Genomic DNA, 57,671 nt, shown 5'->3' with positions numbered 1-57,671 from the left:
GCTGTTTTGCCTCACTTAGAGTAAGTGCAAGAGGCTTTTGCGAGAGCACGTGCTTACCAGCATCAAGGGCTTTATTTATCAGCTCGAACCTCTCAGCAGGATGAGTGGCGATATCTACTACCTCTATAGCTGGATCTGCAAGCAGGTCTTCCAAGCTGTTGTATACCCTCTCTACACCAAAAGTCTCGATCACACCTTCCGTAGCCTGCGGCAATACGTCGTATACTCCAACTACTCGCAACCCATACTTCTTGTAAGCTGGTAGATGAGCATTCTTGACTATGCCGCCACAGCCAATAATGCCGATTCCAGGGCTGTAATCCGCAGGGAAGCTCGGTTTGTAATCCACCTGGAATTCTTCAGGAACACCACCCATATCTCTCCTCCTATGTTTTGACAGCTAGCTTCTGACAAAGTTCTGGGCCGTCAGTACCTCCTCGAACACCTCAATAAGGGCATCTATGGCTTGTTGATCAATTACGATGGGAGGCAGAAAACGTATAGTCGTAGCGCCCGCAGGCAGAGCTATAAAGCCCCTTTCTTGTAGCAGTCTAAGGTACTTTGTGGGCCTATCCTTGAGCTCCACCCCTATCATCAGCCCTAGGCCCCTAACCTCGCGTACTACAGGAGAGTTCATAGATCTGAGCCTATCTATCAAATAGGCGCCCATATTAGCAGCATTGGACAAAAGATCTCCTCTATCAATCTCTTCTAGCACTACCAAAGCAACCGCACAGGCCAATGGATTGCCTCCGAAGGTGTTACCATGAGTGCCTGCAGGTAACCTGGAAGCTACATCTCTGGAGGTTATGGTAAGCCCCATTGGAAACCCATTGGCCACTGCCTTAGAAAGGCACAGTATGTCAGGGACTATGTCATAATGTTCAAAAGCAAAGTACTTGCCTGTCCTGAAGCCAGTCTGTACCTCATCTAAGATCAATAGTGCACCGAATTTGCGTGTGGCAGCCCTCACGCCTGCAAGGTATTCTTTGGGGGCAGGATAAATACCGGATTCCCCCTGCACAGGCTCTAATATAACCGCAGCCACGTCTTCGGAGAGGCTTCTCTCCAAGGCTTCCAAATCTGCATACGGTACATGCTCGAAGTCGGGTACCAAAGGCATGTAAGGTTCTCGATACTTCTTGTCAGCTGTAGCGCTAAGAGCACCATATGTTCTGCCATGATAACCGCGTTTTGTAGCTATAATCCTGCTCCTACCTGTAGCGGCCCGAGCAAATTTTATGGCTGCCTCCACGGATTCGGTGCCTGAGTTACAGAAGAAAACTTTGTCAAGGCCTTCCGGGAGCTTCTCTGAAAGCTTCTGCAGATACTTTGCTCTCACATCGTTGTAAAAGCTCTGATGACATGAGATCAGAGTGGAAGCCTGCTGAGATATAGCGTTTGTGATAGCAGGATGAGAATGTCCGAGAATGTTGACCCCGTAGTTTGATGCAAAATCATAATACCTATTACCTTCTGAATCCCATAGGTAATAGCCTTCACCCCTTACCAAGGCTATATCTCTCTTGGCATACATGGGAACCAGGGTTTCATTCTCTATCTGCTGGATATCCATATCGGTACTCCCCTTAGCCTATTACTGTTCCAATACCTGACAGCGCCTTCTGGATAGGAGCATCTACACGACCATCTGCGAATATAACTTGTCCTATACCTCTCTTCAAAGCCTCGCCTGCTGCAAGCACCTTCTTCTTTGCTCTACCTTCTGCAACCTGCATGGCCTCTTCTATCTCATCAGGCCCCACTCTTGTTATGAGGGAGTTTTCATCCTCCAAATTCCTGAGCAAACCGGGTGTGTCGGAGAAAATTAGAAACTTGTCAGCATGCAATGCGGCTGCTATCTCCATGGCCAGCTTATCGCCGTCAACGTTTATTGCTTCACCTTCGTGAGATATGGCTGGCGGAGTAAGCACGGGAAGATATCCATTGTCGAGCAGCAGGTTTATGAGCCTAGTATCTATCTGCTGAATACTACCAGCATAATCCCCTCTTAGCACCTTCGGCTTACCATCTTCAATAACCCTTATCTGGTCTTTGCGCCTACCTTTGGCTATCCCTCCGTCCAGGGCACTAAGCCCGACCGCGTTTACACCAAGTCTTTGGAGCTTTTCAACTATGGTCTTGTTCACCTTTCCGCAATAGACCATCATGAAAATCTCCATGGTACGCCGGTCGGTAAATCTGCTAACTTGCCCAGTACTTGAGGTCACTATACGAGGGGGATGCCCCAGCTGCTCGGAGACCTGATTGAGCTCGTAATTAGCTCCATGGACTATGACCATTTTGTCTTGGATATTGGGGACATCCTCCAGGATCTTGTCTACGTTTATCCCCTTGCTACCACCGATCTTGATAACCAGCATTGCTATAATTCTCCGTTCACTTAGATGGGGTGCAGTCCTGGAAATTCTAGAGCTGTGGTTTCTGGAAACCCAAACCTAACGTTGAAGGCTTGTACAGCCTGACCAGCAGCTCCCTTCATCAGATTATCGATAGCCGACATCACTACAACTCGCCCATTATCGGGATCAAGCTCAAAGCCCACATCACAGTAGTTGCTACCAGTCAGGATCTTAGGCTCGGGATAGCGGTACACACCACTACTCTCCTTGACTATCCTCATGAAAGGTTCGCCTGCATAGGCTTTTCTATAGATCCTCCACAGCTCACGCTCATCCATCTCTTTATTCAGGAAAACATGGGCCGTGGATAAGATTCCCCTGACAGCCTCGATAGCTGTAGCGGAGAAGCTAATCTTTGGCTTGCCGTGGAAAGATAGCTCCTGCACTATCTCAGCCGTATGCCTATGGCCCGTGGGTTTAAAGGACCTCATAGCACCACTACGCTCTGGGTGATGCGAGGACAGTGATACCCCACCGCCAGCTCCGGAGGATCCGGTCTTCCCCTCTATCACTACAGGCTTATCCAAGTCCACTACTCCTGCTTGAAAGAGGGGATAGAGCCCAAGTATAGCCGCCGTAGAGAGGCACCCACCACTGGATATATAATTGGAATTCTTAATCTCTTCCCTATGCAGCTCAGGCATGCCATACACAAACTTCCCAAGTAGCTCTGGATGGGTATGGTCATGCCCATACCATTTTGGATAATCCTCCGGGTTACGCAACCTGAAGTCGGCGCTAAGATCTATTATCACTGGTGCTAGTTCCATCCAGTGGTCTATCTTCTCCATAGCAGTCCCGTGTGGTAATGCCAGGAAAAGGACATCACATTTCTCAAGCTCACTGGAGCTAACGAACTTCAGGTCAGTGCGCTTTCTCAGATTTGGATGTACTTTGTATACGAACTTTCCGGCGTTGGATTCTGACGTTACCTGAGCCACTTCCACCTCGGGGTGATCTAAGAGTAACCTAAGCAGCTCACCTCCCCCGTATCCGGAAGCTCCTACTATAGAGACTTTAAGCATTTCTACCCCCTATGTGTTCTCATAGTCGTTAGGAAGCAACAGGCTCTACGGTAGACTTATGGGCTTTAGATACTAGGTAGGAAATTATTTCTCCCGGGATATCACGGTCGGTGGTTTCTATCAGACCGTGAAACTCGGCCCCCACGTTGATCTCTATAACCTTATAGCCCTCGGGGGTCTCGATTATATCTACGCCCGCTATCTCAGCTCCCACTGCATTGGCAGCCCGCAGAGCTAAATCCTCGATCTCGGGTGTTATTGGGCAGGGAGCGGATATACCTCCTCTGGCAGTATTGGTGATCCAATGATCAGACTGCCTGTAAGAAGCAGCTATCACAGAGTCTCCTATCACAAATGCTCTAATATCTCTGCCGGGCTTTTGGACATACTCCTGGATATAGAAGATGGAGTGATGATAGGATCCCAGGATCTCCTTATGCTCCAACACGGCTTCAGCGGCGTCCCTATCATTTATCTTCGCCAACAGTCTGCCCCATGAACCAGTATTGGGTTTGAGAACCACTGGATATCCCAGCCTCTCAATAGCCTCTATAGCTGACTCTGGGGTGTAAGCCAACATAGTACGCAGCGTGGGAACACCGTGCTCGATAAGAGCCATGTTGGTCAAAAACTTGTTGTCGCATGTGATCGTGGCCTTGTAGCTGTTGACAGTTGGAATACCCCAACTCTCAAGGATCCTTAGAGTATACTCAGCCCTGCTGTGAACCAGGCCGCGATCCAGGACTATATCTACCTCAGGGAAATCCTTCTTCCCCAGGTCAAAAATCAAGTCCCGGTCATCTATTCTAACTATGTCAACACCTAGTCTTTCAGCAGCTTTAAAAATAAGCTTTTCTTCAATTCTTATCCTCGACAGCAATACCCCGATCTTCACTTTGCTCACGCCTCTTCAAGATATTTCAATGCTTTTACAAGTATATCTATAGATTTTTCATACTCGGATATATAAATATGCTCCTCCGGTGTATGATCTAACGAGGAGTCCCCTGGGCCATAAGCTATAGCCGGGCATCGCCACTCCGGCGCCACGACATTCATATCAGAGGTCCCAGTTTTAACCTTGAACCTTGGGGTCACTCCAACACTCCTCAAGGATTGCATGAAAGCTCTTACCAGAGGAGTATTTTTATCTGCCTTAAACGCAGGATCACCGTATAGAATGGATATCTTACCTTTCCCTGCAAAGTCCCTCAATCTCTGCCCCAGATCATCTGGAGAATATGCCAAGGGCAATCTAAAGTTGATATCCATTTCTACGGTTGAAATAAACCCGTCACTATAAGTATTGATCGAGCGCAACGATGGTGACAGCTGATCGAATACCCTCTTCTCCTGATTAAGCTCTCTACAAAACTCAACTACATGATTCCAAAAGTCCAGTGCCTCCTCCGCTGCTGACCTTTCAGGACCTGCGCTGTGGCTCATGGACTTGTTGAGCACATAATGTACATGCATGGATCCCTTGTATCCTAAAACGATACTATCCCATCCACTAGGTTCACCAATAATCAGGTACTCAGGCAGGTGGTTCTTTACAAGGTAACGCGCTCCTCGAGAGTCTCCTTCTTCGCCCACAGCACCCACGACCTTCAGAGTAGCATTAACACCATCCTGGCGCTTGGCCTGAATAGCAGCACAAACAAATGCTGCCATCGGGCCCTTAGCATCCACTGCACCTCTTCCATACAGCTTGCCATCTTCTTCTCTGACGGGTATCTTGCCTGGTACCGTATCTATATGTCCTAACAACATAATTTCTGGTTGGCCTCTACCGACAATGCCTATAAAGTTACCTGCTTCATCTTTATAAGCTTCAAGCCCTTCGGATCTGAACAGATCAACCAAAAAACTGGAGACCTGATCTTCAGAACCCGTAGGGCTGTAAAGCTCGAGCATTTCTCTTAGAATATCTAGCTGCCAGCTCATGGAGGAGCCCCCTCCCCACGAGCTATTACATAGTCGACTATATAAGCTGGTATGTTCACACCAGTCGGTTGTATGCTGTTACGAAACTCCATAGTGTAGTTCACTTCCAGCACCTTGAGTCCCTCAGGACTTTCTACGAGATCTATAGCCACGACCCCTCCACCGACCGCCTTGGCAGCAGCTACTGAGATCTCGTTTATCTCGTCAGTAACTGGACAATTAGATGCCTGACCACCACGAGCTGTATTAGTTATCCAATGATCTGAATACCTATATATCGCAGCTATAGTCTTGTCCCCTACCACAAACGCTCTGATATCCCTACCAGGTTTCTCAACATATTCCTGTATGTAGAAGATTGAGTGGTGGTACGACCCGAGTATCTCCTTATGTTCAAGCAAGGCCTCTGCTGCATATCGATCATTTACCAATGAGATAAGTCTTCCCCAGGATCCTATTAGGGGCTTAAGTACGACCGGGTAACCTATACTCTCTATCGCCTTTAGTGCAGATTCGGGCGTGAAGGCAATAAGAGTCCTTGGAGTGGGCACACCACAACGAGCAAGAGCAGCAGAGGTCTCAAGCTTGTTACCACATATAGTAGCCACTTCGTAGGTGTTAACTGTGGGAATACCCCAATCGTTGAATAATCTGAGAGCGCTGACTGCTCTAGAGTGGTTGATAGCCCTTTCGAGAATCACATCATATCCATTGATCGGGCTCTCGATGTCAAGCACGAGCTCGGGATCATAGATCCTTTCCACATCGATCCCTCGAGCATCAAACTCCTCAAATATTAGTTTCTCCTCAGCCCGTACTCGAGACAGTAAAACTCCTACCTTCAAACCTAACCCTTCCCAAAACTTTCTTGATGTTGGGGAAGCAGAAAAATACCTGCTCCCCCACACGGATTCCGACTTTTAGCGAAACTTACTCTCCCCAGTCTTCCTCTTCTTCAGGAGCCAACTCGAGGACAATTGGGTTTGTATCACGTACTTCGAGCTCTGCTCCGCAGTCAGGACACTGAACTATCTCGCCCTTCTCAACATCAGCAAGAGCTATCTCAGCCTCACATTCGGGACAAGTGCCTGTTTGGGTCGCTGCCATTTCTCTCATACCTCCGTTTTTTCTAGGATAGTAAATTTTGCCAGGTTTCCATCAAATGCGAGTACTTTTTATCGACATTTACCTTGGATGCAGATATGCTTTCTTTTAATTTGCTTAACCCAAGGTTACCACTTGCACCTATGTGGGTACGCTTCTTGAGGCTTTCTTCTGGATCGGCCCCCTCAAGCTTGTCCAGATTCGTGCCTACATATCTATAGGCATCCCTGAAAGGCATACCCTGCTGTACTAGCTCATAGGCCTTATCAGTGGCAAAAAGCTCAGGAGTACAGGCAGCTAGCAGCTTATCTTTGTTAGGGCTAAGGTTACTTATTGTAAGCTCAGCAACCTTAAGGGAATCTAACGCTAGCTGGATAGCCTCCATAAAGGGCTTCTTGGTCTCCTGATAGTCTTTGTTATAGCCTGAAGGGAGCCCGCTTAACACAGACATCATCTGTTGTTGATAACCAAGGGCCATATTTGCCTTTGCTCTTATAAGCTCCATCATGCTTAGATTCTTCTTCTGAGGCATGATAGAGCTACCTGTAACAAAGCTGTCTGATATAGTGAAGAAACCATATTCCGCAGTGGTAAAGAGCAGTATATCTTGGGCAAGCTTGCTAAGATCCAGCATTATCTGGCTTATAGCCTGTACAACCAGCGCTTCAAACTTCCCTCTAGCGTTTTGTGCATAGAGCACGTTGTTCTGGACCTTAGCAAACCCCAACTTATCAGCTACATATTGTCGATCTATAGGTAAGGGGACGCCGTAAGATGCAGCAGACCCTAGGGGTGACTGATCGTTAAGCTCATAGGCAGTCTCAAGTAGCTTGAGGTCATCTAGCAAAGCTTCAGCGAAGGCACCGGCCCATGTCCCTACGCTACTGAGCATAGCTCTCTGCATGTGAGTGTAGCCAGGCATTGGGACATGCTCGTGCTTAGAGGCAAACTCCACTAAAGATTCAGCACACTGCAACAGCGCAGATTCCAACTCAAGGATCTTGGCCTTGGCATAGAGCCTAAGATCCACGAGAACTTGATCGTTGCGGGAGCGGGCGGTATGGATCTTCTTGCCCACATCGCCGTACTCCCGCACTAAAAAGTTCTCTATCTTAGTATGTATATCCTCATCGGCAGGGGTCATGAAGAACTGCCCCTGCCGATAGAGATCCAAGATCCTGCCAAGACCTTGTTTGAGCGTCTGCAGCTCATCATCGGTTAGTATGCCTATCCGATTGAGCATCTCTGCATGAGCTATCGAGCCATAGACATCCACCTCGACGAGCTCATTGTCGAAGGCAAGATCGTGACCTATCTCGAAGCGCTCGATAGTTTCATCCAGCTTGTAGCCCTTGTCCCAGAGCTTACTCACTAGCAGCTCCTACTTTCTTGCTCTCCTTTTCCCTTCTAGCTAGCAGCTCGAACGGCAGACCCCAGATCTGGGCTGTTGGACCACAGAGCTGCTGGTTGAAGCTAGCGCTGGAGATAGATCTGACATCCGGGAAGAACAAGCCGGTATCGGACTTGCGCTTCAGGATATCAATGTTGCCCTTGTAGAGTTGCACGGTATATTCACCATTGACCACGCTCTGAGTCTCCGCTATAAATGCATCCAGCGCCTTCTTCAACGGGTGGAACCACTCACCGTGATAAACCTTGTAGGCCCACTGAGCATCCACTATCTTCTTGAACTGGATCTCGTCCTTAGTCAACGTAAACTGCTCAAGATCGCGATGGATCGTTAGTATTATGGTAGCAGCTGGAGCCTCATAGATCTCTCTGGACTTGAGGTCCATTATGCCGTCTTCAAACATATCGATCTTACCTATACCGTGCTTACCACCGATAACGTTGAGCTGATCGATTATATCCTCAAGCGGCATCTTTTGGCCGTTGAGAGCTACCGGGATACCAGCCTCGAATTCAATGGTGAAGGTGTAGGGATCATCTGGAGCCTTCTGAGGTGGTGTGTACCAAAGCCAGATGTTATCAGGTAACTCGGTCTCGAGGGTTATTCCACCGCTAGCAATGGAGCGGCACCACATAGTCTTATCATCACCACCCACGATGATCTCGGTTACAGGCACTCCGTAGTGCTCACAAAGCTCCATCTCCTCTGTTCGGGTGAGGTCGAAGTCCCTCACGGGCACTATTATTCCCAGCTGGGGAGCAAAGTACTTGAAGACTTTATGCATCCTGTACTGGTCATTGCCCTTGCCACTTGAACCCTCGGCGAGAGCATCACAGCCTAGCTCTACAGCCTTCTGAGCCACCTTAGCGGCTATAAGCTGCCTGGTCATGGAGGTAGATACTGGATAACCGTTATAGCTAGAGTTGGCTCTGATAGCCTTGGTCAACCACTCATTAGTGAACTCTGATTTGGCGTCTATGAGCAGCGGCTCCACTCCAAGTACCTCGGCCTTCTTGAAGCTCTGTTCTACCTCGTCCTGACCCTGTCCTACATCCACAGTTATAGGTATAATTTCCTCGGCACCATATTTCTCCCTGAGGAGTACCAGGCAGAGGGCCGAGTCCAAACCACCCGAATAAGCCAGAGCCACTTTGCGGTACTTGGGGACCTCTACAGCCTGTATCTTCTCAAGCGGTGAAAGAGCCATAACACAAACCTCCCTAATAAAATATTTTTCCCAATAAAAAAGCTCTCGTCCCTAATCAGCATTAGGGACGAGAGCTTTTTTATTCGCTCCCGCGGTGCCACCCTAGTTGCCACATTTAACGCCTGTGGCCACTCTTGGTTGTTTCTTGCCTGGTAACCAACCAGTAGGTCCTACTTGCGCCAAAGCGCTTTCTTCGGACCACCGCTCAGATGCGCGTTCCGCCCTGGATTACCGTACTGGGCTTCCACCATCCCCAGCTCGCTATCGGCAGAGCCAGAACGTACTACTCATCCTCATCGCGGGCAAGTATCTGGCTGTAAGTATAGGAAAGCGCATTTGGACATGTCAACCTTTTAGCAGGAAATTTCTCCCATTCAGCAGTTCGCTACAGGTTACAGTAAAATTATCTGGCATGAATACTACGAGAAAGATAACGGAACGCAGACTCAACAGAATGATCCAGGTTCTGAAGAGAAGGCAACCTGATCTAACTGTAGTCCTCGAGAACGTTCATGATCCACACAACGTGAGCGCAGTCTTACGCAGCTGTGATGCTGTGGGAGTACTAGCAGTGCACCTGGTATACACCATAGAGGAGTTTCCAGACCTCAGCAAGAACGTTTCTGGCAGCGCTCTAAAGTGGCTAGAGATTATAAAGCACAAGGACATCCAAGACTGTTACGACACTCTCAGATCTCAAGGGATGACGATATACACAACCTACTTGGCGGATCCGCAAAGAAGCCACGACCTGTACTCTCTAGATCTCACTAAGCCTACCGCTCTAGTATTCGGGAACGAGCAGAGGGGAGTCTCAGAGGAGGCTTCGAGACTAGCTGACGGTAACTTTGTCATCCCGATGATGGGGATGGTCCAAAGCCTGAACATCTCAGTAGCTTGTGCTGTGACCCTGTACGAGGCTCTTAGGCAGAGACGTGCAGCTGGACATTATGATCATCCCAAGCTAAGTCGGGAAGAGATATCAACGCGGCTTCATAACTGGCTTCAAAGAGAAAAAAGGTCTATCGAAGAGCTTCAAAAGCTGATCTAGCAGATATTTCTCTTAGCTAAGTATGCTTGTTTAATCCAGTAGACGGGGTTGCAAAGGACTCACGTTATCACTAAGATCGACCTATCATGGAGAACCTAGATCAGTACTTTAGCATAGATTTACCTATTGGGCGTCTCTACGTGGCCTATAATCCTTTGGGAATATCGGCCACCGCGATCGCATCAGATGATTCTAGCTTCGAAGACTACTTCCTAAGAAGGTTCCAAAAATCGATACGTCCAGAATTACACGCTTGTGAAGATATTAGGGTCAAAGTCAGGAAGTATCTTGATGGATATAGAGGTTCTTTGTCGGACTTTGACTTGAGAGGTACGACCGCTTTCCAAAGAAAAGTGTTGGAAACAACTTTGAGCATTCCCAGAGGGGAAGTAAGAACGTATACCTGGGTGGCAAATAAGATAGGCAACCCTAAAGCTCTCAGAGCTGTGGGGACAGCGCTTGCAAGCAATCCAGTGCCTATACTTATCCCTTGCCATCGGGTAGTGCGTAGCGATGGAGTGATCGGCAAGTACCTATTTGGAACAGCATGCAAGCAGCAATTATTGCACATGGAGGATGTGAAGGCTACACTTGAAAGCCCCATATCAATGTGAAGTCATTGATCTTCACTGCCCAATCTAATATCTTCATAGTCCTCAGAAGTCAATGCATATACATACATGTCTGTGAGTTCACCGTCCAGTCCTACGTGATCTCTTCTAAGCACGCCTTCAAGTCTGTATCCTAACGCCTCGGGGACTTTTCTGCTTCTCAAGTTATCAGATTCTACCCTTACCTCAACTCTACTGGCACTTATGGTTTCGAAAACCAGAGCTGTAATAGCTCTGAGTGCTTCCCGCATGTAACCATGCCCCTGAGCACTTTTTCTCAGCCAATAAGATACTTGGAAGCTCACAACACTCCAGTCAGGATGAACAAGTCCTATCTCCCCAAAGAGTTGCTGATCCTCTTTGCTGAATAATCCCCAAACCAGCCTATCCCTGAGTATCCACTCGGCTTGTAGGTAGCGAATTCTGATTCTTGCCGTATCAACGTTTCTTACATCTCTAGGCCATCGTAGCCATGGCTCAATCGATTCTCTCGACTCTTCCACTGCTAACCATAAAGATGTGGCATCCTCGGGCACGTAGTTCCTAATCACCAGCCTACGAGTAGATATACGTTCCGGTATCCTGAGTAAGATATGACTCTTATCTTCCTGTTTCATACATTACCACCTATCAAGAGTTATTCATCTTTTTACAGGTACGTGTCTAGTATTGACAATACCGAGATTTAGGCTAATAATTAGCGTCAAGCTCGCAAGTATCCACAACTCGGAGGAAAAGCTTATGCATCAGAAGCACGGAATCAGCCGAAGGAAGTTCCTGAGATTATCAGCAATGGCGGCAGGAGGTGTGGTTCTAGCTGCATGTGGAGGAAGCACGGCTACCAACACACCATCCGCAAGTCAGCCTGCAGCCTCTCCTACCATGGGAGCTAGTCCACAGCCAAGCACACCAGGAGCTTCACCAACGGCTGCTATGAGTCCACAGCCAAGCGCCCCCAGCGCTTCACCAACGGCAGCTGCAAGTCCTTCGGCTTCGGCAACTCCTGGTACATCATCAGGTGTACCAAATGTACCTTACATAGCAACCCCTGTTACCTACCAGGGAGAGTACAAGGAGGCACCCTCGCTTGCTGAACTAGTGAAGGCTGGCAAGCTACCACCTGTTGAGCAGCGACTTCCTAAGAACCCATATGTAGTGCCTCATAAGTGGGTACAGCAGGGCAAGTACGGCGGCAAGATAGAAATGCTCAACTCCAGCTCTGATGACTGGGGTACGACTCACTTCATTCAAGAGTCGATGTACGGGCATTCACCTCTGAGATACCTTAACGATGGTCTCACTATAGGTCCTGGACTAGCTGAAAGTTGGGAGTCGAATGAGGACGCCACGGTATGGACTTTCCACTTCAGAGAAGGACTAAAGTGGTCCGATGGCCATCCATGGACTGTAGATGACATCCTCTTCTGGTGGGAAGATATGGTGCTTAATGACGAGATTCCCGAGGGGCCACCAGACGATATGAGGTCTGGTAAGGGCACCATAGGTAAAATGAAGAAGATCGATGACTATACTCTACAGCTGATCTTCGACGCACCGGCACCTGTTACACCTGAGCGTCTGGCTGCTTGGGTTAACCGAGGCATAGGTCCTACCTGGATGGCACCAAAGCATTATGCAAAGCAGTTCCACAAGAAATACAACCCCAATGTTAAGAAGAACTGGACCGAGGATTTTGCTTTCCCATGGGGCAAGGCTGTGGACTTTACAGCCAATCCAGATTGTCCAACCATGACGGGATGGAAGCTCAAGGAGTATAAGAAGGGTCAGTATTCCATCTGGGAGCGTAATCCCTACTACTGGTGTATAGATAAATGGGGCAACCAGCTGCCTTATATAGATAATCTAATCATGAGAAATATCCTAGATCCTGAAGTGCTCAAGCTGAAGTTCACTCAGGGAGCAGCTGATTTCGTGCATGGAGGATTTGAGCCTATATCGCCAGCAGACTATGCCCTTTTGAAGCAGTCTGAACAGAAGGGCGATTATCAAATGATATTCTGGGATTCTGGCTCTGGTACGGGATCGATCTTCTTCTTCAACCATGATTATCCCGATGCCAAGATGAGGGAGCTAATACGTAATCCCAAGTTCAAGCAGGCACTATCGCACGCTTATAACCGAGAAGCCGTAAGGAAGCTAGTCTATCTAGACACAGGCGAAGTAACTACAGGTACTCTAAGTCCCAAAGGTGTAAACTTCAATATCAACGATGAAGGCCGTAAGCTCTACGAGCAATGGAGGGATTCCTATCTGGAATATAACCCCGACAAAGCTAAGCAGATACTTGACGAGATAGGTGTGGTCGATAAAGACGGTGATGGCTGGCGTGAGATGCCAGATGGTAGCAAACTGGTAGTCTACCTAGATTATCAGGCAGACACTCCCCAGGGTGGCGAGCACATGAGGAAGAACGAGCAGCTCGCTGCTGACTGGAAGGCCGTAGGTATCAACGCCAAGCTCAACCCCATACCACCAACAGGCTGGGATGACAGATGGAACTCCGGCAAGCTGATGAGCACTACTACCTGGGAGGTGGGAGACAACAGCATACTCATATATCCAGGATGGGTTGTACCTGTGGAGCCCGCTCACTGGGCACCTCTACATGGGGCGTTCTTCCAGGTGATTGGAACACCCAAGCAGAACCAACAGAAGAACATAAATCCTTGGAAGCGCAATCCACCCAGAATAGGACCCTTTGATAAGGAGTTCTTCGAGCCGGTCAAGACCCTGTGGGATCTATACAACAAGGCCCGAGTAGAGGTCGACCGCATGAAGAGGATCTCACTAGAGTGGCAGATAATGAAGCTTCACATAGAACAGGGCCCGTTCTTCCTGGGAGTGGTGGCCAACTGGCCGAGAGTCGAGCTGGTCAAGAACGGCTTGAAGAACGTTCCCAGAAGAGAGGATTTAACGCTCCATGGCTGGGTCAACCCCTGGATCCATCCTACACCGGCGGTATATGACCCAGAGACTTGGTACTGGGAGAACCCCGAGCAGCATCAAATGCAGTCCTAAACTTCCAGGATCCGCTGCAGGGGGCAGTTTCCTGCCCCCTGCATTTTTATCCAGTGTTCTGTAGACCTGCAGCTATGCCGTTGATAGAGAGGAATACTGCTTGCAGTATACTCTCGCGTTCCTTTTTATGATCCTTAGTATCAGGAATTGTTCGCAACTTGCGTAGTAGAGCTACCTGTATGTAGCTTATTGGATCTACATAAGGATTCCTGAGCATGATAGATCTCTGAAGCACTGGCGCATTATCGAGCAACCTGTTGAGCCCAGTTACCTTGATTACCCAGTAGACAGTTCTTTCATATTCCTGCTGTATCCTGGGCCAAACCCTATTCCATACATCCGGGTTGCTCACCAATCCCGCGTACATACTCGCTACGTGTATATCAGCTTTAGAGAGTATCATCTGAGCGTTGTCCAATGTAGACCTGAAGAATATCCACTTCTGATACATCTCCTGAAGTATCTTGAGTTTAGAATCGTCTCCAGCAATATACTTCTCTATAGCAGTCCCAAGACCATACCACCCTGGTAAGGTATGCCTGCTCTGCATCCAGGAGAAAACCCAGGGGATGGCCCTGAGCTGCTCGATATCAAAACCACTCTGCCTGCGGACGGGGCGTGAAGCTATGGGTAGCAGGCTTATCTCGCCTATAGGAGTAGCTTCGCGGAAGTATTCTACGAACTCAGGCGTCTCATACACTAGATTCCTATACTCTCTATAAGAGTAGGTGCTCAAAGTGTCTGCGGCTTCCTGCCACTCTGGTTCTATTCTGCTCTGGTTTTCTATAACGGTTGGGCTTAGGCTCACTCTGAGTAGAGCGTTCAGCACCTGCTCCAGATACCTCTTCGCGATCGCAGGATTACCATACCTGGCAAATATAACTTCACCTTGCTCGGTGAGCTTGAGCTCGCCATGTATGGTATCGGGAGGTTGCCCAAGTATGGCCATATGTGTTGGCCCTCCTCCCCTACCTATAGCACCACCTCTACCGTGGAACAACCTTAGGGTAACGCCTCTCTCAGAGCACACAGCGGCCAGACGCCTCTGAGCTTTGTAGAGCTCCCAACAGCTCGTAAAGAAGCCACCGTCCTTGTTGGAGTCCGAGTAACCTATCATAACTTCCTGGTGGTCACCCCATGCCTTGACGTTGCATCTATATATAGGGTCATCCAGGAGGTTAGCCATTATATTACCGCACTCGTTTAGGTCATGTATGCTCTCAAATAACGGGACTATCTGAAGTCTGCTCCAACCCTCAGATATCGACAGTAGACCAGTTTCTCTGGCCAGCAGCTGAATCTCAAGCAGATCAGCAGCAGATTGAGCAAAGCTTATTATGTAAGTGTCACAAGCTTCTTTTCCAATCTCTTCCTGGATGGTTCTGATAGCATCAAAGACAGCGATTGTTTCTTCGGTGGAAGGTGAAAAGTGGTGAACCTTACCTATGATAGGTCGATTGTCTCTAAGCAACTCACGCAGGAGCTCAGCTTGCTCCTCGCTACTGAGCTCCAAGTACCTGTCACATATACCTACTGAGGATAACACCTCCGCTATGGCCTGGCTGTGGCGAGAGCTATGCTGCCTCACATCTATCTTTGCAAGATGAAATCCAAATACCTCAGCAAGCCTCCGGAAGTCCTCTGCTGCGCCTAAAGCCAGTCTGTCTCCCTTGTTCTGCTTCAGGCTATTGACGATCATATCTATATCTGTATAGAACTGCTCTACACTCTCATAAGCAACATCGGGCTGAGGCCTCTGTCTAGCTTCCATAGCAGAGAGAGTATTCTTTAGCTTTTCTATCATGAGGCCTATCTTCAGGCGATACATCTCGTTCTTGTTTCTCTCCTCTATCCTTTCAGAGGCCTCGGGGAGGATCTTTCTCTCCTTCTCTATGGACTGCATGAGCTCATCGCTCACCCCAGCACGTCGAACACTCATCGAGAGATGCCTGCGAAGCCTGTCGAGCTGGGATATATAGTGCCTCAGCAATACACCTTTCTGGAGACGCGCTGTACGTATAGTTACTTCAGGTGTAACATTAGGATTGCCGTCCCTATCTCCTCCCATCCAAGTACCAAATTGAATGACAGGAGGTATCTGGAAATTCCAGTCTTTATATACCGATTTCAAGGCATCTGAGAACTCTCTGTAGACAGAGGGAAGAATCTCGAACACACTCTCCTGGAAAAAGTAGAGGCTGTTATAGACCTCGTCCAGAGGAGTAGGTCTGGTTTCTCTAAAGTCGTCTGTCTGCCAAAGAGCTGTTACTACTTCCCGCAGCCTGTCTATAACCATCTCACGTTGGGTGGGAGTCAGGAGAGCATCATCAAGCAAGGCTATGAGATTAGATATATGTCTAAGGTGCATCAAGGTCGTTCTTCGCCTGGACTCAGTAGGATGGGCAGTGAAGACAAACCTTGCCCTAAGTCTGTTTAATAGCTCCTGCAGCTGCTCATCCGATATATCCTCGTTGCGTAGATCTCTTACAGCCTCTCTAATCGAACCTTCCAGAGGCTCAGGATAACTACTAATCTCCCTTTGCCTGAGCACCCTTACCCTGTGGTTTTCTTCAGCAAGATTCACGACCAGAAAGAAGAGGTTAAAAGCTCGTATTACATCAAAGGCTGTCGCAGGATCAAGTTCGGAGGTTATTTGAACTAACTCACGATGAAGTTCCTCTGAGTACCTAGTACGCAAGGCTATAGAGGTAGTTCTGAGCTTTTCTACTATTTCAAATAATCGCCGACCGCCTTGTTCTATGAGCACCTCTCCAACTATGCTTCCAAGGAGGCGTACATCCTCACTAAGCTTGTCACCAGTGCCAGCTCTCTCTATCGCCATACCTCTACCCACCAGATATTAGTTCAAGAACCATTTTGCACTGGCGGGCTACAATAACTCAAGTACAATAGGGGCCTAATAATTGCTGTAACCGCGCCTAAAGGCGGTTGCCCATTTTCCAGATCACCAGGAGGAAGGCCATGGAAAAACTAAGAGTGGGACTTCTGGTAGGAAGAGAGAAAAGTCTAGTCAGTGCACTTTTACAGGAGATTACATCCAACTATTCACACGTAGACGTGGGAATCGCCAGGCTAGGAGCAGTAGAGCTGGGAGAAGACTGCAGATATTCCGTTATTGTTGACAGGCTTTCGCACGTCGTTCCATTTTACAAGGCCTACCTCAAGCACGCCTTAGTAAGCGGTGTCTATGTTATCAACAACCCGTTTGTATCTTCCTCAGATGATAAGTTTCATCAGGTATCTCTGGCTCATAAACTAGGTCTACTAACACCCAAAACTGTGCTACTACCCAATCACTACTTTCTAGAAAATTATTCTCCTTCTCGAGAGCTAGTAAGCCATCCGCTACCAGTTGACTGGTACGAGGTAGCAGAAGAAGTAGGACTACCCTGCATATTGAAGGACGCAGAAAAAGGTGAGTGGTCTGAGCTACATATATGCCACTCAGTAGACGAGCTTATGGAAAACTACCGACATACATCGACAAGAACAGTTATGGTACAAGAACTCATAGACTGGGATCTTTTTGTTCGTTGCCTGGTTATAGGAGAGGAAGTTATACCTATGTACTTTGACTTCCAGAAGAAGAGATATCTACCCGGCAGTCAAGGAATACCCAACGAGCTCGAAGAAAGCATTATGTCGGACTCATCTAAGATAGTCAAAGAACTTGGCTACGATATAAACTTGGTGGAATGGGCTGTATATGAGGACAAGGCCTTTCTTATAGATTGCTTCAACCCAATACCAGACATCGATCCTGATGCTATGGAAGAGTCAGATTTTAAGTGGGCTATCAAGGCACTTGCTGAGCTCCTAAATCAGCTAACTATAAAGATAGCTAATGGAGAGGCTATCTACAGGAACCCAAAGCTAGGATCCTGAGACGTATAGAGTGCTATTCACCACCAAGTCATATAATTGACCAGACATTATGCAACTGATAGAGGTGAGTAAATATGTCAAATATTAGCCGAATACAGGAAGCTACTCTTGGAGGTGGGTGCTTCTGGTGCATGGAGCCCATATTCAAGGACCTTAAGGGTGTGATAGAGGTAATCCCCGGTTACTCTGGAGGGCATGTACCTAATCCCACATACGAACAGGTATGTACTGATACAACCGGGCATGCTGAGGTCGTTAACATCAAGTTTGATCCCAACCAAATCTCATTCCGAGATCTTTTAGAGGTCTTCTTTTCGGTGCATGATCCCACTACCCTGAATAGGCAAGGCGAAGACGTGGGGACCCAATATAGGTCGATCATCCTATACCGTGATGAGGAGCAACGAAGGATCGCGCAAGAGGTTATTGAGGAGCTTACCAGGAACAAAGTGTGGCAAGACCCAATAGTGACCCAAGTTGTACCCTTCGAGGCTTTTTATCCGGCAGAAGAGTACCATTGGGACTATTTCCGCCGCAATCCTAATCAAGCCTACTGCAGGTTGGTAATAGCTCCCAAATATGAGAAGTTTCGTAAGAGATATACAGAGCTAATAAAGCAGTAGGAGTAAATTCCATGTCCTACGAAACACTTATCAGCGTACAAGAGGCAGCAAAGCACTTACATGATCCCAACTGGGTCTTTATAGATTGTCGCTACACTCTTGGAGACCCTGAAAAAGGTCTAAGGGATTACCTCCAAGCTCACATACCAGGTGCAGTATATGCACATCTGGATAAAGATCTATCTGGAAAGGTAATACCAGGCAAGACAGGACGTCACCCACTACCAGATCTAATAGATTTCGACAAGACCATGTCCCGTCTTGGCGTCTCGCAAGAATCACAGGTTGTGGCCTACGATGAGCAGACTGGTGCAATGGCAGCTGCTAGGCTCTGGTGGCTGCTTAAGTGGGCAGGGCATAACAACGTAGCAGTCCTAGATGGAGGCTTTAGAGCCTGGATCGCAAATGGCCTCCCGGTTGCCACCGGGAAGGAGAGTAGAGCTAGTACGGAGTTTCATGGTAAATACAACCATAAGCTTGTAGCCTCTGCTGATGATCTCCGCGCAACAATAGGTTCAAGGTCTTGCAAAATAGTTGATTCGAGAACACGTGATAGGTACAGGGGCGAGAACGAGACTATAGATCCAAAGGCAGGTCATATACCTACCGCGATCTCTTTACCATATACCGAAAATCTAGATACTGATGGCTTCTTCAGGCCACCTCAAATCTTGAGAGAAAGATTCGCCTCAATTGCAGAGCAATATCCTCCAGAGTCTATAGTGTTCTATTGTGGATCAGGAGTAACCGCAGCCCATAACGTACTCGCCTTTGCACACGCCGGTATGGGGATGCCAAAGCTGTATCCGGGTTCCTGGAGCGAGTGGATAACCGACGAGAGCAGACCCATAGCTACAGGTGATGAGTAAGAACACGCAAGGTAAGTCTAAATACAGCCTAGAGAGATAAACCTTTGATCGCCAACAGCCGATAGCTTAGTTCGAGTCGATATCACCATGCTTTGCAAATAATTGGGCAAACAAAAAATACCGAGCGGTAGTGTTACCGCTCGGTTTAGGTATCTAGGATTATCTTCCGGCTCCCCGACCAGGATTCGAACCTGGAACCTTGCGGTTAACAGCCGCCCGCTCTACCGTTGAGCTATCGGGGAACGTACCACGCTTGTAATATACCAAAATATGCAGACAACTGCAATTTACAATACCAGATTAGGAAACATCAGAGCCTTCGCCCGACAAAGTGCCAACTATGCCGCCCAGGCTGGACAACAATGCTGTGATGAGAAGTCCGAGAAACGTAAATGTACCGAAATAGGTGGTATCGTTACGTAGCCTTTCCAGGAAGGGTTCGAGAGACAAGCCATTCTTGATGACATCTCCTCTATAAATGGCTATAGCTATGTATGTAAGAGGCACGGATACAAGTACTCCTAATATCCAAGCAAGAAAACCCTGAATAAATCCTATAAACCTGCTGTAGGTCCCTGAGCTACGTGCCGACACGAAACCGCCAAAAAAGGTGCATAAGAGCACGATTGCCGCCAGTACCGAGGTTGATCCAAATCCTAACGCTAGAGCTAGGGTGAAGAGAAGCAGGAACAGACCAAATGCGCTTAGCAGTCCTGCCCATACTGCTCCCCACCTTACAGCATCAACCCAGGGTTCACCTCTACTTACCCCTATCCTATCGGCATTAAGAGGAGCTTTACTAGCGGAGCTGCCCGTAGGTTTCCTCGATGTGTCTATAGGCTGCGTGGTCTCTGAATATATATCTTCTTGTGACATACCTATCTCTAACTCAAAAGTTTATGACAAGCTGGATTATATCAGCATTATGATATCTGTAAAACAGCTGAACCGTTTATCTTGCTTTCCTTGAGTCTTAATAGCACATCGTTGGCTTCTTCTAGAGGATATACCTCTATCTCGGTACGTATCGGCACCCTAGGTGCAAGGTCCAGAAGCTCTATAGCGTCTTGCCTGGTTGCATTTGTAACATTCACTATAACTTTCTCTCCGCGCAGCAGCTCATAATCTAATTGAGGTATAGGTGTCATATATATACCTGCTAGAGACAGAACCCCACCTTTATCCAGCACTCCAAGGGCCTGCGGAATGATATCACCTGCCGGGGCATAAATTATGGACGACTGCATCAACACTCCAGGATCATCATTAGCAGTACCTGCCCATTCGGCACCCAGCTCCAGGGCAAGCTTTTGGTGTTCTCTACTACGGGTAAAGACAAAGACCCTCGTTCCCCAATACCTTAGCACCTGTATGGCGATATGAGCAGAAGCCCCAAAACCATATAGGCCCACTCGCTCAGCATTATCAGCCTTAGCAAGCTTTAGAGCCCTGTAACCCACAACTCCAGCACATAGTAGGGGAGCAGCTTGCAGGTCTGAATATCCATCAGGGATATGATATGTAAAGTCTTCACTTGTGACTTGATACTCAGCATAGCCGCCGTCAACATCCCAACCAGTGAACTTGCCGTTCACGCAGAGATTCTCATATCCTCTCTGGCAGTACTCACATCTACCACATGCCCAGTTAAGCCAGGGTACCCCTACTCGATCTCCAGGGGAGAAGCGTGTGACAGCCTCACCTACTTTCTCCACCACACCTACTATCTGATGGCCGGGTACAATTGGCCGCTTGTGCAAAGGTATATCACCTTCAACTATATGGAGATCAGTATGGCATACTCCACACGCCTTGACTTTTATAAGCAGATCTTTTTGGCCAATAGAAGGTTCGTCCACCTCTACAAGTTTAAGTGGGCGTCTATCGATTGATAACTGCTCGGAAAGCATTTGTGCCTTCATACCCAACCTTCCAGCAAGAAGTGAGAGCTCGGGAGCTTCTACGTGATTCTAACTCAGCAAAGCAGGATGAGGAAATCAGCTCTCGCTCGAGACCATATCCTCTTCGGTTGCCTCTATAACCAGGGGATGTGATCTGTTGAGATGGAACACACTTATTTCCCGGTAATCATTCGTAGCTTTGCTGTAGATGGTCTTGGTCTCGCGCTTGAATATACCATCATCTATAGCTATGTTGAGCATAGTAGCTATCTCTGAAACGCTTATAGGTAGTATTCCATTGTTCGCGGCATTCTCCACCATGAAGTTGAAGCTCATATAGGGACTGTTTCGCTCCAGCTCACTGATGTACCTTATTAGCTTGATGAGCATGCTTCTGCCATCTTCCTTATACGGATAGGAAGAGGCATATCCAGTATTAGCTCCGCTAGCAGATAGCTCATTGCTGGGAATACCTTTCATGTGGGTATGCACATCAACTTCCAGCTGCTCATCCGGAAGGTAAGCACGATCTATTAGACCCACATTGTAGGTCTTGATCAAGCCTCTCCTCTCAGCTTCTTTCATGAATTCTCTGAAGTTAGAGAATCCATAGTGCCTCTCATCGAAGTTTCGCATCCTGGAGAGCATAAGAAGACGAATCTGAGCGAAGACGTTTGGCTCACCCCTCCTGCGTATATCATGCATTATCTCTACTAAGGTCTTAAATGCATGTTCCAGGTCTACGTCCTCAGTGTTATCCTCACCGACCTTGTCGTATATAGGGTCGACCTCTATATCGTATGGTATAAAGTAGTCTGCCATGCTTGTGAGCTGCCAACTAGTGCTCCAGGAGCAGCCAATTACCACTACCTCTCTACCGCGCGACCTGAGAGCATTGACGAGATGGATGAAATCACCATCACCAGTCACTAGTACAAATGTATGTATATTAGGATTACTCAAGCAGAAGTCCACAGCATCCACTGTCAGCTTTACATCTACACTGTTCTTTCTGCGATTATTAGTCTTTACAGCGTCGGTTGAGGTGTATGTCCTGGTAGGTACATAGATAGGTTCTATTCCAGCTGAATAAAGATCATTAGGATCAAGCTGGTGCTGGTGCTCCTGCCAATTGGCATAAGCCCTGGCTACGACTACACGTCCAAACTTTGAAGCTGCTTCTTTGAGAGCTGTAGCATTCGGGACCCTTGAATCCTTGTTCCAAAGGCTATATTTGATGTTCTCCCAGTCTATGTAAAGAGCTACATCATTTTGGTGTAAAAACTGTGTGCCGCTACGCACACGACTATCCAAGTTATGCACTACTTCTCCCTTCCCTTTCTTGAACTCCCCTCTGCAACCTAGAAGCTATTATAACCCAATAAAGATTTTGTAACGTTTTGCGAAATCCACAATTTAGGACATCTATAATCTAAACATCAGTAGATTAGCGATTGTGGATAACTTGTGGAAATTGTGGAAAACTTTGTGGAAAATGTAGCTGAGTTGTGGAAAATACTCTGGAAAAATCCTGGATAACTTTCAGCGATATAAAAACGTGTCCCAAAAGTTATAAACATTGTGCAAAAGCTCTCCGGTTTTTCCACATATATTTCCACGGGTAACTCCGCTTATTTGGTGCATTTTGAGTTGTTTTCCACGTATCCACACTCTCTACTAAATACGTCTGCCCATCCTCTTTTCAAAATAAAAATATATTCACAACTATCTAACGTAGGTTTGTGGATATATCGGTTACAATGAGGACTCTATCAGGGGAACAGTGACTGTTATTCTGGTACCCTGTCCGGGAGCGGTCCTTACATAGAGGTTACCACCAAGCAGGTTAGCTCTCTCATACATACCCATAACTCCCATGCGACCCCGGTCGGCAAGCTCAGATATATTGGGTGGAGTTTGAAAACCTATGCCATTATCAGAAACTGTAAGCCTGCACCATGTGTCTCCAAAGGTTAGCTCTACAGCAGCTCCTGTAGCTTGAGAGTGCTTGGCAGTGTTGTTAAGGGCCTCCTGGGCTATTCTGAATAATGCTAACTCTACTTCAGGTTGTAGCCTTCTTTCCTCACCCTGGATTTTCAGCCTGGTGGTTATCTTGTATCTCTTAGCATTCTCAGAGACCAGCCACTCTAGAGCTGGTACTAGACCTAGATCGTCGAGTATGGAAGGCCTTAGATCTCGGCTGAATCTTCTCACGCTAGCAAGGGTTTGATCTGTAAGGGCCTTTAGATCCTCGATCTTTCTTTGAGCTGCTTCTGGAAGATCTCCTAGGTCTTCTCTAAGTGAGTCTATACGTCTGGAGAGAGCAATTAGAGCTTGCGCTGTATCGTCATGCAGATCTCTGGCTATTCTTCGTCTTTCTTCTTCCTGAGCAGCTATCACAGCTGCAGCGTAGCCGCTGAGCTGCTCCTCTCGCTTTTGGGATCTTCTAAGCTGCCTCTGCCTGCGAGCTATTTCCCTTTCCATCCTCTTCTTTTCAGTGATATCTCTTGCTGTACCTTGCTCGCCTCTAAATACTCCATTTTCAAACACTGGTGTACAGCTTATTTCAAGAAATACTGAGTTCCCATCTTTTCTTATGGCTTCTATCTCGCACCTGATGCTCAGCTCGTCTGCGGTCGATGGGTTTATTAGACATTCAGGTGTTATGCGCTTGGACTGAGGAGATATTAGATCCGCAAACATCTTCCCTAACAGTTCATCTGGTTGGTAACCAAGGATTGCTTTTGCGCTGCTGCTTGCGAAAGATATGCTTCCATCTGGGTTAAGCAGGAATATGAGGTCACTTGCATTTTCGGTCACCAACCTGTACTGTGCTTCAGACTTCTGTAGGTCGCTCAGGAGCCTGGCATTCTCTACAGCTAGCCCGGCTTGTTGCACGAACATCTCCAGCACTTGTATCTTCTCTAGGCTAGGTACTTTTCTATCGATGGGATCATCTACAAAGACCAGTCCCGTAAGGTTGCCATCACGATCGTAGATTGGCACAGCTAATGCATCCTTCTGATGCCACTCATCTGGACCTCTCTCTTCATCGTTGATATTTGGTAGAAAGGCCCACTGCATGCCTAGCGTCTGCTCGATATCTTCCTTGTGAGATATAAAGTAACTATTTGAGATTTGAAACCTGGGATGCATGATACGCTCGTAGAAGCTTGGAGGCCTCACAAAACTCCTTAGCTCTTGCTGCTCTTCCTCAGAGAAGCCTGCGAATGCTGCAGGTACCATCATCCCAGTGGTAGGATCCAGAAGACTAAGCTCAACTAGTCTGAAGCCAAGCGCACTACTGATAGCGTTACAGATAGCATTGAGTACTTTCTCGAGAGGAGCGTTAGCTCTGAAAGTGGCACTGATCTTCAAAAGCTCCTGCAGCTGACGCATCTTCTCTTGCAGCTGCTCTCTGCTCTGGGTAACAGTTGAACTGAGTTTCGCTTTGGCTACTGCTACTCCTATCTGGTTACCAATACTTGTGAGTAGCTCTATATCAGCAGGTTCGAATTTATTGACCTGCTTAGAGAATATATTGAGGACTCCTACGACTTTATTATCGGACCTTAATGGGATGCCCACACAGCTCTTGACTACGTCTCCGTAGCTAGATGGGCTAATCATGGAGCTTCGAGCTACGTTGTCCAGAACTATGGGTGACTCCGCCCTTATCACCCTGCTTGCCAGACCAATACCATAACTATGTCTTTCTTGCTCGGTCAGAAAAAGGTTGCTTATACCTCTACTAACTACTCTGACCAAGTCTCCTGTCTCTTCATCACGCAAGAATACTGTTCCCGCGTCAGCACCTGTTACTTCCAGGATCCAGTCCAGGGCTAAATAAAAGACCTTATCTAGGTCGGCCTCTCTGCTTATAGCAGCAGCTATAGCATTGAGGGTGAATATCTTTTGAGTGGTTTGATCTACGGTTCTAAAGTCAGGCGGAGGCTTTTCCAATGGCTCCTGGACCCTTACCCTGGCAAACCTTCTGTCCATAATATATTACTCCGAAAGGTCTATAAGCCCCAACTTGAGAGCATGCAGCACAGCTTCTGTCCTTGATGCAACACCAAATTTATTAAATATATTGCTCAAGTGTACCTGAACGGTACGGGGACTCAGATGTAATTGTTGGGCAATTGCCTTGTTGCTCTCTCCCTTTGCCGCTAACCTTAAGACATCTAGCTCCCTATCAGTTAGAACAGGGCTTGGATGTTCAGGCTGTGTACTAGGAGATGTAAACCTTGAAAGCACTTTCTTGGCTATGGAAGGCGCAAGTACAGACTCTCCATTAGCGACCGCCTTCACCGCGTTCACGACTTCATCAGCATGTGCGTCCTTCAGTATGTAACCTGCTGCCCCTGCTTGAAGGAGCGCAAACACATACTGATCATCGTCATACGCACTGAGAACAAGAACAGCTATATTTGGATGTTTTTGCTTGATAATCTTCGTGGCATCTATGCCATTTAGCTTTGGCATGCTTACATCCATCAAGATCAGGTCTGGTTGGAGCTTTTGGGCAAGCTCTACAGCCTCCTCGCCATTTGAAGCCTCCCCTATTACCCTTATACCTCGCTTCTCGAGGAGCTCCTTTGTTCCTTCCCTCACGAGAGCATGATCCTCAGCTATCACTACACGGATAGCCTCTGTCCCGCTAACCTGCTCTTCCTGCATTCTGCTTTTACCTCTTTGGAAATCTAATTGCTTATAATACCGCTTTCTTTACCTCCTGTATGATACCCTGTGCATGTATAGCCGATATTTTATTTGCAGGAGTTCAGTAGATGGAAGAGATTGCTCCAAGTATAGCTAGATATCTGGATGCCCTCGTGCCGGAGAGAACCGGTGATATGGTGATCATGGAAGATTATGCTAAAGCCCATGGCTTTCCGATCATTGGCCCATCAGCAGGATATTTTTGTTACCTTATGACCAGGGTGATGGGTGCTAGAAAGGTTTTTGAGTTAGGTTCTGGTTACGGGTACTCCACCGCTTGGTTCGCAAGGGGTGTGCACGAGAATGGTGGTGGGGTGGTTCACCACACCGTTTGGGACTCAAACTTGTCAAATATGGCGCGCTTACATCTAAAGAATATGGGATACGAGAACATAGTTGTCTACCATATAGGGGAAGCGGTTGAGACCCTTAGAAATACGGACGATACTTTCGATATAGTGTTCAATGATATAGATAAGTCTGCTTACCCTGATTCTCTGCCCGTAATCAAAAGCAAGCTGAAGAAAGGTGGCATGCTCATAGTAGATAACATCCTCTGGCATGGGAGGATACTAGATCCTTCCGAAAGGTCTAGAGACACCGAGGCTATAAGAGTTATGATCGATATGGTCAGAAATGATCCAGAGTGGATCTATAGCATAGTACCTCTAAGAGATGGTCTTTTACTTGCTTACAAGCAGTGATATTTCTGGAGGAGATTAAATTATGGGTGAGATGGTTACCTTTCCAAGCAATGGCACTACTGCTGAGGGTTATCTTGCCAAGCCAGATACTGACAAAGCCCCGGGTGTGTTAGTAATACAGGAATGGTGGGGGCTGAACGACAATATCAAGAGCATATGTGAAAGGTTTGCTTCGGAAGGGTTCCTGGCACTAGCCCCAGACCTCTATCATGGACGAGCAACTACCGAGCCAGATGAAGCCAGGAAGCTTGCTATGTCTCTTCAAATGGAGACAGCAGCCAAAGACATGAGTGGTGCAGTGGATTATCTTAGGGAGCATGCTGGGTATACATCTGTGGGAGCAGTGGGCTACTGTATGGGCGGAGGACTTGCTCTGTTCATAGCTGCTCTTAGAGGTGATGTGGTCAAGGCAGTGGTGCCTTTCTACGGTTTAGTGCCTCCGTCTGCGCCTCCTGTGGACTGGAGCAAGCTGCAGGCCTCGGTGCTCGGCCACTATGCGGAGTTGGATCAAGGCATAACCGTAGAAAGGGTAAGAGAATTTGAGAATCAGCTGAAGTCCTTGGGTAAAGAAGTTGAGATCCATATATACCAGGGAGCACAGCATGGCTTTTGTAACGACACTAGACCACAGGTATACAACAGGGAAGCCTGTGAGCTAGCTTGGCAGAGAACTATTGCCTTTCTGCGTAAGAAGTTGGTTAGCTAGATTTTTCCAGCCTAATCGCTGTACATCGATAGGATAATTGTGCCTATTGACTGATATAATTTTATAGCTATAGATAAACATAACTTACTACTTGATTCCTGATCTTCCGAGGACAAAGAAAGCATGTATACTACGGCAGAGCCTGTGGAGAGGCTCATAGAGGAATTCTCCAAATTACCAGGAATAGGACCGAAAACAGCTTCCCGGCTTACTTATTGGCTGCTGAGGAGTAGCAAAGAGCAGGCTGAGTCTTTGGCCGATGCTATTAGGGAGCTAAAAGAAAAGACTACCCTATGCTCAGAGTGCTTCAACATTACAGATGTGGATCCATGCAGGATCTGCTCTAGCGAATCAAGGGATCGATCTGTTATATGCGTTGTCGAAGAACCCTTGGATGTCAGAGCTATAGAGAACACTAATGAGTATAAAGGTTTGTACCATGTACTGCATGGATTACTTTCACCTTTGGATGGGATCACTCCTGACAAACTAAAGCTACAGGAATTGAAGGATAGAGTTGCCCGTGGAGGAGTGAAGGAGGTTATAATCGCGACTAATCCTACACTTGAAGGCTCCAACACGGCTTTCTATATAGCTCGCCTTCTGAAGAACCTGAACGTGAAGATAACTAGACTTGCTTATGGTCTTCCAGTTGGTGGAGATCTTGAATACGCTGACGAAGTAACGCTCAGCAGGGCCCTACAGGGTAGGCAGTCCATATAGGAAGGAATTTTGTGATAAATACGTCTCTCAGCGACTTGGCGCGTGCTGTATCCGATGCGGCCTCGCTCAAGGAAGGCCCTGATGCGGTAATTAGGCTCCTGCAGGTAGTCGCTGCACGTGGCCCTATCAGTGCTAAAGAGCTCTCTCAGTCCATCGGCCTTCCAATTCCGGTGTTGGCCGCTGTAAGGCGTGAACTTGAATCCAGAGGAATTTTGGAGCGTAAAGGCGGTATAGTACTAACGGATAATGGAAAGCGCCTACTAGAAGGACAAACCTACAGATTCCTTGGTGTTTGCGAAGCATGTTCTGGTGCTGGACTGCTGATACCGGACGAACTCTCCCCATTGCTCGATAAGCTGCGTTTATATCGGGCAAATAGACCTCAAGTCGACGTCAGCTTAGATCAAAGCTTTATATTGCCTGAATATAACCTTAGAAGGTGTCTGTTCGCACTCAACCACGGACTACTTGCTGGAAGGAGGGTGCTCTTTATAGGAGATGATGATGCTGGCTCACTATGTGTAGGTCTGCTGGCAGCTTATCTAGGTTTTCATGTGGATCTAACCGTTCTTGATATTGATCATAGAATATTGAGCTATGTTCAAACCGCATGTGATGAGGAGGGAATAGAGGTCAAACTGCTTGATCATGACGCCAGAGATCCTCTCCCCACATATATTTCTTCTACATTCGACACGGTCTTTATTGATCCTCCATACACACTTACAGGATTGGAACTTTTCCTGTCACGAGCCGTTGATGCCTTGGTCAAGCAGGAAGGATCTGCAGTGGTTCTATCTTTTGGTCGTAAGCCTCCGTCTGAATCGGTCCAAATCATGGAAAAGATCTGCAATATGCACTTATACGTCTCAGATGTGAGGCCAAGTTTCAATCGGTACGAAGGTGCCAGCGTTTTAGCTGGCGCAAGCGATATCTACTTACTTAGAGCTACTCACATCTCAAAGCCTACAATTAAGGGAAGATATACTAGAGAGATCTATACCGGAGATGTGAGACCTAAGGTACGCACTTATATTTGTACGAAGTGTGGCTCATCATATAAGATTGCTCCTGGCGAAAAATGGCAAACTATAGAAGCATTGAAAGCAGAAGGTTGCCCTAGATGCGGCAACAGATCTTTCAGGCGCCAGAGCAGTACACTTAGTGGGTGATGCTAACATATGTCCTTCCGGCATATACTATATGATCTCTGGGTAGAAGATCCCTCTATACTGGAACGTACCAAGCCTTTAGAGCAGATAATGCTCGAGGCTGCGCGTTGCAGTGGTGCCACAATACTTCATTCGTACTTCCACCAGTTTGATCCTCATGGCGTGTCTGGTGTTGTGCTGATCGCTCAATCTCACCTCTCCATCCACACCTGGTCTGAGGAAAAATATGCTGCTATCGATGTCTTCACATACCAGGGTATGAATCCCGAGCTAGCTATAAGCTATATAAGAGAGAAGCTGCGACCTACCAGAGAGAGAATAACGGATCTTAGCCGAGGGGGAACACTGTTATAGCTTCAACGTAATCCCGTACTAGGATGACTAACAATCCTATGTAAGCTATAAGCAAGCCCTTGGGTTATTCATTCTCTTCTGCACTGGCAGGTTTGTTGATCAGCAACAGCAACAATAGCACAAATGGTAGAAGCATGAGTATTGGGAATAATACCCATCTTGGGTTGAACCCACCGCCTGAGGTATTTACGCTCGTGGCTTCTATTCTCACGGGATTACCACTTGCGTCGAGAGTAACAACTACGGAATCTCCTGCGTTGAGCTGACTTACTGTAACGGTCTGGCCATTCTTAGTTATCTGTAGGTTGCCGGTGCTAGTTGAGAAGTTGTACGTTTTGCCATCGTCGCCTGATACATTTATGCTATTGTTCCCCACTGATGTGATCGTACCAGTAACTATCCTTTCCGTGGGGGTAGGGGTAGCTGAGACCGATGTTGGGCTTACAGTGGGGCTGGCCACAACCGTAGGTTGCGCGACCTGAGTAGGTGTGGAGGTCCAAACTATAATGCTCAGGACCTTGCCACTTTTATCCCTTTGTACAGATATATTTTCTGTTGCCTGTAGCTCAGAAAGGGTCGAAGGCTTACCATTGCGCACGATAGGTATATCTTCAGAGACAGGTATTGTTACCAACCTGTTACCTACATTGATAGTGACATCAGTGTCCGATACAGCGGCGATGGTGCCCCTTATGGAGTTGCCGCCCGATTGGGGAGTCAAGCTAACTGTTGCGGTAGGCTGAGGCGTTGCTTGATCCTGTGCAATTGCCTGCATAGAGGCTTGCACAAGGGTAAGCAAAGATATAAAGGTTACAAGAAGTAATACAGGTACAAACTTCCTTACCAAATAATATACCTCTCAGAATAGATTTAAAGATCACCTTAAAGCTTATTGGCTAATATACTCGAGATGTCAAGCTTACCTTGTAAGAACCCGTATCCATAAGGATTTTGAGTAGTACCCTGGCTTCAGAGTCCTTATTCTCTGATTACCGAGCGTGATCATATATATGCCCTTAGCCCTATTTCTGTAGGTTCTGGTCGCTATTAGATGCTTACCATCAGGAGCCCATGCTGGCTCAGTATAGCCTATACCTGATCGTATATCTCCAAAGATCTCTCTATTACCAGTAGAGACGTCTAAGACAGCCAATTGATCTAGCCCAGAAGGTGTAAGTACTTCATATGCGAGCTTATGACTATTGGGACCCCATACTAGATGCTCAAAGCTTGATTCTGGGGCGAAATCCTCAACATGAATATTATTCTTATCTGGCTTATGTAGATCCAAGGTAATTAGGAGAGCAGTTGACCCATAGGCACTTATGGCTAGTCTTGAGCCATCATAGCTGATAGAAGGATGACGCAATAAATTGAGCTTCGTCGCAAAAGGTACTCCGTATTGCGATAGATCCTTAGGTAGATCTTTGATGGCTACAACCTCTTTGAAAGCTCGACTAGCTAGTGAGTATGACATTATCTTGTTGCCTTGTCTGGATCCGAGAGTTGCAAAGAATAATTGAGGCTTTCTTGGGTCCCATGCGGGATCAATCCCAGGTCCAACTCTTATTGTGCTACCGCGAACTATATCTTTTATGTAAATCAGACTTCTGTCTAGATAAAGTTCTAGCTTTTTGTCATGATTACTATCTCTAGTAACGGTATAAGCTAGGTACCTTCCGTCTTGGCTCCACGCAGCTTGTATAACATTATCAGAGACTATTTCCTTAGATTTATGAGTCTCCAGGTTTATCAAGAGCAGTCCTGTGCTTTTGCTCTTCGATGGTTGTATACAAGTTAGATCTTGAGTTCTGGGATTTAACAACAGTTCTCTACATGTGAGATTTAGAAATACCTCTGCACTACCTCGGGATGGATCCATCTTCCAGATAGCTTTATCAGATTGAAATAACACTAGATCTCGGCGCTTAACTCGCTGCTGTTGACCCGCTTTTGGGGTGACTGTTGGTACTGGAGTAATCCCACGAGGAGAACTGTTTGTGGGTTCAGGATGTTTCGTGCCTCTTTGATAAGAGGTTTGTGTAGGTTGTACCGCTTGCTTGCTGGTATTTCGACCCGTGGTACCCCACGAGCAAGAAGTCAAGAAAACAAATAGCACCATAAAAGTAATTAGCTTCTTCATAGCATTAGATGCTAAAGGGCTGTACACACAGGGTCAATGGTGTATTAGTGAAAGAAAAAGATTATTTATTCCCAGAATTTTATATTTTCTTTATAAACGAACCTGTGTTCATGAGAACTAGAGTGCTATTATCAGATAGCTATGTTTTGAGGAGTTAGATATGTACGAGAGAAATCCCTTCTCATATAACAAAGCCAAGTTCCAAGCAAATCTTATCGAAGACTTGCTGGTGTCCCCTGAAGATTTGTGTAGGGTACTGGAGGCAGTTAACTGGACCATGGTAAGGCTATTAATTTGTGAACACACCAGCAAAGGGTATATAAGGGTAAGATGTATCTATAAGTAAATTCTAGATCAACCTTGTCTCAAGCTTGTAAGGCACAAAGACAAGCGTGCCTTTTATATTTAGCTTTTATATTTAGGAAGTAAGGCTAGTATGTTGACTCCAGCTTTATCTTAGAGTAGAAGGAAGTATGCCAAGCTCAGCCCTATATTTGGCCACTGTTCTTCGCGCTACTCTTATTCCTCTCTCACGTAGCTTATCGCATATTTGTCGATCGGTCAGAGCTTTATCCTCGCTCATTATGATCTCTTTGATCACGTCTTTGATGCTAAGTGAAGCGGTAAAGAAGTCTGAAAAAGGTATAACTTTCCTGTTAGGCAACATTACATATTTGCCAGCAGTGGCGCGGCTGACTGTGCTCTCATGTACCCCTATGTAGTCTGCGAGCATAGCTCTAGTTAGAGGCTTTAGATGTCTGACTCCATATCTTATAAAATCCTCTTGCAGCTCGACCAGAGCGGAGGCTATTTTGTATATAGTCTTGCGGCGCTGGTTTACGTTCGAAATAAACATCTTCGTACGCGAGATGTACTCCTTGATATGAGTTCTCTCGTTCTCCGAATAAGAGTTCGGATGTGCTTCCAGGTCTTTTGCGATCTGCTGGTATGCTGGACTTAACCGAAGCTCGAACTGCCTACCCTCGACCACTTCTACCTCTAGCTTGCCTTCTCTCTCAAATATGATGACATCAGGAGAGATGTAAGTGGACCTGGAGGGGCTTTTCCATGTACGTCCAACTGCAGGATCAAGTGAAGGATAAGGAGATAGTTTCTGCTTAATGAACTGCCTAGCTTCAGCTACTTTTTCAGGAGAGGTCTTCAGCTTCCTAGCTATGTAGCCGTATTTATGACTCCCCAGCTCTTCGATATAGTTCTCTAGGATGGCTCTTACGTACTCGGGTATGATTTCTCCCTCTTGCTCCAGATATCTCAGCTGGAGCAGTAGACATTCTTGAAGATTCCTTGCACCTACACCCGCGGGTGCTATCTCCTGTAATCTCTGTAGTACCCATTCTACCCTCTGCACATCCCTCCCCAGCTCACGAGCTATAGCATCCAGCGGTTGCCTAAGGTAACCATTCTCATCCAGGGACTCTATTAGGTAGTCAGCTATCTCGTAGTCTTCTTCAGGGAGTATTGAATGTAGATCCGACCTCAGTGATTCATGAAAATCCTGCTCGGATGCCACTATGGACATGGGGTCAAAGTCATCTTCATCATCAGATACTAACGAACGCGATGTTGCTGAGTAGCTTTCATAGTACAGAGAATCCAGATCCTCGTTGACGGTATCAGTATGATCTGTTTTAGAGTCTTCCCGAGAACAGTTCTCGCATTTGCCACCTACCATGACTTCGCCACAAAAGGGGCAAGTTTCGTGGTCCACTAGCTCGAGAGCAGGATTCTGGCTTAGCTCGTTTAGTATCGTCTGTCGCAGCTCTGGTAGGGACAAACTAAGTATGTAGTTTGCCTCTATCAGCGAGGGAGAAGCTTTTATAGTCATCTCTTGCGCTTGATTTTGTTCCTGCGACATCTGCATATCCATAAAAATCTCCTCCCTCAGATCTGTCGGTATTCAACTTAGGTCGTGTGGATTATATCATTGCTTGTAATTTTGTACAACATCGATGGCATCATTATTGCTGTGACCTTCGAACTTGATAGAAGGTGGTGGTGATGAAGACTTCTGAGAAGTTGTGGATATACAGCTTAGTAGAGGCGATGCCGGTAGCGTTGTTGGTCTTTGATCGTGATGCAAATCTTCTGGCTGCATCTCCCAAGGCCCGTGCGATGCTGCTACCCATTAGCAAAGGTGATAATCATAACGGCTCATTAGAAAATCCTGCTCTACCGGCGAGCATCCGCGAGTCTTTGTATAGGGTTCTGAAGGGGTACTCGCGTTCTGAGAGTGGACATGCAACCATTGCAAATACACGCATCGAGTTCACGGTTGCTGACATAGGAGACGTAGTGAGTGTAGCCTTTAGTGACCCCTCTCCAGGATACGATGAAAATATTGATTATCTATCCATAGCTGCTCATGAACTCAAGACTCCTCTAACCGCTATTAAAGGAGGCACACAGCTTCTGGAGAGGACACTGCTGAGAAATGGCGACCTGAGCGATAGAGAATCGAAGTTACTGGGCATGATAATCTCGCAGGTTAACAGATTATCCTATATGGTTGATAGTCTGTTAGATACCTCTAGATTAGCTTCAGGCAGGATAAAGCTTACCAAAAGCGATCATGACCTACGTATGATAGTACAGGAAGCTGTGGAAGAAGTAAGGTCATCGATTCCTGGTCGAAACATAGACATAAAGATGCCTTCACACGAGCTGCGTGCAAACATAGATCCTGTAAGACTGTCTCAGGTGATCGAGAATATCTTACGCAATGCTGTAGAGAACTCAGATCCAGACAAAGCAGTGCTAGTGGAAGCATATGAGGATATGGATGATATATACCTGACGGTTACTGATTATGGCAAAGGTATACAGCCTAAGGACAGCCCTCATATATTCGAGAAATTTTACAGGGGAGCCGAATGTAGCGGAGGGCTCGGTCTAGGCCTCTATATATCTTCAGAGCTCGTAAAGCTTCACGGCGGGCGTATATGGTTTGAGTCAGAGCCAGGTTATGGTACCACTTTTTACATAGCTATCCCGGCCAGGTAATTCGGCAAATATTCCTCAACTTGAGCGATAGACAACCCATTGAGATGGGATTATCATACCCTCAGAAGATCGCTGGCCATATTGGCCTTATCATTTTTGTTTACACGAGGGGAACTGGGGATGAACCTACATGAGTATCAGTCAAGGGAAATACTTGCCAAACATGGCATTCCTATCCCACCCGGAATATTGGCAAGAAGCGTGGAAGAGGCTGTTGAGGCAGCCTCTTCTCTTGGTTATCCTGTAGTAATTAAGGCTCAGGTGCATTCTGGAGGGAGAGGCAAGGCTGGCGGTATAAAGCTGGTAAACTCGCAGCGAGAGCTTGAATATGTAGCTCCAACTATACTAAGCATGAATATAGGCGGCCGCCCTGTTAGTGCTCTTTTGGTTGTTCCCGCTGCCGATATACAAAAAGAATATTATCTCAGCGTAGTGTTAGATAGGGAGCTGAAAACCTTCACCCTTATTGCCAGTGCTGAAGGCGGGGTAGATATAGAAGAGGTTGCTCGCGAACATCCTGATAGCATCTTGAGAGTGCCCGCCCATCCTTGGCTAGGACTACAGCCTTATCAAGCAAGAGAGCTAGCCTACAAAGTGGGTTTCGAGGGCTCGCTCGTTAGGACTTTCGTAGAAATAGCAATGTCTCTCTACAGATGTGCTCTGGATGTGGAAGCTAGTCTTGTGGAGATAAATCCCCTGGCCAAGGTTTCCTCTGGTGATCTGATAGCGCTGGATTCCAAGATCGTCGTGGATGATAACTCTCTATTTAGACATCCAGATATAGCTGAGATGAGAGATCTAAGCCAGGAGGAGACTGCTGAGGTAGAGGCCTCTCGAGTAGGTATAAGCTACATAAAGCTCGATGGTAACATCGGATGTATGGTTAACGGAGCTGGTCTAGCAATGGCTACCATGGATCTCGTAAAGCTATATGGGGGTAGTCCAGCTAACTTCCTCGATATAGGTGGTGGAGCGCATGCTGATCAAGTTGAAGCTGCGATGAATATCATTCTATCTGATGAGAAGGTAAGTGCGGTCTTGATCAATATATTTGGTGGCATAACGAGATGTGATGATGTGGCTCGTGGGATAGTAGAGGGGCTTAGAAACATCAAAAGAGGAGTGCCTATAGTGGTCAGGTTGGTAGGAACCAATGAGGAGGAAGGTCATAGGATACTTGAGGATGCAGGACTTAGATCCCTATCCTCTTTGGAAGAAGCTGCCAAGCTGGCTGTTGAACTTGCCTCCAAGAGCACGGTCTCTAGATAACTCCGATTAATCTAAGTGGGGAGATGTGGCGTGAGCATACTGGTAGACAAGAATACGAGGCTTCTTGTGCAGGGTATAACCGGTCGGGAGGGATCCTTTCATACCCAGCAGATGGTTGAGTACGGAACCAACGTAGTGGCTGGTGTGACGCCAGGAGCAGCAGGGCGGGAAGTTTGTGGGGTTCCTGTCTACAACACTGTAAGAGAAGCTGTGGAGGCCACGGGCGCTAACACCTCGATAGTCTATGTTCCTGCACCTTTTGCCCCTGATGCGGTCTACGAGGCTGCCTCAGCTGGAATATCCCTCATAGTGTGCATAACTGAGCACATACCAGCTGTTGATGAGGTAAAGATGTACCATTATGTCAGGGAGAAGGGTAGTAGACTGATAGGCCCTAATTGTCCAGGGCTGACTACGCCAGGGGAAGCCAAGGTAGGTATAATCCCAGGCAATATACACAAGCGTGGGCCAGTAGGCATAGTATCCCGCTCTGGCACACTAACTTATGAGGCGGTGGCTGCCCTTACAGCGGCTGACATAGGACAAAGTACGGTCGTGGGTATAGGTGGTGATCCTATTGTGGGCACAAGCTTTCGTGAAGTGCTAGAGATGTTTGAAGATGATCCCGAGACGCACGCCGTGGTACTTATTGGAGAGATCGGTGGGAACGCCGAAGAGGAGGCTGCAGAATACATAAGACAGATGACGAAGCCCGTGGTTGCCTTTATAGCGGGTCGCACTGCACCTCCTGGCCGTAGAATGGGACATGCAGGGGCGATAATAAGCGGTGGTAGTGGTACAGCAGAGAGCAAGATTCGAGCTCTTGAAGGTGCCAACGCTCATATAGCTGAAACGCCATCGCAAATAGCAGAGCTTGTTGAGGTTGCCCTGGCTGGCGCCTAATTTCACGTTTCACGTGAAACCTTTCGCTAAGATATAGAGAGTAATTTGTTGTAAGGAGTGGATTTCAGGGTATGTTTCACGTGAAACAGGGAAAGCTCAAGATAGCCCCTTCTATACTTTCGGCCGATTTTACGAGGCTTGGAGAGCAGGTACAAGAAGCTGAAGCCGCAGGTGCTGATTACATCCACTATGATGTTATGGATGGTCATTTTGTGCCCAATATATCCATGGGGCCGTACATAGCTGAAGCAGTAAAGCGCAGTACATCTCTGCCTTTGGATGTGCATCTTATGATAGAAGATCCCGATAGATATATCCCCGATTTTGTCAGTGCTGGGGCTGACATCATCACTGTTCATTATGAAGCAGTCGTGCATCTTCATAGGACAGTCATGAGGATCAGGGATCTGGGTGCTAAAGCTGGTGTAGCTATCAATCCTTCAACACCTCCATTCATGCTTGACGAGATCTTGCCCTTCGTGAATCTAATACTTGTTATGAGCGTCAATCCAGGCTTCGGGGGCCAACATTTCATCCCAACCTCTTTGCAGAAACTAAAGAGACTCCGTATGATGATCGACGATAGGCGCTATGATATAGAGCTTGAGGTTGACGGTGGTATAGATCCGAATACAGCTGAGCCGGTGGCTGCATCCGGTGCCAGAGTGCTGGTAGCTGGATCTGCTATATTTGGGCAAGGCTCAATAGAGGAGAATATACGCGCTATCAGGGAATCTGCCGAGCGTGGTTTAGCCAGGCAGGCCTTTTAGTTAGATTCAATATCCTCTCAAGGTATAATTGCTAGGATAGTTTTATGTTTCCTTAGCGACTGCTGGTTAGTAATACGAAGTTGAGTGGTATATTTCTAACGGGAATCAATCATACTACAGCTAACGCAGATATCAGGGAGAGGCTATATCTGTCTGATCCTGATATCGCGACTCTACTTGCCAAACTCAATCAAAGGTTTGAAGAGGCCGTGGTCCTCTCGACCTGCAACAGATTAGAGATATATATCTATGATTCGTCTCCTGACCATAGATACGTAGTTTCCTGCATATCCTCCTTGGTAAATGCTCCTGAGGAGCAGATAACATCTCATTCATACACGAAATCTGATCGCGAAGCCGTCTACCACCTTATGTCTGTAGCTGCTGGTCTTGATTCAGTGGTGCTGGGAGAGTCCCAGATATTAGGGCAAGTCAGACAGGCTTGGGAAAAGGCAGCTTCTCTGGATACCACTGGTCCTGTACTGAATACCCTGTTTAGGTATGCCCTCCAGGCAGGCAAAGATGTAAGAACGAAAGTGCCCATAGGAAGGGGTGCTACGTCGGTTGCGCACGCTGCGGTGGAGCTGACTAGGTCTCGCTTTGGCAGCTTGCGGGATCTCTGCGTAGTAGTGCTTGGCGCTGGAGAGATGGGAAGATTAGCTGCTAGAAACCTTAGATCGGCTGGCGTCAAGAGGATAACTATAATCAATAGAACCTACGAAAGAGCTAAGTTCCTAGCAGAAGACATAGGTGGGGAAGCTGTACCGATAGAAGATATGGATCTTGCTCTGGCTTCTGCTGATGTACTGATTACTTGCTCGCTCTCTCCTAGACCCCTAGTGCTTACCAGCCATCTGGAGCATGCAGTCAGATATAAGCAAGATCGACAGTTATTAGTAATAGACATCGCTATACCTAGGAATGTAGATCCCCAAGTACGTAGTCTGCCTTCCGTTAGCTTGTACGATATGGACGATATACAGGAGATATGTAATAGAAACAGGCATGCAAGGAAGATGGCAGCACGTCTAGCGCACAAGGAGCTGCAGTATTGGGTTGAGGAGTTCTTCAAGTGGCAGCATGAGAGGCTAGCTGTTCCTCTAATCCGAGATGTGCGTGGCAAGGCAGAGCAGATCCGTAAAGATAGGCTAGAGAAAACCTTCGGAATACTAAAGGACCTCACTGATGAACAGAGGTATGTAATAGATGCGATGAGCAAGTCCATAGTCAATGCCATACTTCACAATCCCACGATATGGATAAAGCAGGTAGAGGACGAGGACTTAAAGAGGCTCTTCGCGGACATGTGGGGGGTAAATCATGAAAATCCTGGCAAATAACTCCTCCAAATTGTTCCAACGTGCTCAGAAGGTGATGCCTGGTGGAGTGAGCAGCCCGGTTAGGGCTTTTAGAGCTGTAGGAGGAGAACCTATATTTATAGACAAGGCGCAGGGCTCTCGTTTATTTGATGTAGATGGCAAGGAGTATATAGACTTCGTTGGATCCTGGGGTCCCATGATCCTTGGTCATGCCCACCCCGAAGTGTTGAGGCTTATTCACGAAGCTGTGGATAAAGGTACGAGTTTTGGCGCACCTAATCAATATGAGCTGCAGCTTGCTGAGATGGTTACTAGTCTTGTTCCGAGCGTAGATGTAGTAAGGTTCGTCAATTCTGGAACCGAAGCTACTATGAGCGCGGTACGCTTGGCAAGAGCTGTAACCTCGCGAGATCTAGTAGTAAAGTTTGATGGCTGCTATCATGGACATGCAGATTTCTTTCTCGTTGCAGCTGGCTCGGGTGCCATGACTCTAGGGCAACCAGATAGCCTTGGAGTGCCCAATCAGATAGCTTCCCTCACAGCCTCTTTGCCTTACAACGACATTGAACATGTCACTACCTTTTTCCAAGAAAGAGGCAATGAGATAGCTGCAGTTATAGTGGAACCTGTTGCAGGTAATATGGGAGTCGTGCTACCTAAGCAAGATTTCCTTGCGAAATTGCGCGAGCTGACATCTAAATATGGTGCACTCCTTATATTTGACGAAGTTATCACTGGGTTCAGGCTATCGTTAGGTGGAGCACAGCAGCTATTTGATATAAAACCCGATATAACAACTCTGGGGAAGATAATAGGCGGAGGGCTTCCCGTTGGTGCCTATGGTGGGACTGCAGAGATCATGAACATGTTAGCCCCTAACGGTCCTGTTTATCAGGCTGGCACTCTGTCCGGTAACCCTATAGCAATGGCGGCAGGTTACAAGACCATTCATATACTACAACAGGATGAAGGTGTGTATGAACGCCTAGACTATATGGGATCATATCTAGAAAAAGGTCTCCAAGATGCCGCGAAGGATGCTGGTGTAGGGGTTACTATCAACAGAGCAGGTTCCATGCTAACTATTTTCTTCTCCAGCTATCCAGTTTCTAACTATCAAGATGCCAAGCGAAGCGATACCACTATGTTTGCTAAGTTCCATTCAAATATGCTGGCGCAAGGCATCTATTTACCGCCCAGCCAATTCGAGGCCTGGTTCTTATCCACTGCTCATACTCGCGAAGATCTAGATAGAACTATAGAAGCGGCCTACACAGCCCTTAAGAAGATATAACATCCTTGGCATAATTTTTGTATTACTTGATCCTATCTAGAGGTATATGCTTCCTGTAAGCTGTTGGAGCGTAGATATGAGCACCAAGGGTGAAGATCATTCCCACGAGCACTCAGGCATCATTCATAGGCTAGCAGACTTGCTGCATCTGCATACTCATGGAGACGAGTCTGAAAACTTCGATATCGAGGTGATCTCTTCCCAAGAAGGTATAAAAGCTCTAAAGATCTCACTACTGGTTCTTCTGCTGACCTCTATACTGCAGCTAGCTATTTATCTGCCATCGGGGAGTGTTGCTCTGCTATCGGATACTATACATAACTTCTCTGATGCCCTAACGTCTCTTCCCCTGTGGCTAGCTTTATCTCTTAGTCGGCGTCCACCTAATAGAAGCTATACCTATGGTTATGGTAGGATCGAGGATGTAGCTGGAGTCTTTATAGTACTTGTCATTGCTGCAAGCGCGCTTATAGCTGCTTACGAAAGCATACTCAAGTTCTTCCGTCCTCATGAGGTCAGGTACCCATTGCTAGTAGCTCTCGCCGCGCTCGTCGGCTTCTGTGGGAACGAATTAGCAGCTTGGATCAGAATCAGTACTGGTAAGAAGCTAGGTTCGGAGGCACTGATAGCTGATGGCAAACATGCGCAAGCCGATGGCCTTACATCTCTTGCTGTGCTTCTCGGGTCTTTGGGAGTGATACTGGGTTTTCCTCTGATTGATCCCATAGTAGGCTTGGTTATTGCGTTCTTCATAATCTTCATACTAAGGGATGTAGGTTTCAAGATGTGGTGGAGGCTTATGGATGCCGTAGATCCTTCGATATTGGATGCTATAGAGCGATCGGCAGGCAGCGTCGAAGGTGTACAGGATGTTCACGATATACGAGTAAGGTGGCTTGGGCATAATTTACAGGCTGAGATGCATGTTACCGTTGATGAGGATCTCCCAACTTACGCTAGCCATAAGATACTTGAGGATGTTAGACATAAACTGTTCCATGATATCCCCAGACTCGAGGTCGTAAACGTGCATGCTGATCCCTGTGGTCACAGCGGTGTTGACCACCATGAGCACACCTCTCACCATGTAATCAATAGATAAAAGGTACAATTTCCAACGTATTTACCCTCGTAAGTTATCATCTATGTTAGAATGTTTGCAGACCCCGAATAATTTGGAGATAAACAATAATTTTTGAAAAGATTTGCAGCGAGAAATTAGCGTTCGGGGTGCTCTCTTCTTTCTCGTTGTAGTGAGCAGGAGAGATGAGAGGATCAAGCATAACCTTTCTGTGGCCTTATATAGCACGCCGCCGTCATTGGATCATAGGGTGTCTATTCTTAGCAGCTGTGGGAGGAACAGCCAGCGCATTTAGCCCTTTTGTCTTAGGGCACGCGGTGGATGAGCTCAAGAAGGGCGTTAGGCTGGACGTTATCATCTTTTACGCAATTGGCTTGCTCGCACTCTCTGTGACCGTTGCTGTCTTCAGATACCTATTGCGTATGCTCACAGGTAATATGGCAGCTACGGTTACCTATGAGCTGGGTCAGGAATTCTTTCAGAAACTACTAGTTTTGGACCAAAAGAACTACGCTTTCTTTGGACGTGGTGATCTATTATCCAGGGGAACCATGGATTTCATCTACATATGGAGGTTCTTTAGTGCGGGCTTCCAGATGATGCTCCATTCCCTGGTGTTGTTGTTTGTAGGCGTAGTCTTGATGGCTAGCTCCAGCCTACCGTTAGCTGCTCTAGTTTTTATATCTCTAGCACTTATAATGATGGTTCAAATATTCAATGGGCCCTTCCTTGAGAGATCCTTTGACAGGGTGCAGCACGATGTTGGAAGGTTGTCGGCGTTCGTGCAGGAGCACCTGGGGGCTGTAAGAATGTTCAAGGCTTATTCCCAACTGAGGGAAGTCGTCGAAGCTTTCGAGGATGTAAACAGAGCTTATGCTAGAAGCTACACTATGTTCGCACTTCGTAGCGGGCTTTTCAGCCCGCTACCAGGACTGGTAGTGCGACTGAGTGCAGCGGTCGTCCTAGGAGTAGGAGGCTTCATGGTAATAAGAAACCTCCTAACTCTAGGAGAGCTCGTGCAGTTTGTGGTATATCTAAACCTCCTCAGCAATGCTGCTATCCAGATGAGCTCTGCTTACGAACGCCTACAGCAGGGTGCTGCAGCAACCGCGAGAGTTGCCGAGGTGCTCAGGCATGAGCCACATGTAAAAGATTTGCCAGAGGCTACCGAAGTCGACATAAAAGGTAGCGTTGCTATGAGGGATGTTGGTGTACGAGCAGGCGGTAGATGGGTGCTGAAGGATGTGAATTTTGAGGTTCCAGCTGGTAGTACGGTTGGTATAGTTGGACCTACCGGCTCTGGCAAGTCAACTTTGCTTTCTCTGATAGCGCGAGTACAAGATCCAGATTCCGGGTGTGTTCTTGTAGATGATAGAGATATTCGGACGATCAAGCTAGATTCCTTGCGAAAAGCTATAGCCCTTGTCCCGCAGCAGACGTTTTTGTTTGAGATGACCATTCGAGAGAATATAACCATTGGGCTTGAGAAAGTCACAAAAGAGGATTTGGAATATGCAGTCAACACTTCTAGGTTGGTCAATGATATGCCTCAGTTTCCTAATGGCCTAGATACCATGGTAAGCGAAGGTGGCAGTAGCCTTTCAGGTGGTCAAAGACAGAGAACATCTATAGCTAGAGCTTTAGTTAGAAAGCCTAAGATACTGCTTTTGGACGATGCTTTTGCAAGTGTAGATGCGCATACTGCTACTCAAATAATACAAGGTCTAACACGCAAGGATCTTACTAACGGCTATAGGCGTACTACTTTTATCGTCACTCAAAACCTCCTGGCTGTAAGGCATGCCGATGTGATCTTGGTGTTGGATAACGGCAGGATAGTAGAACAGGGCACTCACGAAGAGCTGGTGGAGTTGGGTGGGCTCTACGCTAACATGTATGCCAATCAACATAGAGAGAGAAGTAACAGATTGGATGATGCTGTTTCTAGTGCGGGTGTGCAGATAGAAGATACTAGGAGAGAGGTAAAGACCGCCAGATGAGCAGCAAGACTTATGTGCAGGAAAGAGAAAGGGTAGGTGTACGCCAGTTATCACAGGATACTGCTCTGCTGTGGCTGATCATAACCACTATGGCTCCTTACTGGCGGCTTATCTTAGTTGCTTTGCTTATGCTTGGCGGAGTGGCAGTACTTGCAGCTGTTCCTCCTTACCTCCTTCAATTGGTAATAGATGGTCCAATAAGGACTGGAGATACAAGTGATCTTTTACCTCTGGCTATACTATATGCCATCACAGTCCTGGTGAGTTTTGGCTTCCAGTTCGGGCAAACATACTTATTGCAGAGCAGTGGTCAGAAGGCTTTGGCTGATCTCAGAAAGCGAATGCTGGATCATATGCTCAAGCAGAATATGGATTTCTTCAATAGGCACAGTGTTGGGGAGCTAGTGCAGCGGATTACTGGCGATGTTGATGCCCTCAACTCTTTGCTTTCCACCAGTGTTGTGATGATACTAATAGATAGTGTCACTTTAGTCACTGTGGTAGTGGCTATGTTCCTGGTGAACTGGCGGTTAGCGTTGCTTGCACTGGCAATACTACCTTTCTTAGCGGTAATCACGGTCTTCTTCAGGCGACGTATAAGACGCACCTCGGATGTGGAGCGCAGTCTGAACTCTATGGTCAGTGGATACTTGAACGAGCAGATTCAGGGAATGTTGCTCGTTCAGCTGTTTCGCAATGAGAAGAGAAGCATGGCAGGCTATCAGGACCTCAATGCTAGGTACAGGAGAGCTTTGCTCTGGCAGCGTAAGGAGAGCGCTCAGTTTCTATCAGTCCAGGAAATAATAACGGCTGTAGCCTTAGCATCGTTGCTCTATTGGGGTGGTAAGGGTGTGCTGGCAGGCTGGGCCTCGCTAGGTGTTCTCGTGGCATTCGTACAGTACACGGAGCGCGCGTTCCAACCTGTTCTAAGACTATCTGAGCAATACAACAACGTACAGATAGCCCTGGCTGCTGCTGAAAGGGTAGCTAGGCTCCTGTCCGTTGAACCCTCGATTAAGGATCCTCAAAAGCCTGTGCCTCTAGGTGAGGTAAGAGGAGAAATAGAATTCAGGGATGTCTATTTCGGCTATAACCCTGAGGAGCCGGTACTCAAGGGAATAAATCTCCATATTAAGCCTGGACAGAGCGTAGCAGTTGTGGGTCCAACTGGTGCTGGCAAGAGCTCATTGGTTTCTCTACTCGCAAGATTCTACGACCCTCAAAAGGGACAGATCCTGCTAGATGGCAAAGATATAAGGACCCTCAAACTTGATGAACTTAGACATGCCATCACGGTTGTGCCTCAAGATCCCATATGTATAGCAGGCACGATTACAGATAATATCCGGCTATACGACTCTTCGATATCCTTTGAGGAGGTTCGAAGAGCTGCGGAACAAGCGAACGCTGCAGAGTTTATAGAACAGCTTCCCGAGAAGTACGATACCCTGGTCGAGCCAGGTGGAGAGAATCTTTCTATAGGTCAAAGACAGCTTCTGTCACTCGCTAGGGCTATAGCACTCAGCCCCAAGGGTGTTCTAGTGCTAGACGAGGCTACCTCAAGCATAGATACTGCTACCGAAGCACTAATCCAGGATGCTTTGCAAAGAATTCTGAAGAATCGAACAAGTATTATCATAGCTCATAGGCTCACGACGATCAGGAACGCTGATAGAATAATAGTACTCGAGAGAGGTCGAATAGTTGAGGATGGTACTCATGAAGAGCTGCTGGCACGGGGTGGCCACTACGCAAATCTATACAACCATCATATGCGTATCCTGATGGGGGTGGCTTAGCAGCTGCCTAATTAGATGCTCCAATGAGCAACTTTCCTGATACGCCAGATAAAAATACTCCTTGCCAAGTTACTCTTAGGTTCTACGCAGAGCTAAACGATTTCCTACCTGCTGACAAGAGGCAACAAGATTGGCTGATAGATCTCGATAGAAGGACGTCGATCAAAGACCTTGTAGAGTCTTTAGGCGTACCCCATACCGAGGTTGACCTGCTGGTTGCTAATGGAGACATCATAGATTTCTCCTACGTTCCCAAGTGTGGTGACAGGATAAGTGTATATCCAGAATTCAGATCTTTATCCTTGGGTCATCATCTCAAGCCTGATCTAGATCCAAATCCAAAGTTTGTTCTAGATGCTCATCTGGGCAAGTTGGCTGGTTATCTTAGGATGCTAGGATTCGATACTATCTATGATCCCGACTCTTCAGATCTGGATCTGGCGTTTGCCTCAAAGGCCGATGGCAGAATACTTCTTACAAGGGATATTGGGCTCTTGAAGAGAAAAATAGTTTTCAGAGGTTATTATGTGAGAGAAACCGAACCGAAGAGGCAGATCATAGAAGTGATAAAGCAGTTCAAGCTGCTTGATAAGATCAATCCTTTTGGTAGGTGTGCGCACTGCAATGATCTACTGATAGATGTCCCTAAGCGTGAGATCATTCATCTTCTACTGCCAAAGACCATACTTTACTACGACGAGTTCAGGAGATGCCGTGGTTGTGGGAAGATCTATTGGAAGGGAAGTCACCATGAGGCTATCCTGAGGCTGATTGAATCCATTCAAGAAGAAGTGAGCTTAGAACCAAAAAGGCTTCAGACTTCGTAGTAAATATTGGAGATAGCATAGAAGTAGATACGAGGTCCGATTTCATGAAGAAGAGACTACTAAAGATAGTACTCTTGTCATTAACTCTTATTAGCTGCGGAGCGTCTAGTGAGGCTACCCCTACCTTGCCAGTATCTCAGGGATTACCTTCGATTGTCCCTACTACTATTTCCATGCCTACGCCTATTCCCACAGAGGAACACATAGCCAGTCCCACCCCTGTGCCATCGATTAGCCCAATTACCACTCCAACGGTCACGGAGATATCGCCGAGTCCGGCTGCCAGCACGCCTCCAACGGGTAGTGAGTATTCCATTACTGTTACTGCGAAGGGACTCGCGTTTGATGTGAAGACTATAACTGTGCAACCCGGACAGTTGGTTGTTATTAAGTTCAAAAACGAAGACTCTGTTCCTCACAACATGGCTTTTTACACTGATAAAACTGCTAAGGAAAAAATATTTGTGGGAAAGATAATCAATGGCCCTAGCAGCACGACATATCGGTTTAAAGCTCCAAACAGACCTGGGAACTACTTCTTCAGATGCGATGTTCACCCTCAGATAATGACGGGCACATTTATCGTACAGGCCAAAGAGCCAGGTTATTAGGGAAGAATTTCCTCTTCTCCGGATTCTTCTTCGAACTCTATTGTTATGACTTGAGCTATGTTAGACCATGGAATGAATATCTGGCCTCCATCTTCACCCTCGACTCCATCCAGTAGGAGCCCTATCTCATTGTGGTCAACTACGTACCCCTGGACTATCAGATCGTCCTCATCTTCTGCAAGAGGGTTATGGATCTGGAGGACTTCAACGCTCATGCCGTGACTAAAAAACTCTTGTGTCACCGTATGGTCTCCTATGAGTTATATGGTTGTCCTAGTTGTGAATAGGCAATAGTAATAATAACCTATCGATGAAGCGCTCACATAGTCTTTATGAGGGTGTCTATTATCTGTCCGTCCTGCATTCTATAGAGTACATCAGCATACTCTTCTACCGCTGGATCGTGAGTTGCCATTACTAACGTCACTTTCGATTCATCCACAACCTTTCTAAGAAGGTTTAGGACCATCTGTCCAGTTTTACTATCCAGCTCTCCCGTTGGCTCATCAGCAATCAGTATCTTAGGTCTCGTGACTAAAGCCCTAGCTATAGCAACTCTTTGCTGCTGGCCTCCAGACATCTCGTATGGCCTGTGCTCAGCCCACTTAGCCAGCCCTACAAGAGATAGGGCTTCCATCACTCGCTGCTTACGCTCTCTAAGGCTATACTTGCCGGCTATCCTTAGGGGGAGTTCTACGTTCTCAGCAGCAGACAGTATCGGTATAAGCGCAAATGACTGAAATACGAAACCAAATTGGCTACGCCTCAACTTAGTTAACTCGCCTTCAGAGAGGTTGCTAAGGGATTGTCCTGATATAAATACCTCTCCAGTTGTAGGTCTATCTAGCCCCCCTATGATGTTGAGCAATGTTGTTTTCCCTGAGCCCGAGCGTCCCATCAGAGCCACGAACTGTCCTTCAGGCACAGTCAAATTTATTCCCCTGAGAGCTTGCACCTCTTCGCTGCCTACCTTATATTTCCGAACCACGTCTACAACCTGTATGGCAGGCTGTTTAAACCCATCCTTGTCCAATAACCAGCTATCAGGGTGTGTCTGGGAACTTGATTCGGGCCTCATTTCTGTTCACTCTCTCCTTTACTTCCCATCGGTAGGAATTTTCTTATACGTGATACTAAGTTCTGCTTCTTAGGCGGTGGTTCATCTTCATCTACCAGAGGCTGAACCGTAGTAACTTCTTCTCCTGGCACGGGCCGGATAACTATACCGTCTGGTAGGGTCTCAAGTATCACTCTTCTCCCGATACGATATAGCTCTCTATACTCCTCTGGTACTTGCAATCTCCCTGCGGGATCTAAGACGGTGTACTCTATGAAATGATGCTGTTCTTCCTTAGCCTCATCCTCTTTCTCTGTTTCGACTACTTGTCTTAGAGTCTCGGTACTAGTCTTGCCATCTCTTATTGCTACAGTACGAGATACGTGGCGTGAAATCTGGGGGTCGTGGGATACTATTACAACTGTTATCCCATACATTTCATTCAACTTATGGAAGATATCGAATATAGTCTTGGCCGTAGCTGAGTCCAGCTCTCCTGTGGGCTCGTCAGCCAATAGTAATTGGGGCTTGTTGGCTAGAGCAACCGCTATCGCTACCCTTTGTTGCTCACCTCCAGACAGCTGCGCCAGCTTATGCTTCTTGCGATTTCCAAGCCCCACTACCTCAAGGAGCTCATTAGCCCAAGCCTTTCTCTCCGCTGGCTTGATGCCTGCCATTAGCATGGGCAACTCCACGTTTTGTTCTGCGTTCAAATAAGGCACCAAGTTTCTAGCTACCTGCTGCCATACGAACCCCACCACGTGTCTTCTGTAGTGATTCAGCTGCCTGTCGCTAAGCTTTAGCAGCTCCTGTCCAGCCACCACCACCCGGCCAGCGGTAGGTCTGTCGAGTCCACCAATAACGTTCATGAGGGATGTCTTCCCCGAACCCGAGGGGCCGACAAGTGCCATGACCTCGCCTCGCTCGACAGTTAGATCTAATCCTTGTAGGGCTAGGACCTCAACCTGTGCTAGCTTATAGATCTTGACTAAGTTTTCGCATATTATAATTGGCTCACTCATACCGACTCCCCTAGCTTCACTGCCTGGAAGATCTTCATTCTAAGTAGCAGCATTGCCAGCATGACCAGCGCTAGACCAAGCAGCACAGCAAATATAAGATAGATAAGCATCAGTCTGTCCCAAGCTATAAGCACCAGAAACGGTGGAGTTTGTGGATGTTCCCCGGTACTCACCTGTAAGAACGGTATGAACATATCGCTGACAAGCACTCCCAGGACAGTTCCTATAACTACACTAAGTCCTATGATAATGAGCTGCTCGCAGGCTAGCATCGCAGCCATCTGACCAGTCGATAGCCCTATAGCTCTGAGGGTCCCTAGCTCTACGAACCTTCGCCTGAAGGATACTATCGAGTAGAAAAGAAAGCCAAGCCCTGTAAGTATTGCTGAGGCAAGGAACCCTACCGATAATAATCCGTACAATCCTTGGCGCTCCGGCCTCCCTTGATCTGATTCTATCTCAGGCTGAGCTACATCCGTTACTATACTTCGGAATCCAAGCTTGGTTGTGGATAGCTCGATCTGTTCCTTGGTGGTACCCGGCTTTACCTTAAGCCATACTTCATAGGGGAATTCCCCTCCTTCTCTTTGAAATATGTAGTCGATGTTTCCTACAAAGAATGGCCCGTCCTCAGGATAAAGCGTCGGGAAGTAATTTAGCTCACCCACTATAGTAAATGGGACTGGCTTAGACTCTTCTACATCCCAGAGGTTAAGTGTGATCTTAGATCCTATGCTTAGTCCTTGCTCTCGCATGAAGTCTCGGCTAACCAATAACCCATCCTCGAACGTGCCTAATGCATTCATTAGATATCCCAGAGGATAAGTGGCATAGTCATCTCTCCAATAGGCTATCTTGGGAAATTCCATTCTATCTATGCCTAGTAATGTGCCACGCTGACGTGAGTTGCCAACGACTGCCTCCGTATCGCTTCTCGTTACCCTCATGGCATTCTCGACTCCAGGTACTTTCAGATACTCAGTCACTGGCAGAAATAGCCACTTGGGAGTGCCTTCGTCCTGCTGTTCGGGCTGTTGTTGTGATGATCCACCCCCGGGTCCTGCGGAGGAAGGCTCAGTGCTCTGTCCTAGATCTGCTAGTCTCATATCGGCGCCTATATCGTAGTAGACGCGATCGTAAGTATGTCGATCTAGGGTCTTAGCCATGGAGGCGGTGAAAGTAGCCAGGCTAAGAGTCAGGACTATAAGCATGACAGGTCCGGAATACGCCCTGGGGGTACGTGTCAGGTACCTAAGAGCCATAACACTGGAGATGCCTTTTAACCTCCCGATAAGCTGCGCGATGAACCCCAATACAATCGGTAGAATACGCATGCTAAGGAGCCCTAATGCTAGAAGCCAGAGCACGGGAGTAAGTATGAGTAATGGATTCTTGAATGGATCATCAGAAGGTAACCCTTCTCCTAAGAAAGAGATTGTGCCCCTCTGCTTGAGCTGTTGATATCCATACCAGGCGGGTATGAGCAACAGAATATCCAGATATATCTTCTGCCAAAACGGGGCTCCAAGTGACCTGGCGCGCTCTCTCTTGTACGAGATTATAGTATGGCCTGCTGCACCTACTGCGGGAACCACGCTGGCTATCAGCGTCAATACCATGACCCAAGTACCGGCCCTGATGCTCTCTGGAGACAACTCCACAGGGAAATCGTACCTAGGTATGAAGTCGAGGAAAGATCTGGTCCATCCCATTGCTAGCGCTGTGTACTGTCCGAGGCCGAGCCCGAGAACTAGTGCCAGTATTCCAAGCCCTAAGCTTTCCAACAAGAAAATGCCTAATATGCCTGACCTTGAGATACCTCTACTACGTAGTACCGCGATCTCGTTTTGCTGTCTCTGTACTGCCATACTAGTGATCATTATGATGAAATAGGCTATAAGCCCAAGTATCGGTATGCTGAATACTATTAGGCTTAACGTAAGGAACCTTACTTGTGTATGTTGCTCAGTAAGGGCATCTTCTGGAGATACTCTAAGCTCAACTGCGGGCAGAAGGGTCGCAGCGTGACGCTCTACCCCTTGCATACGGCCAATCAACTCCTGAGCGTGTCTGCTACGAACTGAGGTCCCATCCAGTACGTAGTACCACAGCGCCATGTATATACCGTCGTTTGGATGGGTACGAAGTATCCTCTGTGAAAAGGTTTGCTCCGGAACCATGAGCACGTCCTGCAGGGACTGAGGACGAATAAACCAATATGAGTCAGAAGGGTCTATAGGCTCCCAGATACCAGATATCTTTATGGGCAGCCTAAGTAAATTATCTCCAACGCCTTTTTCCATTACTATGTAGTTCTCGCCAACATGTAGGCCTAGCTTGTCAGCCAAACCTTCATGTACTAGAACCTCTACTGGGCTATTGCTATCGTTACTTGCGATCTTGGGCCATCTTCCCTCTACGATCCTGACCTTCTTTTCCAGGCCGCTGGCAAATCCCACGCTTACCCACTCAAGTTGCTCCTCGCCCTTCTCTTCTTTGTAGGCGGTACCTTCAGGTGCAAGTAAGCGTATCTTATCGGTGGTTACGTATCTCACATAAACTAGCGGTGGCAAGCCCAAGTCTCGGGCTCCGTATTTAGTAAAGTACTCATCTGCGCTTCTGAATCCAGATATTGGCACTCTTTGCTCGTTTGAGGCTACAGCCATGAACATGTAGGAGAACGGGGGTCTTAGGTTACCTTCCTGTTCTTCCAGAAGCTCTGTGCGCAGGATTCTATAGCCTACCGCATCAGCGTATAGAGGGATGCTTACCACTAGGGTGATGGCAACTATGAACCCTGCAAGCAGAGCAAGCACAAGCCCGAGATAACTTTTTTGTCTCAGGAAGGCTATCTTGACGATACCTAGTAAGTTAAGCAGCCAGTACACGGACAACCCTCTCCTCTTGGGTTAGTTCTATTGTCCCACCACTTTTTGGCCTTCCTTCAGACCACTTGTTATCTCAACTTTATCCTGGCTTTGTATACCTAGTTCCACATCCACTCTCCGTTGACGGTCTCCTTCTTGCACTACCACAAACTGCCTACCTTGGAATGTCCTGATAGCCTGCGGAGGAAGCCATAGTACGTTGCGTTTCTGTTGTAATATGACGGTGATATTTGCTATATCACCGATATCTACGTCTAGTCCATCTGGGTTGTAGCTTATACGTATTGCTCCACCACTGCCCTGATCACCTGTGGGTAGCATTCTGATTTCGCCACTTACCACTTTGTCGGAATAGCGCAGAAACCTTATCTGTACCTTCTGATGGGGACTAAGTTGAGAGAGCTCAGCGCTAGTGGTATTGTCTACTCGTATCTCCTTCTCACCAGGATCCATTATGGTCATGACTGACTGGAATGGCTGCACTGGATCTCCCGGCTTTATATTCACGATCTCGACAACACCGTTGAAAGGAGCATAGATCCTTCCGGCGTCTATTTGGTCTTTTATCCTTTCGTAGTTTAACCTGGCTTGAGCTACCTGTTTTTGAAGCTCCTCATTGGTAGCTTTCTTTATCTGATCTAGCTTGATTTGTGCTCTCTTTACAGCTATCTCAGCAAGTTTTCTATCTAGCTCACTCGTAGCCGCCTCCAACTTAAGTTGTGCCTCCTGGAGGTCTAGCTCGGCCAGAGCCACATCTGTCTGGTGTTGATTTTGATATTGCTGTAGCGCTAGGTTTGCCTGATCCAACTCAAGCTGTGCTTGCTCCAGTTGCTTAACAAGGTCCGACTGGTCCAACTCCGCAAGTAGTTGTCCCTTACGTACTTTGTCTCCTACTTCGACGTTGACTTTCAAAACATTGCCCGACTTCGTAAACTGTAGATCCTTCTCGTTTACCGCTGAGACCCTGCCAGTAAGCCTAAGAAGCTCAACTATATCACCTCGTTTGACGGTGTAGATGGGCTTCTCGACCTCTGGCTGTGGAGGTAGTGGGGTTGGTGTAGGTGGTACTTGTGCAACTCCTGGAACACTACATCCAGATAAAACAAAACAGAATACGGAGAACACCATAAAATAAATAGCTACCCTCAGGCTCTTTCCTGCTTGCTTGAACATAGCTCCCCTTTCATATTCCTAATAGTCCCAGGTGTCAAGTTGTATCTAATTTTGGCCGTTATTTTATCATCTAACATAAATTTTGTATATCTTATCTGCTAATTATGGCAAACCTTACGAAATGCAGCACAATCGTGGGGAATATTATAAATCGATTTATGACCAAGGTTAATAGTTTGAAAGAAACGAATCTTATAGTACGTACATGATAGCTGGGACGTAAATATATTTACGTCCCAGCTATCAAAGAAGTCTTAGCGCTCTACGTCTTTGAGATCTACGACAGTTCCCTGCTGAGCCGATAGATATGCAGCCCTGAGAATAGCTAGATTATGCCTTGCCTTGGCTAGATTTGTGGGAGCGTCCTCGCCTTGTGCCCAGGCGTTGAATATATCTTGTAGCACACCATGAAAACCCTCTTGGAAGTTATCGTCGGCATAGCTTAGAGGCAGCCATTGTCCTATCTTGTTTTCATATATCTCGACAAATGGTGCTTCTATCTTGAATCTTATACTACCGAGCTTTCCATGTACTTCATGTACGAATGCTCCACCTCCATTGACCGCCCAAGCTACTTCAACTACGGTAGTAGCGCCGTTCTCATGGGTGAGCATCACTACAGCAAGATCGTCCACATCTTGCTCTCGTACATAACGCCCGACCCTTGCGTAGACCTTTATTACTGGGCTTTGAGCTTCCGCTTCTGCTACGTACATGTTGTGGTAACCATTGTCCAGGAGCACACCGCCCCCACCTCTTGTGGACTGCGTTCTCCAGTCGGGATTAGAAGGATCCTTGCCCTTGTAGTGACTACCGGCAAGACCCTCACTCCTCACAAGAAATACCTCTCCTACACGGCCTTCCTGAATTGCTCTTAGAGCATATCTCATGGGGCGGCTGTAAGTGTAATTATGGATGACTGCCAGCTTTACGTTATGTTCCTTAATGACTGCTCCTATACGATCGACCTCCTCCAATGTGGCAGCCAAAGGTTTCTCAGATATCACATTCACGCCAAATCTAGCTGCATCTGTGATAGCCGGTTCATGGAGGTGATGCGGGAGGGCTATAAGTACTGCATCCAGATTTGGCGTATTCTCTAGTAGGTCTTTCCAGGAGCTATATTGCCCACTTACTTTATAGTTGAGGACATTTTCTATAGTTGCCCGTCGCTCAGGGCTAGGATCCGCCAGGGCTACCACCTCAGCAACATGCCTCATATTACTTAGTGCTGGTGCATGCCCCTCCTCCACGATCCTGCCGCAGCCTATTATGCCTATCTTGAAGCTCATATCGATCACCTGTACCTTATAGATATTCCAAGTTTATCTTGCACGAAGTCTCGACACTGCTTCAGACTTTGGTAGGGAGTACTGGTTGACTGGTCAATCTCCACGGTAAGCCATCCATCGTATCCTACGTCTTGTAGCGCCTGCATTATCGGAACAAAATCGATCGTCCCGAGCCCTAGCTCACAAAATATAGGCAAAGCTTCCGTCCCAGAGAAAGCTGTGAATACGCTCGGATCAGGATTCTCGGGGGTTAGGTCCTTAAGATGCATGTATCTCATCCTGTTCCCGTATCTTCTTATGATCTCTGCCGCATTCATACCCGCAGCCGTCAGGTGAGCCGTGTCAGGGCAGAAGAAGACGTATCTGTCGTCTGTCATCTCCATTACGGCATCGAGCTCATCTTCATCCTGAAGCTCAGTACCTAAATGTGGGTGCACGCATGCAAGCACCCCTAAGTCGTACGTTCTCTTGGCAGCTTCGTTGATTGTCTTTGCCATTTGCTTCAGTCCTTCAAGGCTGGTCTTGCCTTCCCTAGGTCCTCCTGGGCCAAATACAATGCGGTCAACGCCTAACTTCGATAGAAACTGCGCTACTCGAGTGTTATAGGCAATGACTTCTGCCTCTTTGGAGGGATCACTGAATCTACCACCTCCATACAGAGCCGACAGCTCCAGATCATAAGATCCTAGAAGTTCCCTAAATTCCTCTACCCTGTTTTCGTATTCCAGTGCTTGGTGAGTAAAAGTCTCGCAAGCTTGGAAGCCTAACTCTGAGGCCTCCTTCATGCCTGTCAATAGATCGTTCCCCCAGGTAATGAGATGACAGGATATCCGATTGTTCATCATATTCCACCTTTCTCGATGTTTGATTTACAAGCTTTAGGTATCCTGTATGGGATCACTTCCATCTGTTTGCTTCAGGATCCTCTGTATCATAATCTAGAGGTTCAAGTTCTTCCCAGACCCCTGCAGGTATATGAGTGTTTACTAGGTCTATAGTTTGCCTAATTCTTTCAGGCTTGCTCATACCAACAATGGTGGATGTTATTCTTGGATCCCTTAGAGAGAAGTGAAGAGCCACAGCAGCTATCGGCACGCCATATCTCTTACAAACTTCATCTATAACTCTTACTCTATTCAATATCTTGTCAGGGGCTTCTTGGTAGGCGTATCTAGGATAGGCATCTGGCCCTTTGGCAAGTATACCGCTGCCATAGGGAGCTGCATTTACAACTGCCAAGCCCTTCTTATGGGCGAGGTCTATCAATGGTTCAGCACTTCTGTTGATCAAGGTATATCTATTGTGAGTTATTACAGCCTCAAACACATCTAGCTCTACGTAACGTATCATCATGTCAATAGGTCCGCCCGCGATGCCTATATGTTCAATGACCCCTTGGTCTTTATAAGCCACTAGGGTATCAATAGCTCCGCCTTTCGATGTTATGTATTCGAACGTAGAGTGCTCAGGATCATGCAGGTATACGAGCTGGAGTTTATCCAGCCCCAATAAATTTAGGCTTCTCTCTATAGATCTCTTGATCTGCTCTCCGCTAAAGTCACCTGTCTGTAAGTTACGATCTGCCTTAGTTGCCAGCACGTAGTTTGGTGGGAGTCCGCCCATCTCTCTTATAACGATACCTATACGCCGCTCGCTCTCACCGTCTCCATAGGCTGCAGCTGTATCCATGAAATTTATTGGGCTTTTGAATGCTTCCCTAATAGTTTGCAGGGCTATTTCTTCTTCTACCGAATAGGCAAAAGTCTCTGGCATGTTGCCTAGCTCTGCACAGCCCACACATATCGGCGTAACTTGTAATCCTGTACTACCCAATGGCCTTAGAGGGAGTGTTTGCTGCTTCTCCAATGCATCGCCTCCGTTTTAGAATTTGACCAGAAACCGGACAATCAATAAGATAATCCAATTAGCGGGAATATATCTAGAGATAAGTTTGGAGGGGGAAAATGCAGACCTTGAGAGTATTGTTTGTGGGTGGGCCCATGTATGATCCTCTTTACACACGCCTTAGGGAGTTCGAGGATGCTCACAACATCAAGGTAGAGATAGTAGCCACCCTTATTCATCCGGAGCTTAACAGGACGATTGCTAGGGAGTTTAGTGAGGGTACTGCAGATTACGACCTGATATCCACCCACACTAAGTATGCTCCAAGTCAGATGCAGTGGCTTACCCCAGTGGATGATGTATGGTCTATAGATGAACTCTCTAAGTTCAATCCCATGACCCTGGAGTTAGCACGAATTAATGGGGAGCTTTATGGTATACCCAGGAATCTTGACGTCAAGTTACTACACTACAGATCGGACATGATAAGTACCCCTCCTAGAACATGGGAAGAATTGTACGAGCTTGCGGTGGCGCTTAGAAAGGAAGATTTCTATGGCTTTGTCTTCCCTGGGAAGGAATCTGGGTTATTCGGCCACTTTTTCGAGTTGACTGCGATGGCCGGAGGTAATCTTTTCCCCAATCCTGAACTGCCAGAACCAAATGCTACTACTGAGGCTTCCAAATGGGCTATCACTTTGCTGAAGAATCTTTACACCCGAGCTGCTCCACCACAAACTCCAGACTGGCATTATGACGAAGTAGCCCAGTGCTTTCGAGAGGGATTAGCGGCGATGAGTACCGATTGGCCTGGAGGCTTTTATACTTACGAAGATCCCAAACTGAGCAAGATAGTAGGTAAGTATGACCTGTCTATGTATCCTCAAGGCGTAGCTGGGCGCAAGGTTTACTCTAGCAGCCATACCTTTGCCATACCTGTCACAGTAAAGGATAGAGCGGCTGCTGTCGAGCTCCTGCGTTTTCTAACATCTCGAGAGTCGCAGGCTTTTGAGGCCAGGTTTGGGACTTTGCCTGCGAGGCAGGACTCTCTTGAAGATGCAGAGAGTGAATGCGAACCTGGTACCTTACAGAGCAGAAGATGGTCATTACTGGAAGAAACTAGCAAATTCGCCTTGTTACCGCCTAAACACAAAAACTATCCATTTGTTGAAGACGTTATCTGGCAGAACGTCAGACAAGCGCTTATTGGGAATATAGACGTAGACCAAGCTCTTGAGAACATAAACAAAGAGGGATCAGCTGCGGCCAGAGGAGAGTCTTAAGGGTGTCCGTCTATAAAGTTCTTATAACAGATGCAGAATATCCAGATCTCTCGGACGAGCAGCGCTTGCTGGAAGAAGCAGGGTGTCAAGTATCTATTGCTCAGTGCAGGTTACCGGAAGAAGTCATTCTAGCCGCTAGAGATGCTTTCGCGCTAATGGTACAGTATGCTCCAATAACTTCTGATGTCATCCATGCCTTACCTAATTTGAAGTTAATAAGCAGGGCAGGGGTGGGGGTGGATAGTGTTGACCTAGATGCAGCTAAGGAGAAAGGCGTATGGGTGGCCAATGTGCCTGATTATGGTGTGCACGAGGTAGCGTCGCATGCAGCAGCAATGATTTTGTCCCTACTGCGGCATGTATGCTTCCTAGATAGGAAAGTTAGGGAAGGGGTATGGCACTACCTTTCGACCGGGGAGATTCACAGGATAAGTAGTCTAACTTTGGGGGTTGTTGGCCTAGGCAGAATAGGTAGAACTCTGGCCAGCATGATGTTGCATGTTTTTGGAAGAGTCATAGGTTATGATCCCTATCTGCCTGCTAACGCATGGCCAGAGGGCGTTGACAGAGTAG

Annotated in this window: 52 protein-coding genes, 1 tRNA gene and 1 other annotated feature (2 of these 54 only partly in view); of the genes, 24 read left to right on the top strand and 29 right to left on the bottom strand. The window is 47.1% G+C overall.

Annotation, left to right across the window (positions count from 1 at the left end; all coding sequences use genetic code 11):
* The 10 genes from TTER_RS01605 to argG all read right to left on the bottom strand — a co-directional run.
* A protein-coding gene (locus TTER_RS01605) for a Gfo/Idh/MocA family protein (protein ID WP_012874279.1) crosses the window boundary here: on the bottom strand, positions 1-376 show its 5' end (the start). It extends 695 nt beyond the left edge of the window; only the first 376 of its 1,071 coding nucleotides appear in the window; the start codon lies at positions 374-376; its stop codon lies beyond the left edge, outside the window.
* A gap of 24 nt (positions 377-400) precedes the next feature.
* Positions 401-1,576 carry an aspartate aminotransferase family protein gene (locus TTER_RS01600; protein WP_012874278.1) on the bottom strand — a complete coding sequence of 392 codons (1,176 nt, stop codon included), beginning with the start codon at positions 1,574-1,576 and terminating at the stop codon, positions 401-403.
* A 13-nt stretch (positions 1,577-1,589) separates the two neighbouring features.
* Positions 1,590-2,384 (bottom strand): [LysW]-aminoadipate kinase, encoded by a 795-nt coding sequence (locus TTER_RS01595; protein WP_012874277.1) that lies wholly within the window; start codon positions 2,382-2,384, stop codon positions 1,590-1,592.
* A gap of 20 nt (positions 2,385-2,404) precedes the next feature.
* On the bottom strand, positions 2,405-3,448 hold the full coding sequence (gene argC / locus TTER_RS01590; protein ID WP_012874276.1) for an N-acetyl-gamma-glutamyl-phosphate reductase: 1,044 nt from the start codon (positions 3,446-3,448) through the stop codon (positions 2,405-2,407).
* Positions 3,449-3,476: 28 nt separating this feature from the next.
* A complete protein-coding gene (gene lysX, locus TTER_RS01585; protein WP_012874275.1) occupies positions 3,477-4,343 on the bottom strand; it encodes a lysine biosynthesis protein LysX in 867 nt (288 codons plus the stop codon).
* Positions 4,344-4,348: 5 nt separating this feature from the next.
* Positions 4,349-5,395 (bottom strand): [LysW]-lysine hydrolase, encoded by a 1,047-nt coding sequence (locus TTER_RS01580; RefSeq protein ID WP_012874274.1) that lies wholly within the window; start codon positions 5,393-5,395, stop codon positions 4,349-4,351.
* Positions 5,392-6,240, bottom strand: a complete 849-nt coding sequence (lysX, locus tag TTER_RS01575) for a lysine biosynthesis protein LysX (protein ID WP_012874273.1) — start codon at positions 6,238-6,240, stop codon at positions 5,392-5,394. Before lysX (TTER_RS01575) ends, TTER_RS01580 begins: the two co-directional genes overlap by 4 nt.
* 85 nt (positions 6,241-6,325) lie before the next feature.
* Positions 6,326-6,502 carry a lysine biosynthesis protein LysW gene (gene lysW / locus TTER_RS01570; protein ID WP_012874272.1) on the bottom strand — a complete coding sequence of 59 codons (177 nt, stop codon included), beginning with the start codon at positions 6,500-6,502 and terminating at the stop codon, positions 6,326-6,328.
* Between the two features lie 22 nt (positions 6,503-6,524).
* Positions 6,525-7,871 carry an argininosuccinate lyase gene (argH, locus tag TTER_RS01565; protein ID WP_012874271.1) on the bottom strand — a complete coding sequence of 449 codons (1,347 nt, stop codon included), beginning with the start codon at positions 7,869-7,871 and terminating at the stop codon, positions 6,525-6,527.
* Positions 7,864-9,117, bottom strand: a complete 1,254-nt coding sequence (gene argG, locus TTER_RS01560; RefSeq protein WP_012874270.1) for an argininosuccinate synthase — start codon at positions 9,115-9,117, stop codon at positions 7,864-7,866. Before argG ends, argH begins: the two co-directional genes overlap by 8 nt.
* Positions 9,118-9,177: 60 nt before the next feature.
* Positions 9,178-9,423 (bottom strand) — a binding site (T-box leader).
* Positions 9,424-9,529: 106 nt separating this feature from the next.
* Between argG and TTER_RS01555 the strand changes: the two genes are divergently transcribed.
* Positions 9,530-10,168, top strand: a complete 639-nt coding sequence (locus tag TTER_RS01555; protein ID WP_012874269.1) for a TrmH family RNA methyltransferase — start codon at positions 9,530-9,532, stop codon at positions 10,166-10,168.
* Between the two features lie 86 nt (positions 10,169-10,254).
* Entirely contained in the window at positions 10,255-10,782 is a 528-nt protein-coding gene (locus TTER_RS01550) for a methylated-DNA--[protein]-cysteine S-methyltransferase (protein WP_012874268.1), read from the top strand.
* A gap of 2 nt (positions 10,783-10,784) precedes the next feature.
* On the opposite strand, the gene TTER_RS01545 is transcribed toward TTER_RS01550, so the two are convergent.
* Positions 10,785-11,396, bottom strand: a complete 612-nt coding sequence (locus TTER_RS01545; protein WP_012874267.1) for a GNAT family N-acetyltransferase — start codon at positions 11,394-11,396, stop codon at positions 10,785-10,787.
* A 124-nt stretch (positions 11,397-11,520) separates the two neighbouring features.
* On the opposite strand from TTER_RS01545, the gene TTER_RS01540 reads away from it, so the two are divergent.
* Positions 11,521-13,818 carry an ABC transporter substrate-binding protein gene (locus tag TTER_RS01540; RefSeq protein WP_012874266.1) on the top strand — a complete coding sequence of 766 codons (2,298 nt, stop codon included), beginning with the start codon at positions 11,521-11,523 and terminating at the stop codon, positions 13,816-13,818.
* Positions 13,819-13,864: 46 nt separating this feature from the next.
* Here TTER_RS01540 and ppc read toward each other — a convergent pair whose 3' ends face one another.
* Positions 13,865-16,660 (bottom strand): phosphoenolpyruvate carboxylase, encoded by a 2,796-nt coding sequence (gene ppc, locus TTER_RS01535; RefSeq protein WP_012874265.1) that lies wholly within the window; start codon positions 16,658-16,660, stop codon positions 13,865-13,867.
* Positions 16,661-16,800: 140 nt separating this feature from the next.
* Between ppc and TTER_RS01530 the strand changes: the two genes are divergently transcribed.
* The 3 genes from TTER_RS01530 to TTER_RS01520 all read left to right on the top strand — a co-directional run bounded on the left by TTER_RS01530 (position 16,801) and on the right by TTER_RS01520 (position 19,216).
* Positions 16,801-17,724 (top strand): ATP-grasp domain-containing protein, encoded by a 924-nt coding sequence (locus TTER_RS01530; protein WP_012874264.1) that lies wholly within the window; start codon positions 16,801-16,803, stop codon positions 17,722-17,724.
* A 74-nt stretch (positions 17,725-17,798) separates the two neighbouring features.
* Positions 17,799-18,347 carry a peptide-methionine (S)-S-oxide reductase MsrA gene (gene msrA, locus TTER_RS01525; protein ID WP_012874263.1) on the top strand — a complete coding sequence of 183 codons (549 nt, stop codon included), beginning with the start codon at positions 17,799-17,801 and terminating at the stop codon, positions 18,345-18,347.
* An 11-nt stretch (positions 18,348-18,358) separates the two neighbouring features.
* Positions 18,359-19,216 carry a sulfurtransferase gene (locus TTER_RS01520; protein ID WP_012874262.1) on the top strand — a complete coding sequence of 286 codons (858 nt, stop codon included), beginning with the start codon at positions 18,359-18,361 and terminating at the stop codon, positions 19,214-19,216.
* Positions 19,217-19,386: 170 nt separating this feature from the next.
* Here TTER_RS01520 and TTER_RS01515 read toward each other — a convergent pair.
* The 6 genes from TTER_RS01515 to TTER_RS01490 all read right to left on the bottom strand — a co-directional run bounded on the left by TTER_RS01515 (position 19,387) and on the right by TTER_RS01490 (position 25,800).
* Positions 19,387-19,458, bottom strand: a tRNA-Asn gene (locus TTER_RS01515).
* A 58-nt stretch (positions 19,459-19,516) separates the two neighbouring features.
* Positions 19,517-20,092 carry a hypothetical protein gene (locus TTER_RS01510; protein WP_012874261.1) on the bottom strand — a complete coding sequence of 192 codons (576 nt, stop codon included), beginning with the start codon at positions 20,090-20,092 and terminating at the stop codon, positions 19,517-19,519.
* A 47-nt stretch (positions 20,093-20,139) separates the two neighbouring features.
* Positions 20,140-21,138 (bottom strand): zinc-dependent alcohol dehydrogenase family protein, encoded by a 999-nt coding sequence (locus TTER_RS01505; RefSeq protein WP_012874260.1) that lies wholly within the window; start codon positions 21,136-21,138, stop codon positions 20,140-20,142.
* A 75-nt stretch (positions 21,139-21,213) separates the two neighbouring features.
* Complete coding sequence (locus TTER_RS01500) at positions 21,214-22,440, bottom strand: NYN domain-containing protein (RefSeq protein WP_012874259.1); 1,227 nt, start codon at positions 22,438-22,440, stop codon at positions 21,214-21,216.
* A gap of 432 nt (positions 22,441-22,872) precedes the next feature.
* A complete protein-coding gene (locus TTER_RS01495) occupies positions 22,873-25,119 on the bottom strand; it encodes a GAF domain-containing protein (RefSeq protein WP_012874258.1) in 2,247 nt (748 codons plus the stop codon).
* Between the two features lie 6 nt (positions 25,120-25,125).
* A complete protein-coding gene (locus TTER_RS01490) occupies positions 25,126-25,800 on the bottom strand; it encodes a response regulator (RefSeq protein ID WP_012874257.1) in 675 nt (224 codons plus the stop codon).
* Between the two features lie 110 nt (positions 25,801-25,910).
* Here TTER_RS01490 and TTER_RS01485 point away from each other — a divergent pair, with 110 nt between their 5' ends.
* The 5 genes from TTER_RS01485 (at position 25,911) to speD (ending at position 29,501) form a co-directional block, all read left to right on the top strand.
* A complete protein-coding gene (locus TTER_RS01485) occupies positions 25,911-26,546 on the top strand; it encodes an O-methyltransferase (protein ID WP_012874256.1) in 636 nt (211 codons plus the stop codon).
* Between the two features lie 22 nt (positions 26,547-26,568).
* A complete protein-coding gene (locus TTER_RS01480; RefSeq protein ID WP_012874255.1) occupies positions 26,569-27,252 on the top strand; it encodes a dienelactone hydrolase family protein in 684 nt (227 codons plus the stop codon).
* Positions 27,253-27,375: 123 nt separating this feature from the next.
* Positions 27,376-27,975, top strand: a complete 600-nt coding sequence (gene recR / locus TTER_RS01475; RefSeq protein WP_012874254.1) for a recombination mediator RecR — start codon at positions 27,376-27,378, stop codon at positions 27,973-27,975.
* Between the two features lie 11 nt (positions 27,976-27,986).
* Positions 27,987-29,147: a bis-aminopropyl spermidine synthase family protein gene (locus TTER_RS01470; RefSeq protein ID WP_012874253.1), complete on the top strand. Its 1,161-nt coding sequence runs from the start codon at positions 27,987-27,989 to the stop codon at positions 29,145-29,147.
* A 9-nt stretch (positions 29,148-29,156) separates the two neighbouring features.
* A complete protein-coding gene (gene speD / locus TTER_RS01465; RefSeq protein ID WP_012874252.1) occupies positions 29,157-29,501 on the top strand; it encodes an adenosylmethionine decarboxylase in 345 nt (114 codons plus the stop codon).
* 64 nt (positions 29,502-29,565) lie between these two features.
* Here speD and TTER_RS01460 read toward each other — a convergent pair whose 3' ends face one another.
* The 3 genes from TTER_RS01460 to rpoN all read right to left on the bottom strand — a co-directional run bounded on the left by TTER_RS01460 (position 29,566) and on the right by rpoN (position 33,532).
* Positions 29,566-30,348 carry a hypothetical protein gene (locus tag TTER_RS01460; RefSeq protein ID WP_012874251.1) on the bottom strand — a complete coding sequence of 261 codons (783 nt, stop codon included), beginning with the start codon at positions 30,346-30,348 and terminating at the stop codon, positions 29,566-29,568.
* Between the two features lie 72 nt (positions 30,349-30,420).
* Complete coding sequence (locus tag TTER_RS01455; RefSeq protein ID WP_169302600.1) at positions 30,421-31,257, bottom strand: TolB family protein; 837 nt, start codon at positions 31,255-31,257, stop codon at positions 30,421-30,423.
* 838 nt (positions 31,258-32,095) lie between these two features.
* Entirely contained in the window at positions 32,096-33,532 is a 1,437-nt protein-coding gene (gene rpoN / locus TTER_RS01445; RefSeq protein WP_012874248.1) for an RNA polymerase factor sigma-54, read from the bottom strand.
* 131 nt (positions 33,533-33,663) lie between these two features.
* On the opposite strand from rpoN, the gene TTER_RS01440 reads away from it, so the two are divergent.
* The 11 genes from TTER_RS01440 (at position 33,664) to TTER_RS15220 (ending at position 46,538) form a co-directional block, all read left to right on the top strand.
* Positions 33,664-34,665, top strand: coding sequence for a sensor histidine kinase (locus TTER_RS01440; protein ID WP_012874247.1), 1,002 nt, complete (start codon positions 33,664-33,666; stop codon positions 34,663-34,665).
* 120 nt (positions 34,666-34,785) lie between these two features.
* Entirely contained in the window at positions 34,786-35,934 is a 1,149-nt protein-coding gene (gene sucC, locus TTER_RS01435) for an ADP-forming succinate--CoA ligase subunit beta (protein WP_012874246.1), read from the top strand.
* Positions 35,935-35,964: 30 nt separating this feature from the next.
* Positions 35,965-36,837: a succinate--CoA ligase subunit alpha gene (sucD, locus tag TTER_RS01430; protein WP_012874245.1), complete on the top strand. Its 873-nt coding sequence runs from the start codon at positions 35,965-35,967 to the stop codon at positions 36,835-36,837.
* A gap of 71 nt (positions 36,838-36,908) precedes the next feature.
* On the top strand, positions 36,909-37,607 hold the full coding sequence (rpe, locus tag TTER_RS01425; RefSeq protein ID WP_012874244.1) for a ribulose-phosphate 3-epimerase: 699 nt from the start codon (positions 36,909-36,911) through the stop codon (positions 37,605-37,607).
* Positions 37,608-37,687: 80 nt separating this feature from the next.
* On the top strand, positions 37,688-38,947 hold the full coding sequence (gene hemA / locus TTER_RS01420) for a glutamyl-tRNA reductase (RefSeq protein ID WP_012874243.1): 1,260 nt from the start codon (positions 37,688-37,690) through the stop codon (positions 38,945-38,947).
* Positions 38,928-40,220 (top strand): glutamate-1-semialdehyde 2,1-aminomutase, encoded by a 1,293-nt coding sequence (gene hemL / locus TTER_RS01415; protein ID WP_012874242.1) that lies wholly within the window; start codon positions 38,928-38,930, stop codon positions 40,218-40,220. Before hemA ends, hemL begins: the two co-directional genes overlap by 20 nt.
* 76 nt (positions 40,221-40,296) lie before the next feature.
* Positions 40,297-41,322 (top strand): cation diffusion facilitator family transporter, encoded by a 1,026-nt coding sequence (locus TTER_RS01410; RefSeq protein WP_012874241.1) that lies wholly within the window; start codon positions 40,297-40,299, stop codon positions 41,320-41,322.
* Between the two features lie 164 nt (positions 41,323-41,486).
* Positions 41,487-43,301 carry an ABC transporter ATP-binding protein gene (locus TTER_RS01405; RefSeq protein WP_012874240.1) on the top strand — a complete coding sequence of 605 codons (1,815 nt, stop codon included), beginning with the start codon at positions 41,487-41,489 and terminating at the stop codon, positions 43,299-43,301.
* Positions 43,298-45,100: an ABC transporter ATP-binding protein gene (locus TTER_RS01400; protein WP_012874239.1), complete on the top strand. Its 1,803-nt coding sequence runs from the start codon at positions 43,298-43,300 to the stop codon at positions 45,098-45,100. The genes TTER_RS01405 and TTER_RS01400 overlap by 4 nt, the downstream gene beginning before the upstream one ends.
* 23 nt (positions 45,101-45,123) lie before the next feature.
* Positions 45,124-45,927, top strand: coding sequence for a Mut7-C RNAse domain-containing protein (locus TTER_RS01395; protein WP_012874238.1), 804 nt, complete (start codon positions 45,124-45,126; stop codon positions 45,925-45,927).
* Positions 45,928-45,971: 44 nt separating this feature from the next.
* Positions 45,972-46,538, top strand: a complete 567-nt coding sequence (locus tag TTER_RS15220) for a cupredoxin domain-containing protein (protein ID WP_012874237.1) — start codon at positions 45,972-45,974, stop codon at positions 46,536-46,538.
* Here the strand turns inward: TTER_RS15220 and TTER_RS01385 are convergent.
* The 8 genes from TTER_RS01385 to TTER_RS01350 form a co-directional block, all read right to left on the bottom strand.
* Positions 46,535-46,780, bottom strand: a complete 246-nt coding sequence (locus TTER_RS01385; protein WP_012874236.1) for a hypothetical protein — start codon at positions 46,778-46,780, stop codon at positions 46,535-46,537. The genes TTER_RS15220 and TTER_RS01385 overlap by 4 nt on opposite strands.
* Before the next feature lie 77 nt (positions 46,781-46,857).
* The gene (locus TTER_RS01380) at positions 46,858-47,616 is read right to left on the bottom strand and encodes an ABC transporter ATP-binding protein (protein WP_012874235.1); all 759 of its coding nucleotides are present in this window, start codon (positions 47,614-47,616) and stop codon (positions 46,858-46,860) included.
* Positions 47,613-48,617, bottom strand: a complete 1,005-nt coding sequence (locus TTER_RS01375; protein ID WP_012874234.1) for an ABC transporter ATP-binding protein — start codon at positions 48,615-48,617, stop codon at positions 47,613-47,615. The genes TTER_RS01380 and TTER_RS01375 overlap by 4 nt, the downstream gene beginning before the upstream one ends.
* Positions 48,614-51,505 (bottom strand): ABC transporter permease, encoded by a 2,892-nt coding sequence (locus tag TTER_RS01370; RefSeq protein ID WP_012874233.1) that lies wholly within the window; start codon positions 51,503-51,505, stop codon positions 48,614-48,616. Before TTER_RS01370 ends, TTER_RS01375 begins: the two co-directional genes overlap by 4 nt.
* Before the next feature lie 27 nt (positions 51,506-51,532).
* Positions 51,533-52,678 (bottom strand): efflux RND transporter periplasmic adaptor subunit, encoded by a 1,146-nt coding sequence (locus tag TTER_RS01365; RefSeq protein WP_012874232.1) that lies wholly within the window; start codon positions 52,676-52,678, stop codon positions 51,533-51,535.
* A 254-nt stretch (positions 52,679-52,932) separates the two neighbouring features.
* A complete protein-coding gene (locus TTER_RS01360) occupies positions 52,933-53,970 on the bottom strand; it encodes a Gfo/Idh/MocA family protein (RefSeq protein WP_012874231.1) in 1,038 nt (345 codons plus the stop codon).
* A gap of 5 nt (positions 53,971-53,975) precedes the next feature.
* Positions 53,976-54,815, bottom strand: coding sequence for a sugar phosphate isomerase/epimerase family protein (locus TTER_RS01355; protein ID WP_148211862.1), 840 nt, complete (start codon positions 54,813-54,815; stop codon positions 53,976-53,978).
* Between the two features lie 52 nt (positions 54,816-54,867).
* Positions 54,868-55,836 carry an aldo/keto reductase gene (locus TTER_RS01350; RefSeq protein ID WP_012874229.1) on the bottom strand — a complete coding sequence of 323 codons (969 nt, stop codon included), beginning with the start codon at positions 55,834-55,836 and terminating at the stop codon, positions 54,868-54,870.
* 98 nt (positions 55,837-55,934) lie between these two features.
* On the opposite strand from TTER_RS01350, the gene TTER_RS01345 reads away from it, so the two are divergent.
* Together TTER_RS01345 and TTER_RS01340 are read left to right on the top strand one after the other, a co-directional pair.
* Positions 55,935-57,098, top strand: coding sequence for an extracellular solute-binding protein (locus tag TTER_RS01345; RefSeq protein ID WP_012874228.1), 1,164 nt, complete (start codon positions 55,935-55,937; stop codon positions 57,096-57,098).
* Positions 57,099-57,100: 2 nt separating this feature from the next.
* Positions 57,101-57,671: the 5' portion of a C-terminal binding protein gene (locus tag TTER_RS01340; RefSeq protein WP_012874227.1), read on the top strand. The gene runs 404 nt beyond the window's last position; only the first 571 of its 975 coding nucleotides appear in the window; the start codon lies at positions 57,101-57,103; the stop codon falls past the right edge of the window.

Origin of the sequence: Thermobaculum terrenum ATCC BAA-798 (assembly GCF_000025005.1) — a bacterium.
GTDB lineage: Bacteria > Chloroflexota > Chloroflexia > Thermobaculales > Thermobaculaceae > Thermobaculum > Thermobaculum terrenum.
Note: the sequence above shows the minus strand (reverse complement) of the source record. Positions and strands in the feature narration are given on the sequence as shown.

Coding starts and splice junctions, on each gene's coding strand:
- TTER_RS01540 (WP_012874266.1), top strand. CDS start 11,521: ATGCATCAGAAGCACGGAATCAGCCGAAGGAAGTTCCTGAGATTATCA.
- TTER_RS01530 (WP_012874264.1), top strand. CDS start 16,801: ATGGAAAAACTAAGAGTGGGACTTCTGGTAGGAAGAGAGAAAAGTCTA.
- TTER_RS01490 (WP_012874257.1), bottom strand. CDS start 25,800: ATGCAGGAAGAGCAGGTTAGCGGGACAGAGGCTATCCGTGTAGTGATA.
- ppc (WP_012874265.1), bottom strand. CDS start 16,660: ATGGCGATAGAGAGAGCTGGCACTGGTGACAAGCTTAGTGAGGATGTA.
- TTER_RS01510 (WP_012874261.1), bottom strand. CDS start 20,092: ATGTCACAAGAAGATATATATTCAGAGACCACGCAGCCTATAGACACA.
- speD (WP_012874252.1), top strand. CDS start 29,157: ATGTCCTTCCGGCATATACTATATGATCTCTGGGTAGAAGATCCCTCT.
- TTER_RS01505 (WP_012874260.1), bottom strand. CDS start 21,138: ATGAAGGCACAAATGCTTTCCGAGCAGTTATCAATCGATAGACGCCCA.
- TTER_RS01395 (WP_012874238.1), top strand. CDS start 45,124: ATGAGCAACTTTCCTGATACGCCAGATAAAAATACTCCTTGCCAAGTT.
- TTER_RS01375 (WP_012874234.1), bottom strand. CDS start 48,617: ATGAGTGAGCCAATTATAATATGCGAAAACTTAGTCAAGATCTATAAG.
- TTER_RS01520 (WP_012874262.1), top strand. CDS start 18,359: ATGTCCTACGAAACACTTATCAGCGTACAAGAGGCAGCAAAGCACTTA.
- TTER_RS01400 (WP_012874239.1), top strand. CDS start 43,298: ATGAGCAGCAAGACTTATGTGCAGGAAAGAGAAAGGGTAGGTGTACGC.
- TTER_RS01550 (WP_012874268.1), top strand. CDS start 10,255: ATGGAGAACCTAGATCAGTACTTTAGCATAGATTTACCTATTGGGCGT.
- rpe (WP_012874244.1), top strand. CDS start 36,909: ATGTTTCACGTGAAACAGGGAAAGCTCAAGATAGCCCCTTCTATACTT.
- rpoN (WP_012874248.1), bottom strand. CDS start 33,532: ATGGATATGCAGATGTCGCAGGAACAAAATCAAGCGCAAGAGATGACT.
- TTER_RS01595 (WP_012874277.1), bottom strand. CDS start 2,384: ATGCTGGTTATCAAGATCGGTGGTAGCAAGGGGATAAACGTAGACAAG.
- argC (WP_012874276.1), bottom strand. CDS start 3,448: ATGCTTAAAGTCTCTATAGTAGGAGCTTCCGGATACGGGGGAGGTGAG.
- TTER_RS01485 (WP_012874256.1), top strand. CDS start 25,911: ATGGAAGAGATTGCTCCAAGTATAGCTAGATATCTGGATGCCCTCGTG.
- TTER_RS01495 (WP_012874258.1), bottom strand. CDS start 25,119: ATGGACAGAAGGTTTGCCAGGGTAAGGGTCCAGGAGCCATTGGAAAAG.
- TTER_RS01355 (WP_148211862.1), bottom strand. CDS start 54,815: ATGATGAACAATCGGATATCCTGTCATCTCATTACCTGGGGGAACGAT.
- TTER_RS01600 (WP_012874278.1), bottom strand. CDS start 1,576: ATGGATATCCAGCAGATAGAGAATGAAACCCTGGTTCCCATGTATGCC.
- argG (WP_012874270.1), bottom strand. CDS start 9,117: ATGGCTCTTTCACCGCTTGAGAAGATACAGGCTGTAGAGGTCCCCAAG.
- TTER_RS01480 (WP_012874255.1), top strand. CDS start 26,569: ATGGGTGAGATGGTTACCTTTCCAAGCAATGGCACTACTGCTGAGGGT.
- msrA (WP_012874263.1), top strand. CDS start 17,799: ATGTCAAATATTAGCCGAATACAGGAAGCTACTCTTGGAGGTGGGTGC.
- recR (WP_012874254.1), top strand. CDS start 27,376: ATGTATACTACGGCAGAGCCTGTGGAGAGGCTCATAGAGGAATTCTCC.
- TTER_RS01380 (WP_012874235.1), bottom strand. CDS start 47,616: ATGAGGCCCGAATCAAGTTCCCAGACACACCCTGATAGCTGGTTATTG.
- TTER_RS01360 (WP_012874231.1), bottom strand. CDS start 53,970: ATGAGCTTCAAGATAGGCATAATAGGCTGCGGCAGGATCGTGGAGGAG.
- TTER_RS01580 (WP_012874274.1), bottom strand. CDS start 5,395: ATGAGCTGGCAGCTAGATATTCTAAGAGAAATGCTCGAGCTTTACAGC.
- TTER_RS01545 (WP_012874267.1), bottom strand. CDS start 11,396: ATGAAACAGGAAGATAAGAGTCATATCTTACTCAGGATACCGGAACGT.
- TTER_RS01405 (WP_012874240.1), top strand. CDS start 41,487: ATGAGAGGATCAAGCATAACCTTTCTGTGGCCTTATATAGCACGCCGC.
- TTER_RS01440 (WP_012874247.1), top strand. CDS start 33,664: ATGAAGACTTCTGAGAAGTTGTGGATATACAGCTTAGTAGAGGCGATG.
- lysW (WP_012874272.1), bottom strand. CDS start 6,502: ATGGCAGCGACCCAAACAGGCACTTGTCCCGAATGTGAGGCTGAGATA.
- sucC (WP_012874246.1), top strand. CDS start 34,786: ATGAACCTACATGAGTATCAGTCAAGGGAAATACTTGCCAAACATGGC.
- TTER_RS01365 (WP_012874232.1), bottom strand. CDS start 52,678: ATGTTCAAGCAAGCAGGAAAGAGCCTGAGGGTAGCTATTTATTTTATG.
- hemL (WP_012874242.1), top strand. CDS start 38,928: ATGAAAATCCTGGCAAATAACTCCTCCAAATTGTTCCAACGTGCTCAG.
- TTER_RS15220 (WP_012874237.1), top strand. CDS start 45,972: ATGAAGAAGAGACTACTAAAGATAGTACTCTTGTCATTAACTCTTATT.
- TTER_RS01555 (WP_012874269.1), top strand. CDS start 9,530: ATGAATACTACGAGAAAGATAACGGAACGCAGACTCAACAGAATGATC.
- TTER_RS01345 (WP_012874228.1), top strand. CDS start 55,935: ATGCAGACCTTGAGAGTATTGTTTGTGGGTGGGCCCATGTATGATCCT.
- TTER_RS01410 (WP_012874241.1), top strand. CDS start 40,297: ATGAGCACCAAGGGTGAAGATCATTCCCACGAGCACTCAGGCATCATT.